This is a genomic window from Flavobacterium sp. KS-LB2, assembly GCF_036895565.1.
Classification (GTDB): Bacteria; Bacteroidota; Bacteroidia; order Flavobacteriales; family Flavobacteriaceae; genus Flavobacterium.
This window is the reverse complement of sequence record NZ_CP145904.1, coordinates 1,499,457-1,557,127: the sequence shown is the minus strand read 5'-3', so window position 1 is coordinate 1,557,127 and position 57,671 is coordinate 1,499,457. Positions and strand designations below refer to the sequence as shown.

General features: G+C 32.0%; 46 protein-coding genes, 3 tRNA genes and 1 other RNA gene (2 of these 50 cut by a window edge). 22 read left to right on the top strand and 28 right to left on the bottom strand.

Annotated features, from left to right (window positions below; genetic code table 11):
- The 3 genes from V5J73_RS06625 to nagB form a co-directional block, all read right to left on the bottom strand.
- Nucleotides 1–842, bottom strand: partial view of an ABC-F family ATP-binding cassette domain-containing protein gene (locus V5J73_RS06625; RefSeq protein ID WP_338648432.1) — the 5' portion only. Its footprint begins 778 nt before the window's first position; only the first 842 of its 1,620 coding nucleotides appear in the window; it begins with the start codon at nt 840–842; its stop codon lies off the left edge, out of view.
- Nucleotides 843–1,013: 171 nt separating this feature from the next.
- The gene (locus V5J73_RS06620; protein ID WP_338648430.1) at nt 1,014–3,056 is read right to left on the bottom strand and encodes a beta-N-acetylhexosaminidase; all 2,043 of its coding nucleotides are present in this window, start codon (nt 3,054–3,056) and stop codon (nt 1,014–1,016) included.
- A gap of 30 nt (nt 3,057–3,086) precedes the next feature.
- Nucleotides 3,087–5,024: a glucosamine-6-phosphate deaminase gene (nagB, locus tag V5J73_RS06615; protein ID WP_338648428.1), complete on the bottom strand. Its 1,938-nt coding sequence runs from the start codon at nt 5,022–5,024 to the stop codon at nt 3,087–3,089.
- Between the two features lie 465 nt (nt 5,025–5,489).
- On the opposite strand from nagB, the gene V5J73_RS06610 reads away from it, so the two are divergent.
- The gene (locus V5J73_RS06610) at nt 5,490–6,176 is read left to right on the top strand and encodes a LytR/AlgR family response regulator transcription factor (protein WP_338648600.1); all 687 of its coding nucleotides are present in this window, start codon (nt 5,490–5,492) and stop codon (nt 6,174–6,176) included.
- 192 nt (nt 6,177–6,368) lie between these two features.
- Complete coding sequence (locus V5J73_RS06605; RefSeq protein WP_338648427.1) at nt 6,369–8,030, top strand: MFS transporter; 1,662 nt, start codon at nt 6,369–6,371, stop codon at nt 8,028–8,030.
- 115 nt (nt 8,031–8,145) lie between these two features.
- Here V5J73_RS06605 and fsa read toward each other — a convergent pair whose 3' ends face one another.
- The 3 genes from fsa to ffs all read right to left on the bottom strand — a co-directional run bounded on the left by fsa (nt 8,146) and on the right by ffs (nt 9,973).
- Nucleotides 8,146–8,802 carry a fructose-6-phosphate aldolase gene (gene fsa, locus V5J73_RS06600; protein ID WP_073353076.1) on the bottom strand — a complete coding sequence of 219 codons (657 nt, stop codon included), beginning with the start codon at nt 8,800–8,802 and terminating at the stop codon, nt 8,146–8,148.
- 156 nt (nt 8,803–8,958) lie between these two features.
- A complete protein-coding gene (locus V5J73_RS06595; RefSeq protein WP_338648426.1) occupies nt 8,959–9,762 on the bottom strand; it encodes an SDR family oxidoreductase in 804 nt (267 codons plus the stop codon).
- A gap of 113 nt (nt 9,763–9,875) precedes the next feature.
- An RNA gene (gene ffs, locus V5J73_RS06590) (signal recognition particle sRNA small type) lies at nt 9,876–9,973 on the bottom strand.
- Nucleotides 9,974–10,060: 87 nt separating this feature from the next.
- On the opposite strand from ffs, the gene V5J73_RS06585 reads away from it, so the two are divergent.
- Both V5J73_RS06585 and hutI read left to right on the top strand, forming a co-directional pair.
- Nucleotides 10,061–11,113, top strand: a complete 1,053-nt coding sequence (locus tag V5J73_RS06585) for a glutaminyl-peptide cyclotransferase (RefSeq protein ID WP_338648424.1) — start codon at nt 10,061–10,063, stop codon at nt 11,111–11,113.
- A 13-nt stretch (nt 11,114–11,126) separates the two neighbouring features.
- A complete protein-coding gene (gene hutI, locus V5J73_RS06580) occupies nt 11,127–12,365 on the top strand; it encodes an imidazolonepropionase (RefSeq protein WP_338648422.1) in 1,239 nt (412 codons plus the stop codon).
- Between the two features lie 47 nt (nt 12,366–12,412).
- On the opposite strand, the gene V5J73_RS06575 is transcribed toward hutI, so the two are convergent.
- On the bottom strand, nt 12,413–13,297 hold the full coding sequence (locus tag V5J73_RS06575; protein ID WP_338648421.1) for a hypothetical protein: 885 nt from the start codon (nt 13,295–13,297) through the stop codon (nt 12,413–12,415).
- A gap of 106 nt (nt 13,298–13,403) precedes the next feature.
- Between V5J73_RS06575 and V5J73_RS06570 the strand changes: the two genes are divergently transcribed.
- The 3 genes from V5J73_RS06570 (at nt 13,404) to V5J73_RS06560 (ending at nt 16,483) form a co-directional block, all read left to right on the top strand.
- Nucleotides 13,404–14,435, top strand: a complete 1,032-nt coding sequence (locus V5J73_RS06570; protein WP_338648420.1) for a formimidoylglutamase — start codon at nt 13,404–13,406, stop codon at nt 14,433–14,435.
- Between the two features lie 139 nt (nt 14,436–14,574).
- Entirely contained in the window at nt 14,575–15,828 is a 1,254-nt protein-coding gene (locus tag V5J73_RS06565; RefSeq protein WP_338648418.1) for a DEAD/DEAH box helicase, read from the top strand.
- Nucleotides 15,829–16,030: 202 nt separating this feature from the next.
- Nucleotides 16,031–16,483: an Hsp20/alpha crystallin family protein gene (locus V5J73_RS06560; RefSeq protein ID WP_338648417.1), complete on the top strand. Its 453-nt coding sequence runs from the start codon at nt 16,031–16,033 to the stop codon at nt 16,481–16,483.
- 121 nt (nt 16,484–16,604) lie between these two features.
- On the opposite strand, the gene V5J73_RS06555 is transcribed toward V5J73_RS06560, so the two are convergent.
- The 3 genes from V5J73_RS06555 to aroC form a co-directional block, all read right to left on the bottom strand.
- Complete coding sequence (locus V5J73_RS06555; protein ID WP_338648416.1) at nt 16,605–18,812, bottom strand: tetratricopeptide repeat-containing hybrid sensor histidine kinase/response regulator; 2,208 nt, start codon at nt 18,810–18,812, stop codon at nt 16,605–16,607.
- A gap of 204 nt (nt 18,813–19,016) precedes the next feature.
- On the bottom strand, nt 19,017–20,297 hold the full coding sequence (locus V5J73_RS06550; protein WP_338648415.1) for a dicarboxylate/amino acid:cation symporter: 1,281 nt from the start codon (nt 20,295–20,297) through the stop codon (nt 19,017–19,019).
- 113 nt (nt 20,298–20,410) lie between these two features.
- A complete protein-coding gene (gene aroC, locus V5J73_RS06545) occupies nt 20,411–21,469 on the bottom strand; it encodes a chorismate synthase (protein WP_338648414.1) in 1,059 nt (352 codons plus the stop codon).
- A gap of 183 nt (nt 21,470–21,652) precedes the next feature.
- Between aroC and V5J73_RS06540 the strand changes: the two genes are divergently transcribed.
- Both V5J73_RS06540 and V5J73_RS06535 read left to right on the top strand, forming a co-directional pair.
- Complete coding sequence (locus V5J73_RS06540; protein ID WP_338648413.1) at nt 21,653–22,489, top strand: UDP-2,3-diacylglucosamine diphosphatase; 837 nt, start codon at nt 21,653–21,655, stop codon at nt 22,487–22,489.
- A 121-nt stretch (nt 22,490–22,610) separates the two neighbouring features.
- Complete coding sequence (locus V5J73_RS06535) at nt 22,611–23,114, top strand: hypothetical protein (protein ID WP_338648412.1); 504 nt, start codon at nt 22,611–22,613, stop codon at nt 23,112–23,114.
- Between the two features lie 49 nt (nt 23,115–23,163).
- Here the strand turns inward: V5J73_RS06535 and V5J73_RS06530 are convergent, their stop codons facing one another.
- Both V5J73_RS06530 and bshA read right to left on the bottom strand, forming a co-directional pair.
- A complete protein-coding gene (locus V5J73_RS06530; protein ID WP_338648411.1) occupies nt 23,164–23,592 on the bottom strand; it encodes a protease complex subunit PrcB family protein in 429 nt (142 codons plus the stop codon).
- A gap of 69 nt (nt 23,593–23,661) precedes the next feature.
- Entirely contained in the window at nt 23,662–24,795 is a 1,134-nt protein-coding gene (gene bshA, locus V5J73_RS06525; protein WP_338648409.1) for an N-acetyl-alpha-D-glucosaminyl L-malate synthase BshA, read from the bottom strand.
- A gap of 128 nt (nt 24,796–24,923) precedes the next feature.
- On the opposite strand from bshA, the gene V5J73_RS06520 reads away from it, so the two are divergent.
- Nucleotides 24,924–25,061 (top strand): hypothetical protein, encoded by a 138-nt coding sequence (locus tag V5J73_RS06520; protein ID WP_338648407.1) that lies wholly within the window; start codon nt 24,924–24,926, stop codon nt 25,059–25,061.
- Between the two features lie 67 nt (nt 25,062–25,128).
- Here the strand turns inward: V5J73_RS06520 and V5J73_RS06515 are convergent, their stop codons facing one another.
- The 8 genes from V5J73_RS06515 to V5J73_RS06480 form a co-directional block, all read right to left on the bottom strand.
- Nucleotides 25,129–25,767, bottom strand: coding sequence for a phosphatase PAP2 family protein (locus tag V5J73_RS06515; RefSeq protein WP_338648405.1), 639 nt, complete (start codon nt 25,765–25,767; stop codon nt 25,129–25,131).
- 128 nt (nt 25,768–25,895) lie between these two features.
- Complete coding sequence (locus V5J73_RS06510; RefSeq protein ID WP_338648404.1) at nt 25,896–28,892, bottom strand: glycoside hydrolase family 3 N-terminal domain-containing protein; 2,997 nt, start codon at nt 28,890–28,892, stop codon at nt 25,896–25,898.
- Nucleotides 28,893–28,905: 13 nt separating this feature from the next.
- Nucleotides 28,906–29,388, bottom strand: coding sequence for an ABC transporter ATPase (locus V5J73_RS06505; RefSeq protein ID WP_338648403.1), 483 nt, complete (start codon nt 29,386–29,388; stop codon nt 28,906–28,908).
- Between the two features lie 72 nt (nt 29,389–29,460).
- Nucleotides 29,461–30,252, bottom strand: coding sequence for a (Fe-S)-binding protein (locus tag V5J73_RS06500; protein WP_338648402.1), 792 nt, complete (start codon nt 30,250–30,252; stop codon nt 29,461–29,463).
- Nucleotides 30,253–30,364: 112 nt separating this feature from the next.
- On the bottom strand, nt 30,365–31,696 hold the full coding sequence (locus tag V5J73_RS06495) for a (Fe-S)-binding protein (protein WP_338648401.1): 1,332 nt from the start codon (nt 31,694–31,696) through the stop codon (nt 30,365–30,367).
- Between the two features lie 12 nt (nt 31,697–31,708).
- Complete coding sequence (locus V5J73_RS06490; RefSeq protein ID WP_338648400.1) at nt 31,709–32,665, bottom strand: MlaD family protein; 957 nt, start codon at nt 32,663–32,665, stop codon at nt 31,709–31,711.
- Between the two features lie 50 nt (nt 32,666–32,715).
- The gene (locus V5J73_RS06485; RefSeq protein ID WP_338648399.1) at nt 32,716–33,885 is read right to left on the bottom strand and encodes an N-acetylmuramoyl-L-alanine amidase family protein; all 1,170 of its coding nucleotides are present in this window, start codon (nt 33,883–33,885) and stop codon (nt 32,716–32,718) included.
- 51 nt (nt 33,886–33,936) lie between these two features.
- Complete coding sequence (locus tag V5J73_RS06480) at nt 33,937–35,106, bottom strand: N-acetylmuramoyl-L-alanine amidase family protein (protein WP_338648397.1); 1,170 nt, start codon at nt 35,104–35,106, stop codon at nt 33,937–33,939.
- An 83-nt stretch (nt 35,107–35,189) separates the two neighbouring features.
- Between V5J73_RS06480 and V5J73_RS06475 the strand changes: the two genes are divergently transcribed.
- Both V5J73_RS06475 and V5J73_RS06470 read left to right on the top strand, forming a co-directional pair.
- Nucleotides 35,190–37,937: a putative LPS assembly protein LptD gene (locus V5J73_RS06475; RefSeq protein ID WP_338648395.1), complete on the top strand. Its 2,748-nt coding sequence runs from the start codon at nt 35,190–35,192 to the stop codon at nt 37,935–37,937.
- A 55-nt stretch (nt 37,938–37,992) separates the two neighbouring features.
- On the top strand, nt 37,993–38,376 hold the full coding sequence (locus V5J73_RS06470) for a RidA family protein (protein ID WP_338648394.1): 384 nt from the start codon (nt 37,993–37,995) through the stop codon (nt 38,374–38,376).
- Nucleotides 38,377–38,397: 21 nt separating this feature from the next.
- Here V5J73_RS06470 and V5J73_RS06465 read toward each other — a convergent pair whose 3' ends face one another.
- The 4 genes from V5J73_RS06465 to V5J73_RS06450 all read right to left on the bottom strand — a co-directional run bounded on the left by V5J73_RS06465 (nt 38,398) and on the right by V5J73_RS06450 (nt 46,274).
- Nucleotides 38,398–39,249 (bottom strand): N-acetylglucosamine kinase, encoded by an 852-nt coding sequence (locus V5J73_RS06465; protein WP_338648392.1) that lies wholly within the window; start codon nt 39,247–39,249, stop codon nt 38,398–38,400.
- Between the two features lie 139 nt (nt 39,250–39,388).
- Nucleotides 39,389–40,393 (bottom strand): type I glyceraldehyde-3-phosphate dehydrogenase, encoded by a 1,005-nt coding sequence (gene gap, locus V5J73_RS06460; RefSeq protein WP_338648391.1) that lies wholly within the window; start codon nt 40,391–40,393, stop codon nt 39,389–39,391.
- Nucleotides 40,394–40,468: 75 nt separating this feature from the next.
- Nucleotides 40,469–41,455, bottom strand: coding sequence for a 6-phosphofructokinase (pfkA, locus tag V5J73_RS06455; RefSeq protein WP_338648389.1), 987 nt, complete (start codon nt 41,453–41,455; stop codon nt 40,469–40,471).
- 385 nt (nt 41,456–41,840) lie between these two features.
- Entirely contained in the window at nt 41,841–46,274 is a 4,434-nt protein-coding gene (locus V5J73_RS06450) for a translocation/assembly module TamB domain-containing protein (protein WP_445236417.1), read from the bottom strand.
- 198 nt (nt 46,275–46,472) lie between these two features.
- On the opposite strand from V5J73_RS06450, the gene tsaD reads away from it, so the two are divergent.
- The 8 genes from tsaD to V5J73_RS06410 all read left to right on the top strand — a co-directional run bounded on the left by tsaD (nt 46,473) and on the right by V5J73_RS06410 (nt 54,473).
- On the top strand, nt 46,473–47,495 hold the full coding sequence (gene tsaD / locus V5J73_RS06445; protein ID WP_338648386.1) for a tRNA (adenosine(37)-N6)-threonylcarbamoyltransferase complex transferase subunit TsaD: 1,023 nt from the start codon (nt 46,473–46,475) through the stop codon (nt 47,493–47,495).
- 3 nt (nt 47,496–47,498) lie between these two features.
- Nucleotides 47,499–48,206 (top strand): 16S rRNA (uracil(1498)-N(3))-methyltransferase, encoded by a 708-nt coding sequence (locus V5J73_RS06440; protein ID WP_338648384.1) that lies wholly within the window; start codon nt 47,499–47,501, stop codon nt 48,204–48,206.
- A 21-nt stretch (nt 48,207–48,227) separates the two neighbouring features.
- Nucleotides 48,228–48,866, top strand: a complete 639-nt coding sequence (locus V5J73_RS06435; protein WP_338648383.1) for a DUF4159 domain-containing protein — start codon at nt 48,228–48,230, stop codon at nt 48,864–48,866.
- A gap of 479 nt (nt 48,867–49,345) precedes the next feature.
- Complete coding sequence (locus V5J73_RS06430; protein WP_338648382.1) at nt 49,346–50,293, top strand: zinc metalloprotease; 948 nt, start codon at nt 49,346–49,348, stop codon at nt 50,291–50,293.
- Between the two features lie 310 nt (nt 50,294–50,603).
- Nucleotides 50,604–51,551: a zinc metalloprotease gene (locus V5J73_RS06425; RefSeq protein WP_338648381.1), complete on the top strand. Its 948-nt coding sequence runs from the start codon at nt 50,604–50,606 to the stop codon at nt 51,549–51,551.
- A 77-nt stretch (nt 51,552–51,628) separates the two neighbouring features.
- On the top strand, nt 51,629–52,720 hold the full coding sequence (locus tag V5J73_RS06420) for an AI-2E family transporter (RefSeq protein ID WP_338648380.1): 1,092 nt from the start codon (nt 51,629–51,631) through the stop codon (nt 52,718–52,720).
- A gap of 2 nt (nt 52,721–52,722) precedes the next feature.
- A complete protein-coding gene (locus V5J73_RS06415; protein WP_338648379.1) occupies nt 52,723–53,904 on the top strand; it encodes a class I SAM-dependent methyltransferase in 1,182 nt (393 codons plus the stop codon).
- A gap of 2 nt (nt 53,905–53,906) precedes the next feature.
- A complete protein-coding gene (locus tag V5J73_RS06410) occupies nt 53,907–54,473 on the top strand; it encodes a hypothetical protein (RefSeq protein WP_338648377.1) in 567 nt (188 codons plus the stop codon).
- A 3-nt stretch (nt 54,474–54,476) separates the two neighbouring features.
- Here the strand turns inward: V5J73_RS06410 and V5J73_RS06405 are convergent, their stop codons facing one another.
- From V5J73_RS06405 to V5J73_RS06390, 4 genes are all read right to left on the bottom strand, one after another.
- Nucleotides 54,477–55,136: a M15 family metallopeptidase gene (locus V5J73_RS06405; RefSeq protein ID WP_338648376.1), complete on the bottom strand. Its 660-nt coding sequence runs from the start codon at nt 55,134–55,136 to the stop codon at nt 54,477–54,479.
- Between the two features lie 93 nt (nt 55,137–55,229).
- Nucleotides 55,230–55,303, bottom strand: a tRNA-Arg gene (locus tag V5J73_RS06400).
- Nucleotides 55,304–55,372: 69 nt separating this feature from the next.
- Nucleotides 55,373–55,447, bottom strand: a tRNA-Pro gene (locus tag V5J73_RS06395).
- A 17-nt stretch (nt 55,448–55,464) separates the two neighbouring features.
- A tRNA-Ser gene (locus V5J73_RS06390) sits at nt 55,465–55,548 on the bottom strand.
- Between the two features lie 231 nt (nt 55,549–55,779).
- Between V5J73_RS06390 and V5J73_RS06385 the strand changes: the two genes are divergently transcribed.
- Together V5J73_RS06385 and V5J73_RS06380 are read left to right on the top strand one after the other, a co-directional pair.
- On the top strand, nt 55,780–56,958 hold the full coding sequence (locus V5J73_RS06385; RefSeq protein WP_338648375.1) for an acetyl-CoA C-acyltransferase: 1,179 nt from the start codon (nt 55,780–55,782) through the stop codon (nt 56,956–56,958).
- A gap of 70 nt (nt 56,959–57,028) precedes the next feature.
- On the top strand, nt 57,029–57,671 hold the 5' portion of the coding sequence (locus V5J73_RS06380; protein ID WP_338648374.1) for a C40 family peptidase. Its footprint extends 119 nt past the window's final position; 643 of the gene's 762 nt are visible here — the first part of the coding sequence; the start codon lies at nt 57,029–57,031; its stop codon lies beyond the right edge, outside the window.

Genomic DNA, 57,671 nt, shown 5'->3' with positions numbered 1-57,671 from the left:
GTAGCTTGTTTTGATTTGGCCACATTCGCACTGAAACGACGAATAAACTCTTCTAATTCTTGTTTCTTTTCTTCAGCTTTCTTATTTTGTTGTGCACGCTGTTTTGCTGCTAATTGGCTAGATTCATACCAAAAGGTATAATTACCCGAGTAATGATTTATTTTATTGTAATCAATATCAGAAATATGTGTACAAACTGAATCCAAAAAGTGTCTGTCGTGAGAAACAACAATTACGGTATTTTCATAGTTAGCCAAGAAATTTTCTAGCCAAGCAATAGTTTCAAAATCCAAATCATTGGTAGGCTCATCCATAATAAGTAAATCTGGATTTCCAAAAAGTGCTTGTGCCAAAAGGACACGAACTTTTGTTTTCCCCTCCAAATCTCCCATTAAAGTATAATGATGCTCCTCTGTAATTCCAAGGTTAGATAGCATCGATGCAGCGTCAGAATCAGCATTCCAACCGTTCATTTCTTCAAATTGAACTTGCAACTCTCCTATTCTATCCGCATTGGAATCATTGTAATCTAAGTACAAAGCATCCATTTCTTTTTTGATTGCATACAAGGTTTTATTACCCATCATCACGGTCTCAAGAACGGTACTTTCGTCAAACATGTTGTGGTTTTGGTTTAAAACCGACATCCGTTTTCCTGGTTCTAAATGAATATGTCCCGAAGTTGGGTCCATCTCGCCAGCTATTATTTTAAGAAAAGTAGATTTTCCAGCGCCATTGGCTCCGATAACTCCATAAATATTACCGTGTGTGAAGGTCGTATTTACTTCGTCAAACAAAATTCGTTTGCCAAACTGAACTGATAAATTATTTACTGTTAACATGAATGTTTATTTTATAAAATTTTTGCAAAAATACAAAAAAAATACCGATTTACTGAATTCCCAAAAAATCCGTTTTCAATGGTTTTAATTTATTGATTAAAGCCCTAATTCCATAAAAAATCCTGACACAAATTGTCAGGATTTTAGATAGCTCAATTCAAAAAACGAATACTATATTTTTGTTTTCTCTATTAATTTTTTCAAACTAACTAAAACGGCTAATTCAACATCAGCGGAGCTTCTAGCATTACATTTTTCTAATAAATCCGCCATTAATTTGGGATTTACTTTCTCATTTTTATCCATTATAAGCAAAAGCTGCTTCGATACATCACTCAAACTTTTAGACAAAGGTAAAAGTGGTTGAATTAAAGGAGCGTTAGTGCTTAAACTAATTAAATCTGCATCCATGGCAATCCATTTTCTATAAAAATTGCTAACTATCTTTTGGTTTTCTAAGCTTTTGTTTTCTAAATAATTATTTACCGCTATCTCAAAATCATACGCTTCAGAAGCATCTGCATTACAAGCATCAGCAAATAAAGTTAAAGGAGAATGCATGCGGTATTTCTTTCCGCCACCATTGCGTTTGTAATTTTTTAGAGGTTCACAAAGGTTTGAAAAATCATTTAATACTCGAGTATCTTGATTGTTACTTATGTTTCTCAAAATCACATCTTTATTTCTGATGTGCGTAATTCCTAGTTCTTCTAATCGAAATGAAATCGTTTTCAATCTTTTGCGCAAGCTTTTCATATCCTTCAACTCTTCATTAGACCATAATCGCTCAGCTATTGCGGCAGTTCTAGGCCAAATTCTAGAATCAATATTTAATGGTGTTACGAGTTCACTCCACATTGCAGCTTCACCCCCTAAAACTCGTGCTTTTTCTTCCGGGCTAAGAATGATTTTTTTAGGTAAAGGATCATTCAAATAATGACTTTCTATTCCCAGCATTAAATCAATATAATACCCATTGGACAAAACGGTATTGTATCCACTTTTTGCTGCTTTAATCAACGCTCCGCCGGCTTCTTGCCCTTCATTAGTTCCTCGCCAAGCATGAATTATGGCATCTTTAGACATATTTTCGGTCATAATTTCTTCCCAACCCATCAATTTTTTGTTGTGCTTTTTGAGCATTGGAATCAGCTTCATGTTAAAGTAGGTTTGTAAATCATGGTTGTTTACCAAATTATTATCCTGTTTAAATTTTTGAATAGCAGGATTTGCGTTCCATTCTTTTCCATTGTTCTCATCACCGCCGATATGGAAGTAATTACTTGGAAATAAAGGACATACTCCATCAAAAATAGAACTTAATATTTCATAGGTTTTAGGATTGGTAGGGTCTAAGGTCGCATTAAAAATCCCCGAATTCCTTTGCACTTCATAAGTCATTTTCCCCTCAACTACTTTACTACCTATTTCTGGATAGGCAGTCAACAATGCCGAAGCATGTCCAGGAACATCTATTTCGGGAATAACCAAAATTCCTCTTTCATCCGCATATTTTACTATGCTTTTGATTTCTTCTTGGGTATAAAAATTTCCATCAGAGGCTATTTCTGTTAATTTTGGATGATTTTTCAATTGAATTCTCCATCCTTGATCATCAGCTAAATGCCAATGAAAAACATTCATTTTCATAGAAGCCATAGCATCAAGGTTTCTTTTGATAACATCAACCGGCTGAAAATGCCGTGCCGCATCAATCATCAAGCCTCTCCATGTAAAACGAGGCGAATCTGATATTTCAACAGCCGGAAAGTAATACGAAGTACTGTTATTTTGTATCAACTGTAATAACGTTTCTAAGCCATGTAAAGCCCCTAGATCATTGGTGGCATTAATACTAATTTTATTCGAGGTAATTGTTAACTGGTAACTTTCGTCCTCATTGATTTCTATTTTTCCATTACGAACACAGTTGATTTGTAACTCGGCATCTGGACTTTTGTTAATTTGAGTAATAAAGTCTTGCTCTAAAAATAATCCAGTTCTACCATCCAAACGTCTTATAAAATTGGTTGCGCCTATAAAAATTCTAGGATTTGGATTTCCGGTAATATTTACTTTGAAATTTTTAGTTAAAACAAAAGTGCCTTCGGTCAAATTAATATTTTGTGGCCATGGCATCAAATCTAATTGCGTAGTTTGCATTTGAGCATTTGCAATTATACCAGTGAATAATAGAATTAAAATGTATTTCATATTTTTTTATACTTATTTAAAAAGTGATTTTTAATAGTCGAAACGCTTGAAAGCTTCGATAGCTTCGTACTCCGCTAAACCTAAATTATCATACAACTTTGCTGTATGTTTATTTCTATCTTCTGCTCTTACCCAAAATTCTCTGGTGTCGTTTCCTTGAAACATTACCCTATCTTTTTGGGATTGATGGTACAAAATAGCATGTCTTTTTAGTAAAACTTCGTCTGGACTTAATGGAACGGCCATATCTATTTCATGAATATCCCATTCATGCCAAGCTCCTCGATATAACCACAGCCAACAGTCATTCATGTACACCTCTGATTTCAGTTGCTTCATTGCAGCAAAAATAGCGTTCAGACAAACTTCATGCGTGCCATGAGGATCAGCAAGGTCTCCTGCGGCAAAAACTTGATGGGGCTTAATTTTTGCAATTATGTTTTTAACAATGGTAATGTCATCATTACCTATGGGATTTTTCTTTATCTGCCCCGTTTCATAAAAAGGCATATCTAAAAAATGAATATTCTCCTCTTTCAATCCGATGTATCTTGTTGCAGCATACGATTCACGGCGTCTAATAAGTCCCTTTAATTTTCTAACTTCCAGCGAATCTATTTGATTTTCTTTTTTATTATTTAAAAAATTGATAACGGTATCAAAATTAATACTACTTTCTCCAAGGCCTACAAAATCATTACAAACTTCAGCAAATTTTAAAGCTTCATCATCTGTAACCGCTATATTTCCAGACGTTTGATAAACAACGTGAACATCATGACCTTGTTTTATCAATTTTGAAAACGTTCCTCCCATAGAAATTACATCATCATCTGGATGCGGACTAAAAAGGATTACTCTTTTCTTAGCAGGATTAGCACGCTCCGGTCTGTAAGTATCATCTGTATTAGGTTTTCCTCCGGGCCAACCAGTTATGGTATGCTGCAACACATTAAACATATTAATATTTAAATCGTACGCAGAGCCTTCTAGAGCTAATAAATCAGACATCCCGTTGTTATTGTAATCCCTGTCGGTCAGTTTTAAAATAGATTGGTTTGTTTTTTGGCACAGCCAAACAATAGCTTTACTTTTTAATTCTTGTGTCCAAATACATTCTCCAACTAACCATGGAGTTTTAAATCGGGTTAATTCTGAAGCAGCAGATTGATCCAAAACAAAGGTTGTATTCGTATGATTTTGTAAAAAAGTAGCAGGAACTTCAGCGCTGATATCTCCTTGGATGGTTCTTTTTATAATTTCTGCTTTGTTTTGGCCCCAGGCCATTAATACAATTCTTTTGGATCTCAGAATCGTAGAAACACCCATAGTAATAGCTCTTTTAGGCACATTATCAATACCGTTAAAATCTGATGAAGCATCAACTCTAGTAATGTGATCCAAAGTAATTATACGCGTCCCTGAATTAATGTGTGAACCCGGTTCATTGAATCCAACGTGACCGGTACGACCAATTCCTAATAATTGAAAATCAAGCCCTCCTGCATTTTTTATTTTCATTTCATAATCAATACAATATTGATATAGCTCATCAATAGTTACAGTTCCATCTGGTATATTAATGTTTTCGGGTTTAATGTCAATATGATTAAAAAGATGTTCATGCATGAAGTAATGATAACTCTGATTGTTCTCTTTTGTCATTGGATAATATTCATCCAAATTAAAAGTGATTACGTTATTAAAACTTAGCCCATCTTCTTGATGCATCCGAACCAATTCTTCATATACTTTTATTGGAGAAGAACCTGTTGCTAAACCTAAAACACAAGGTTTACTTTCAAACTGTTTAGACCTAATTAATTGTGCAATTTCCTGAGCGACAATAACCGAGGCTTCTACTGAATTTTTAAAAATTTCGTTGTGAATTTTCTCAAATCTAGTTTCTTCAAATTGACCGGCACTTTTATAGCTTATATCTGATTTAATTTCTATAGTACTTTTCATTTTTATTTTATTAATTCGATTTACTTACTTTATAAAAACAATTGTTTCATTTGTAATGTATAAAATTAGCCAAAACGCTTTTTGCAAAAAAATAATTTATATCAACTGTAGTTTATTTTAAACCAACGACACAATTCTGTCAATAATGTGCTTTTAACAATACTAGTTATAATGTTCAAATGTCCATTTGGGATCTATATATTTTTGATATTTTTTACCTAAAAATTATAAAAACATACAAGCTTATTAATCATTATGCTGTAAATAATAGCAATCTAAAATAAAGATAGGTTTTAAAATTTCAGTTCAATCCCTACCGCGTACCGAAATACTAAATATTTTTGTACTTTCACTTGATTTTAAACAAAACGGAAATTGAACCAACCAATAAAAAATAATCCGAGTTAATTTTCAAGAACGAGTAGTAAAGTTGAATTTTTATATTATCACAAATACCGCTATTTAATAATGATTAAATGTGTTTTGATTGACAACGAACCATTAGCTTTAAAAACAATACAAAATTATATTAATAATTTTGCCAACTTTGAAATTACTGGTACATTCAACAATGCACTAGACGCTCTTACATTCATTAACAACAACACTATTGATGCTGTTTTTTTGGATATTAAAATGCCAATGATGACTGGTTTTGAATTAATTCGATTGATAGAATACAAAACAAAAATTATTATCACAACCGCCTTTAGAGAATTTGCAGCCGAAAGTTATGATTTAGACGTTTTAGACTATTTAATAAAACCAATACCCTTCCCCAGATTTATCAAATGCATTCATAAAATCGAAGCCGATTTCAATTTAAAAAACAATATTAAAATTGAATCACATATTTTTATCAAAGTTGATAAGAAAATGATCAAAATAATGATTGATGAGATTCTATTTATTGAAGGCATGAAAGAATATATAAAAGTAATAATACGTGACAAAACATATATTACGCACAAATCATTAACTTCTTTATCTGAAGAATTACCCGCTGACCGGTTCATACGAATTCATAAATCTTATACTATAGCAATAGATAAAGTAAAATCTATCGAAGGGAATCGAATACAAATCCTTTCATACACGTTGCCAATTGGACGAAACTATAGTAAAGATGTAAAAAATAAAATTTTAGAATAAATTCGGTTTCAATATTTTATTTGAAAAAGCAAAAATTTCGAAAAAAAAGCATCATTTTTTAACAAAAAGTGATTATTCTATAATTCTAACAATATTTATTCTAAATAATTTTTTTTTAATTTACTTAACAAATATATTTACGGTCTTGCAGTTATAAAAGTTATTAACTTAATCATTAACCCATTTCAAATTATGAATTCAGAACAAACAAAGTCTAACAATTCCGCACTTTATACGCTCATAACCGTATTTTTCTTTTGGGGTTTTATTGGAGCTTCAAACGGAATATTTATTCCATTTTGCAAAGCTAAATTTGGCTTAGACCAATTTCAAAGTCAACTAATCGATTTTGCTTTTTATGGTGCTTATTATATTGGAGCTTTATTGCTTTTTATTTTTAGTAGTATTGCCAAAAAAGATATTCTTAACGGTTGGGGATTCAAAAAAGGGATCATTTACGGATTATTAGTCAGCACATTTGGAGCTGTACTCATGATAATTGCAGTAACACAAGGAAGTTATTTGTTTATTCTAGGCGCATTATTTATTGTTGCACTTGGTTTTTCACTTCAACAAACATCAGCACAACCTTTTGCAGCGTCTCTTGGTGAACCACATTCAGCTTCAAGCAGATTGAATCTTGCAGGAGGTATTAATTCATTGGGAACCACAATAGGACCAATAGTTGTTTCTATAGCCTTATTTGGTGTTATTGCAGGTGTAAATATTGAAGAATTTGCTCAAAAACCAGATTCATTAGATTCAATGAGAATCCTTTATGTATTTGTAGGTGGACTCTTTTTATTGGCGGCAGCGTTATTCCATTTTTCTAAAAAACTACCATCTGGAAAAAGTGATTCTACTTTTGAAACAGCGAATAAAGCAATGAAAACCTTAATTGTTATCACTGTAGTTTTGGTTGCTATTTTTGCTTACATCTTTTCTCGTTATGAGGAACCTGAATTTATCACTCGTTTTATAGAGAATAAAGAAAAAGATTATTTAGGACTAGCCTTAACAGTTTCTACACTTTTGGTTGTAGTTATTGGATTATTCTTTGCAAATACAACTGCTCAAAAAAATCCTGAAGGATGGGGAGCCATGAAATACCCACAATTAGTTTTGGGAATGTTAGCCCTTTTCGCTTATGTAGGTGTCGAAGTAACTATAGGAAGTAACCTTGGCGAATTATTGGTAACGGCTGACTTTGGTTCAATTTCAGGTCCAGCTTTAGCGCCTTACATGTCTATGTATTGGGGAAGTTTAATGATTGGACGTTGGGCAGGAGCCATTACGGTTTTTAACCCATCATCACAACTAAAGAAAATTTTACTTATCGTTGTTCCTTATATTGCATTTGGAGTAGTTTTAGCGGCTAATGCTATTTCGGGACAAGATGTAACACCTTTATACGCTTATGCTTTTGTAATTTTGTTCCAAATCGCTGGTTTCTTTTTAGGAAAAGACCAACCGTCAAGAACCTTAATGATTTTTGGTTTAATGGGAATGACAGCAATGCTTATTGGATTATTTACTACCGGAACGATTGCAATTTTTGCCTTTATGAGCGGTGGTTTATTCTTAAGTATCATGTGGCCGTCTATTTTCTCATTAGCAATTGCTGGTTTAGGAAAATACACATCTCAAGGTTCTGCCTTCTTGGTAATGATGATTTTGGGTGGTGGTATTATCCCGCCATTACAAGGAAAATTAGCTGATATCATCGGAATTCATACTTCTTACTTCATTCCTGTTTTATGTTTCGCTTTCATCGCATTCTATGGTTGGAAAGTAATCGGAATTTTAGAAAAACAAGGAATCGGAAAAGAAATAGAAGTTGGTGGAGGGCACTAATTTCAACACAAACTAACCAAAACCAAACCAACAAAAAAACTCCCATTTTGATTATCAAAATGGGAGTTTTTATTTATTCCGAAATCTCAAATAAAAAATCGGTAATCTTAAAAATCTATTTATTTCCTTTCTCGAAATCAGCAACAAACTGTGCCAATCCAATATCAGTCAATGGGTGTTTCAATAAGCCATAAATAGCTGATAATGGTCCAGTCATAACATCAGCACCAATTTTTGCACAGTTTACAATATGCATCGTGTGACGCACTGAAGCAGCAAGAATTTGAGTTTCATAACCGTAGTTATCATAAATCAATCTGATTTCTTCAATCAAAGCCAAACCGTCTGTAGATACATCATCTAAACGACCAATGAACGGAGAAACATAAGTAGCTCCCGCTTTTGCAGCCAATAAAGCCTGACCAGCAGAGAATACTAAAGTTACATTCGTTTTAATTCCTTTATCCGAAAAGTATTTAGCAGCCATAACACCTTCTTTAGTCATAGGCAATTTTACCACGATTTGCTCATGTAAATCCGCTAATTCTTCGCCTTCTTTAATCATTCCGTCGTAATCCAAAGCATTTACTTCGGCACTAACATCTCCATCAACTAAATTACAAATGTCAACATAATGTTTCAAAATGCTGTTTTTACCTGTAATTCCTTCTTTAGCCATCAATGATGGATTAGTTGTAACACCATCCAAAACGCCTAATGCTTGTGCTTCCTTAATTTGAGCTAAATTAGCCGTGTCAATAAAAAACTTCATAATATACCTATTTAATTGTGTGTTTATAATTATTTGGGCGTGACCCTCCGTGAAAAACTTTGGGTCAGGCTCTACGCTACAATTTTTTACTTTTTAAAGGAAAAAGTAAAAGAATTTCCACTTCGATCCTTCACGCTCATAAAATCCGGTGCAAAATTACAATTTAAAATGGTTCATAAGCATCTTTTCATATACTTTATCGGGTAAAATTCGCTTCAAAACAATCGAGAACTTTTGCATAAAAGCGCCTACTTTATAATGAATATTTGGACTTGGATTTAGGATAATTCCATAGACCGCTTCGGCCATTTCATTAGGATTACCTCCGCTATCTACATGTTCATCCATCATCTTTAAAGTATTTCCGTATGGAATTTCATAAGCAGAACCGTCTACAACTGGAGCGTGATAGCGCCCCGAAGCAATATTCGTAGCAAAATCACCAGGTGCTACGTTAGTAATATCAACTCCAAAAGATTTCACTTCCATACGCAATGCTTCGGTTATAAGTTCGAGCGCACCTTTAGAAGCAGAATAAACACTTCGATACGGCAATCCCATATAACCAGCAATAGAAGTAATATTGATAATTAGTCCAGATTGTTGTGCACGCATTTGTGGTAACACTGCTTGCATCACTTCAATTGGACCAAAAAAATTAGTGTCAAAATTATTCTTAATCTCCTGCATAGGAGTTTCTTCCAAAGGTCCAGTGATTCCTACACCAGCGTTATTAATAACAACATCTAATCTTCCGGAAATCGAAATCACTTTGGCAACAGCCGCATGAATCGAATCCGCATCCCGAACATCTAAAGTAACCAATGGAAAAACCGAATTCAAAACTCGCTCTGGATTTCTGCTGGTTCCATAAACAACAAAACCTTTTTGATGCAAAAAAGCACCAATAGATTTCCCTATTCCCGAAGAACCTCCTGTAATTAAAACTACTTTACTCATAACTATCGCTGTATTTTGTACGAAAGGTCCAAAAATAAAAAAATCCTCCCGAAGGAAGACTACTTATTGGTATGAATTTCGAAAAGAATCTAAAAGATGTTCAGATTTAAAAAAAATGGCAAGCGACCTACATCGCACCGCTCAACCACGTACCCTTGCTATGTTCCCATCCTGGGGGAGTCTGCAGGAGCTGGTCGTGTAGGACTTGCCGGTGCAAATATACAATCTTTTTATATTTGTGCAAGCCCTTTGTGCTCTTAAAATAACATTGTATATTGGGGTATTCAAAATTAAAACTATGAAAAATTATAACATACTATCTATCATTTTATTAGGAACCCTATTTGTTAATTGTGGTGACACTAAAAAAGGTGAAAATTCTTTATTTACCTTTGATAATTCTAAATTTAAAGAACAATACAAACCTCAAGAGACTATAGATTTAGGAATTTTGAACACAAATTCAAAAAGTATTGACAGCATTATCTATTATGTAAATGATAAAAAAATTGGTTCTAAAAAAGGAATTGACAAATTAACTTTTGAATTGAAAGATCAAAAATTAGGGTATCAAAAACTAAAGGCTTTGGTCTATTTCGAGGGACAAAACTCAGAAGCTACCACAAGAGTAGAATTAGTTTCTAATATACAACCAAAATTATTGAAGTATACGATTATCAATACATATCCACACGACATCGGATCCTACACACAAGGATTAGAATTTTATCGCGATACATTATATGAAGGAACTGGACAATATGGCAAGTCTCAGCTCAAAAAAACCGATTATAAAACTGGAAAAGTTTATAAAGAAATTGAACTAGATTCCAAATATTTTGGAGAAGGAATAACAATTCTGAACAATAAAGTATACCAACTGACTTGGAAAGAGAATGAAGGATACGTTTATAATGCCGATACCTTTAAAAAAGAAAAAACATTTACCTATTTCAAACCTATTGAAGGATGGGGATTGACCAATGATGGAAAAAATTTATACCAATCGGACGGGACCGAAAAAATCTGGATTTTGGATCCAGCTACTTTAAAAGAATTAGATTATTTAAACGTTTACTCTTTTGAAACAAAAATAAAATCCATCAATGAATTGGAATGGATTAATGGAAAAATTTATGGTAATGTTTATCAAAAAGATGCTATTGCCATAATAAATCCTAAAAATGGAACCGTAGAAGCAATTATCAATCTTACCGATTTAAAGAAAAAAATAACACAGTTACCAGATACTGATGTCTTAAACGGAATTGCATACAACCCAAAAACAAAAACCATTTTCGTAACTGGGAAAAACTGGGATAAAATGTTTGAAATCAAAGTTTCAGAATAATTATAACTATAAAATGACAACCTTAATCATCAATATAAAAGAGCTACTTCAGGTTCGAGAAACGGCAATCTCTAAAGTTTCTGGTGCTGAAATGGCAATTCTTCCAACGATCAAGAATGCCTTTTTAGTAGTTAAAGACAAGTTAATTGCTGATTTTGGTGCTATGGAGAATTTACCTCCAATACATGCTGATAAAACGATTGATGCCACCGGAAAAATAGTTTTACCTTCCTGGTGTGATAGTCATACTCATATTGTTTATGCCGGTAATAGAGAACAGGAATTTGTTGATCGAATCAATGGCATGACCTATGAAGAAATTGCCAATCGTGGCGGTGGAATCTTAAATTCTGCAAAAAAACTCAACGAATCCACTGAAGAAGAAATTTACAATCAATCAAAAGCGCGGCTGGAAGAAGTCATGCGTTTAGGAACTGGAGCTGTCGAAATTAAATCAGGATACGGATTGACTGTTGAAGGAGAATTGAAAATGCTTCGCGTGATACAGCGATTAGCTCAAAACTATCCCATAACTATAAAAGCTACTTTTCTTGGCGCTCATGCTTTTCCATTGCAATATTCAGCAAATCACAAAGGCTATATTGATTTAATCATCGACGAAATACTTCCTGAAATTGCCAAAAATAAACTGGCAGAATTCATCGATGTATTTTGTGAAACGGGCTATTTTACTGTTGAAGAAACTCAACAAATCATGGAAGCTGGAATTAAATTTGGTTTAAAGCCAAAAATTCATGTCAATCAGTTTAACTCTATTGGCGGAATTCAGGCTGGTATAAAATATAATGCACTTTCTGTAGATCATTTAGAAATTATGACTACAGAAGATATTGAAGCGTTAAAAAATACTGAAACAATGCCAGTGGCGCTGCCTTCGTGTTCCTATTTTTTAAGTATTCCGTATACTCCAGCACGAAAAATGATAGCTACTGGACTTCCTATCGCTCTTGCCACTGATTACAATCCAGGTTCTACTCCATCTGGAAACATGAATTTTGTAGTTGCTACAGCGTGTATCAAAATGAAAATGACTCCAGAAGAAGCTATAAACGCAGCTACAATAAATGGTGCCTATGCTATGGGGATTTCTGAAACCCACGGAAGCATTACTATTGGTAAAATGGCAAACCTTATTATCACTAAACCGATTCCCTCCTACTATCAATTACCCTATGCCTTTGGCAGTAATCTAATTGATACTGTATTGATAGACGGTGAAATTTATTCATAAAAAAAGAGGAACGTTATGTTCCTCTTTTTTTATGTCTACAGTTTTTCTTATCTCAAAATAAAACTTGTTTTAGAAACTAATATATCTCTATCGAAAATATTAATGTAATAGGTTCCTTTTGCAAAATCCTTACCTTTTAAGTCTTCAGTAACATTGATTGTTTTGTTTTCATATTTCACATTAGTTAAAAAACTATATGTTAACGTATTATCTCCAAAACCTTCTGTTTTTTTATCACCTAAAACATTGTTTTTACTGTCAATTACCTGAACATAATAGGTTTTATCTCCAGATTTAGCAATTTGATTTTCTGCAATTGTAAAGTTCACTCTAAGAACGTCAGCACGGCTTGCTTTATCAGTCTCGATTTGTTTACCAGAACTTCTTAATTTAAAAGCAGAACCTCTTGTATTTAAAACCGTCAATTTGGACCCCATTTCAACCGCCTTTGCCAATTCTTCGTTTTGGCCTGTTAACGCTTCAACATTCTTTTTAGTTTCTCCTAATACCACAACCGTACTATCTCGTTGTGAAGTAAGTGTTGTATTTGCCTTTTTTAAGTTGTCATTTTCAGCCATTAAAACTTTCATATTTCCTTGCAAAGCAATAAACTGAGTTCTGTATTTTGATAATGAAGCTACATCACCTTTTGATTTACTTAAATCAGACATTAAGTTGACCACTTTATCTCTTTCTTGAATCAACTCTTCAGACATAGATGTGTTTTCTGCTATTGCAGCATCATATGTTGATTTTAATTCTTGCAAATCTTTCATAACTGACTCTTTCTCAGTCAATGTGCTTTTCAATTCTGTTTTTACGATTTCAGTGTCAGAAGTCATTTTAAAAATATAAACTAAACTTCCCACTAATAAAATAGCTAATATTGCTACAACCGCTTTAAGACTTGAACTACTTTTTTGATTTTCCATCTTTTAATTTAATTTAATTTATTTTACAAATTTAACAATATATAACCACCTAATAACGTATGTTAACGTAATTATATTATTTTTGGAAAAAAAAATATTTTTTTTAATGGAAAAAATCATCCCATTTACTATCAAAGACCTTGCGAAAATTACAAACCATAGAAGTGGTGAAATAAAATTTGGAGAGAAAATGCTAACTGTTCCAAAAGAGACCGATCCTGTTGAGTTTCTTAAAACTTGTGAAGCAAAATATGTACTATTTGGCATTCCAGAAGATATTGGCATAAGAGCTAATTTTGGCAGACCTGGCGCGGCATCAGCTTGGGATAGCGCAATTAAAAGCATTGCTAATATTCAGCACAATCGATTTTGTAAAGGAAGTCAACTTTTTGTTTTGGGGCAGTTGAATGTGAGTGTCGAAATGAAAGAAGTAGAACATTTAGATTTTAATGATATTGATGATCGCTTTAAATTAAGTCAATTAGTAGAAAAAATTGATAAGGATGTTTCCCATATTATTTTCAATATTATAAAACTAGGCAAAATCCCAATAATTATAGGTGGTGGACATAATAATTCCTACGGCAACATAAAAGGTTCAGCCCTTGCAAAAGGAAAACCTATCAATGCAATAAACTTTGATGCACATTCTGATTTTAGAATTTTAGAAGGACGCCACAGCGGTAATGGTTTTTCATACGCTTATGAAGAAGGTTTTTTAAAGAAATATTTTATTTTTGGTTTACACGAAAATTATACTTCCAAAAGTGTATTGGATATCATAAAAAAAATAGAAGACCGTGTACGTTATAACACCTATGATAGCGTTAGCATTAGAAAAGAAAAAGATTTTAATCAAGAAATGGCTCTAGCCTTAGAGTTTATAAATGATGATTCTTTTGGAATTGAAATTGATTTAGATTCGATTCCTAATATTGCTTGCAGTGCAATGACTTTAAGTGGTTTCTCAGTCGAGCAACTTCGTCAATTTATTTCTTATTTTGCAAAAAATAAAAATGCAACCTATTTACACATTTGCGAAGGCGCACCTGATTTAGGTGAAGACAAAAACAATCATTTGATAGGTAAACTTATAGGATATTTAGTAACTGATTTCATTAAATCTAATACTATCTAATCCATTTTACTGATGAATTTCTGGGTTTAAATTCCAGAAATTCTCTGTCATAATACCTTATAAACTATCATCAAAAATAATAATACTATCTTTGTGGCACTATCTATGTACTTAATACAGGATATTTAATACCAAAAATATGTTATTTGAAGATTTATCGCTGTCAAAAAGTATACAAAAAGCCGTATTTGAACAAGGCTACCTTAACCCAACTCCTATCCAAGAACAGTCAATACCAATTGTGTTATCGGGAAGAGATTTAATAGGTTGTGCACAAACTGGAACTGGAAAAACAGCTGCATTTGCTATTCCAATCATACATCAATTGCACAGAATTGTAGGTTCTTCTAAAAAAGCAAAACAAATTCGAGCTTTAGTAGTTACTCCTACTCGTGAATTAGCCGTACAAATTGGGCAAAGTTTTGATACCTATGCAAAATATACTAACCTGACACAACTTACCATTTTTGGAGGAGTTTCACAAAATCCACAAGTAGATACTTTAAAAAATGGTGTCGACATTTTGATAGCAACACCAGGAAGATTGTTGGATTTACACAAACAAGGTTTTATCGATTTAGATCATTTACATACTTTAGTGCTTGATGAAGCAGATCAAATGCTTGATATGGGATTTGTAAATGATGTAAAGAAAATTGTAAAGCTTACGCCAAAAAATAGACAGACATTATTTTTCTCAGCTACGATGCCAATTGCTATTCGGGAATTAGCCGAAATGTTTCTGACTGATCCTGCAACAGTAACCGTTTCTCCTGTATCTTCAACAGCTGAAAATGTAGAACAACGTGTTTATTTTGTTGAAAAAGGAGAAAAAAGAAATTTATTATATCACTTAATTAAGAATGAAAATCTATCCGATGTTTTGGTTTTTTCAAGAACCAAACATGGTGCTGATAATGTTGTAAAAGCGTTACGCAAAAACAATATTGCCGCAGAAGCCATTCATGGTGACAAATCTCAAAATGCAAGACAACGCGTTTTGGATGCCTTTAAAAACAAAGAAGTTGGTGTTCTCGTAGCAACTGATATTGCTGCTCGAGGAATTGATATTGACCAATTGCCTTTTGTGATTAATTTTGATTTACCTAATATTCCTGAAACGTATGTTCACCGCATTGGTAGAACTGGTCGTGCTGGAAACGGTGGTGTTGCAATTTCTTTTTGCAGTAAAGACGAACATACCTATTGGAAAGACATCCAAAAACTCATAAAAGTAGATGTAAAAACCGTTAATGATCATCCCTATCATTGGCATTCAGGAAGTCCAGAACTGCCGTCTGGTTCTCAGCAAAAAAATTCAAACCGCAGTGGTGGAGCTCATAAATCTAGAAAATCTGAAGTATCTAAACAAAATAAAAAACGTTGGTATTAATTGAATATTAATCTTTTATTTTTATCTGTAAGAAATCCCTTTTGTAAAAAACAAAAGGGATTTTTTTTATTTCCAATATACTCAAAATCAGTTAATTACAAGTTAATTATTTACATTTAAATAAAATAATACATTAAATTTGATAATCATTTATTTTATTCAATTGATGGCATTAATATAAATAATTTAAACATATAAAATCATGAGAACTCTAGTAAAAAGTAACGGCTCATTTCCAACTGTAAATACTCTTTTTGATGATTTTTTTTCAAAAGATGTATTTGATTGGTCTGATAAAAATTTTTCCACAATAGGTAGTAATTTGCCTTCGGTTAACTTAAAAGAAACTGATAATAAATTACAAGTGGAATTAGCAGCTCCAGGAATGAAGAAAGAAGATTTCAAAGTTGAAATTGACAACAACATGCTTATGATTTCATCCGAAAAAAAGGAAGAGAAAGAAGAAACAAGAAAAAAAGACAATTACGTTAGAAAAGAATTTAATTATCAATCTTTTTGTAGAACTTTTAGTTTACCAGAATACATTGATGACAGTAAAATAGAAGCAAGCTATAAAGATGGAATTTTACATGTTGACATTGCTAAGAAAGAAAATGGACAGAAAAAAACACATAAAACTATAGCCATCAAGTAATCAAATATCAAAATCGTTAAATTTCTAGAAACAGTAATTGGTTTTGGAGATTTAGCGATTTTTTTTGTTAGAAAATCTATAACAATAAACACACTTTATAATATCGTGTCTCAAAAATAGATTAAGCTATGCTTTTAGATTTTGATATTAAAATACTGATGATTTTAAATAACTTGATCGAATCAAATGGTTTTATGATAATATCATTGATTCCGGCTGAAAGAGCCTCTTCGGTTATTTCTGCTTTATCAAATGCTGTTAGTGCTACAATTGGAATACCAATCCCTTTAAGACGAATCTTTCTTGTGGTTTCAAAACCATTGATTAAAGGCATATTAATATCCATTAAAATCACATCAAAGTTCTCTTTTTCTAAGATTTCTAATGCGGCATAACCATCATCAACAACACAACATTTATAATTATTTTTTTCAATTGTTTTTCTGGTAATAACTTGATTTATACGATTGTCCTCAACAACCAAAACTTTTACAATTTGGGTTGAACTCATATCAACTTGAATGTTATTGATTATTTCAGTTGTGCGCTCAGGATTAAAGTCAAATGCAATAACAAATTTGAACACAGTTCCTTTTCCTATGGCACTTTCTAAAGAAACATCGCTATCAAATAACCCTAATAATTGCTTTACAATAGAAAGCCCCAAACCAGTTCCTTGGTAATCAGTTTCTTTTCTGCCAACTTGAACAAATTTATCAAAAATCTTTTCTTGATCAGCGAGATGAATTCCTATTCCATTATCTTGAATTTTAAATTCTAAAAAATGAGATTCCCCCTCTACTTTTGATAAGTTTACATCTATCCGTACCTCACCGCTTTTTGTAAACTTCAATGCATTACTCACTAAATTCATAATAATTTGAGAAAGCCTTAATTTATCACCTATCAAATATTCAGGAATATTAGGGTCTATATTTACTACAACCTCATTATCATTTGTTTTAGCTAAAAAAGACAACGAACTTTTAACCATGTTAATTTCATCCGAAACATTAAAAGTTAAACTTTCAAGAATAATTCTATTGTCTTCAATTTTATTAATTTGAAGAATATCATTCACTAATGATAATAAATATCGGGCTGAAAACTTAAGCGAACTTAAATGCGGACTATCTGCTAATTCTTTATGTTCATCAAGCAACATATTTGTAATTCCTACAACACCATATAAAGGAGTTCTTAATTCATGACTAATTGTGGAGACAAATTGTGATTTCAATATATTGGCTTCCTCTGCTTTTTCCTTAGCAACTAGTAATTCCATATTTGTTTGAGAAAGTGTTGCATTGGCTTTTTTCTTAAAGTTATTATTCCTAAACAAAGTATACAACAACAATAATAAAAAGCAAAATACCACTCCAAATAGTAACACAATGATTTTTGATTTATTTAAACTTTGAAGCTGAGCTAGTTTCTCCGTTTCAATTCTATCTATTTCTCTTTTATATTCCTCTAATTCTAAATTTATTCCAACTAGATTCGCTTTTTTAATTTTTTCCTCGTTGTATAACTCATCTATAATAATATTGTAGCGTGCAAGGTTTTCATACGCCTTTTTATAATCTCCTTTTTTTAATAAATACTTTGAGAATTCAAGATATGAAAAAGACAAATCAGACTTTTCGTTCCCTTCGTTTCCAAACTTTATCGCATTTAAAAAAGAAGATGTTGCTTTGTTATCATCTCCTTTATGCCCATAATACATTCCATTTAGCATGTTTACAGCTACAGCATTTGTAGCGTCACCATATTTTTTATTGTATTTGTTGATAAACTCCAAACTTGGAAATCCTTTTTCAAAAAGACCAATATCAAAAAAAGCCCATGCAATATTAAGTCTAGTTATGAAAACCTGATTAGTATCTGCTAATTTCTGACTATATTTGAGTGATTTTTCATAATATTTTATACCTTTCTCATATTGCTTTTTCTCAAAACAATAGATATTACCTAAATTATTATTTATTCGTTTTCTTAGGGTGTCATTATTGGTCTTATCTGCATAGGAAAGACTTTTATCGTAGAAGAATATGGCTTTATCAAATTCTGCCATCTCAGCATAATTTGCCGCAATTGTAATATATGAAATGGCTGCTGAATATAAATCATTCGCATTAATAGAGGAGCGAAGAGCCAATTTAGAAATATCTAAAGATTTCTCAAAATTAGCTTCCTTTAAGTATCTGGAAGCCTCATCAGTTAATTTAGTGATTTCTTTCTTAGAATATGTTTTTGTCTGTGCTATAGAAGCATTACCAAAGTAATTTAATCCAAATAAAAGCAACAAAACAATTCGTAAATGATACATAAACAATTAAAGTTTATCAAATATACATTTTATTAATAAAAAAAAGAATAATAATCATGTCTTAATCTATTAAATGTAATGAATTTTAAAATAGTTATATGGATTCTAAAATGTATAATGCTAAATAAAAATTGAAGATAAAAAAACCTGCTCAGCAAATTGAACAGGTTAATTATATTATGTATTTCAAAAATTTATGCTAAACTATTCAGAAGCTAGAGTTTCATTTTCGTCCTCACCTTCCCATTGTCCAACTACTGAAGTAGCCAAAGCATTACCTAATACATTTGTTGCACTACGAAACATATCACAAAAATGATCTATTGGTAAAATCAATGCGATTCCTTCAATTGGAATATCAAACATACCGCAAGTAGCTGCAACTACAACTAAACTTGCTCTTGGAACACCTGCAATTCCTTTGCTGGTAAGCATCAAAACTAAAAGCATGGTCATTTGTGTTCCTAAATCTAAATCAATTCCGTATGCTTGAGCAATAAAAATACTGGCAAAAGTCATGTACATCATACTTCCATCTAGATTAAATGAATACCCTAAAGGCAGCATGAAAGAAACAATTCTATCTTTTACTCCAAAACGTTCCAATTCTTCCGTTAGTTTTGGAAAAACTGCTTCACTACTTGTTGTTCCAAAAGCTATAATCAAAGGGCTTACAATTCTTTTAAGTAAAACAGTCATTCTGCTTTTTAGAAAAATATAACCAACTACTATTAATACCAGCCATAGTGATGATATTCCAACTAAGAATGAACCAAAAAATTTGAAATAGGTGATTGCTAATTCCTGAAAATCTCTTACCGCAAATACTCCTGCAATAGCTCCAAAAACTCCTATTGGTGCAAATTTCATCACATAATTCACCATTTTAAGAACAATGTGTGACGTTTTATCTAAAGCATTTGTAACAGGTTTAACATAATCTCCCAATGATGCAGCTGCTAAACCAAAGAATATAGAGAAAATTACAATTTGTAAAATTTCATTGGTAGCCATTGCTTCAAAAATACTTTTAGGAACAATATGCTCTATAAAATTTTCAAAAGATATATTTTGAGTTTTTGCAGTCACTTCAGAGACAGAAGCCAAATCAACATTTGATAAATTAAGACCAACTCCCGGTTCTAATATGTTTACAAAGAACATTCCTAATAGCAAAGAAATAAATGAAGCTGTAAAAAACCACCCCATTGCTTTACCTCCAATTCTTCCAACAGCCTTAATATCACCAAGTTTTGCAATTCCTACAACAAGTGTGGTGAAAACTAGTGGTGAAATAATCATTTGAACCAATCGAATGAAAATTGTTGCCAAGATTTTAATTTTTGCGCTAAAGCCTTGAGCTGCTTCTGGGGAGATAGAATTATGAATTACAATGCCTAAAATAGCACCTAAAACCATCGCAATTAATATTTGTCCCGTTAATCCTGAAAAAAAAGATGGTTTTTTAGTTGTTTTGGTATTCATTAAATTGGTTGTTAGGTCTTAACGCTAATCTTGATTATCATTATATCGTTTATTGCTTGCTGACAAGAAAGAAAGGATACGGTTTAAAGCCAGAAAAGCGATAATAATTAGTATTAATAAGTTTTGTTTATCAAATAAAAATCAGCAAGTACAATGGCTGCCATTGCTTCAACTATAGGTACTGCACGCGGCACTACACAAGGATCATGGCGTCCTTTTCCAGTCATTTCAGTAATATTGCCCTTGTTATCTAATGATTCTTGTTTTTGCATTATAGTAGCTACAGGCTTGAAAGCCACACGGAAATAAATGTCCATTCCATTACTAATTCCACCTTGAATACCACCTGAAAGATTAGTCTTAGTAGTACCATCAGGATGATATAAATCATTGTGTTCACTTCCTTTCATTCTCGCTCCATCAAAACCACTTCCGAACTCAAATCCCTTTACCGCATTAATAGAAAGCATCGCTTTACCTAATTCAGCATGAAGTTTATCAAAAACTGGTTCTCCAAGCCCTACAGGTACATTTTGAATTACACACGTTACTGTTCCTCCAACCGTGTCCCCTTGTTTGCGAATATCGCGTATGTATTCCTCCATAATTACCGCTGATTCTTCATCAGGACAACGCACAGGATTGTTTTCTATTTTTGTAAAATCTAATTCTTGGTAAGGTTTTTCTAAAAAAATAGGGCCTACAGAAGAAACGTAAGCGTTAATTTTTATTTCTGATAGCATTTGTTTTGCTACCGCTCCAGCTACTACTCTACTGGCAGTTTCTCGGGCAGAACTTCTTCCACCACCGCGGTAATCACGAAAACCATATTTTTTGTCATACACATAATCGGCATGACTGGGTCTATAATTATCTTTTATGTGCGAGTAATCATCTGATTTTTGATTGGTATTTGGAATAATAAAACCTATTGGAGTTCCTGTTGTTTTACCTTCAAATATTCCGGATAAAAATTGTACATCATCCGGCTCTTTACGTTGGGTAACTATAGCCGATTGTCCTGGCTTTCTTCTTGACATTTCAAATTGAATTGCATCAAAATCTATAGTTATTCCAGGAGGGCAACCATCTATTATTCCACCTAATGCTTCACCATGTGATTCTCCAAAAGTTGTTATTCTAAATAGTGTTCCGTAGCTATTTCCTGCCATTATAATTAGTTTTTAACAAAAGTACCATTTTAGTTGAAAGTTCAAAAGTTTAAAGTTTAAAGTTTTAAGAAACATTTCACATTTATTGATATTAATTTAATCTTGTCTTCCATTTCTTAACCTTTAACCTTATTTTCATTGCTAATAATTCTATTAATTTGGTAAAATTCAAATTCAAATACATTGAAAAAAAGAAAAGTCGAGTTAGTGGTTATATCTGATGTGCATCTTGGAACTTTTGGGAGTCATGCTAAGGAACTTTATAATTATTTATCGTCTATAAAACCTAAAACATTAGTGTTAAATGGGGATATTATTGATGTTTGGCAGTTTAGAAAATCCTATTTCCCAAAAACACATTTAAAAGTCATACAAAAAATTATAAGTTTTGCCTCCAAAGGAACAAAAGTCTACTACGTCACAGGAAATCATGATGAAATGCTAAGGAAATTTAGCGATATGAATATGGGCAATTTTGCATTAGTAGACAAATTAGTTTTAAATCTTGATGACAAAAAAGCGTGGATATTTCATGGTGATGTTTTTGATGCTTCTGTTCAACATTCAAAATGGATTGCTAAGCTTGGCGGTTTAGGGTATGATTATTTAATACTTTTAAACCGATTTGTAAATTGGTGTTTGTCTAAAATAGGAAGAGAACCGTATTCATTTTCTAAAAAAATAAAAGCTAGTGTAAAAAAAGCGGTAAAACATATTTCTGATTTTGAAACAACCGCAACTGAATTAGCCATCGAAAAAAAATATGATTATGTTATTTGTGGTCATATTCATGAGCCCAAAATGATTCATAAAGAAAATAAAAATGGAAGTACTTTGTATTTGAATTCAGGCGATTGGATAGAAAACTTAACGGCATTGGAGTACAACAAAAAACGTTGGAAATTATACAACTATTCCCAAGCACACTTTGCTGATGATGAAAACCTTTTTGAAATGGAAAATATTTTAAGCAACCAAATAGTGGCTTCAGCGCTTTTTTCAAAACAAAATATCCTATAATAATACTTTGATATAAAAGTGTTGGAATTTTAAAAAACGTAAATTATATAACTTTTCTTTAAAATTTTGTAAAAAACATATTCTACTTAATTATACATTTGTATCTATAAAAAACAAACTTATGAAAAAAATTATTTTATCGGCAATAATGTTAATTGGATTAGCATTTTCCGCACAAGCACAAGACATTTCGAAAAACGCATTAGGATTACGTTTTGGTGGTAATAATGGTTTTGGTGGTGAACTTTCTTACCAAAGAGCATTAGGAAGCAACAATAGACTTGAACTAGATTTAGGTTGGAGAAACAGAAGTAACTACAACAATAATGGTTATGATGACAATGCAGTAAAATTAGCAGCTTTGTACCAATGGGTATGGAATATTGATGGTGGTTTCAACTGGTATGCAGGTGTTGGTGGTGGTGTAGGAAGCTACAGTTATGATAATAATAACGAATCATTTAATGATACTTTTGTATTTGCTGCTGGAGATATTGGTATTGAATACAATTTTGATATTCCTTTGTTAATCTCTTTAGATTTCAGACCTGAGTTTGGAGGAAATGGATATTACAAAAACAATTACGGTTCTGATATTGCATTGGGTCTTAGATACCAATTCTAATATTTTAGAAAATATATTAAAAAACGCCACTATTGCTAGTGGCGTTTTTTTATTTAAAAATAATCTCTTTCTTAGAATTTATTTTGACTACACAAAATGGATTTGTAAAGGCTTGAGTAACCATACTTCCCGGTTCAGGACTCGTTTCTTTTATCGTAATTACAATATTTTTATCAGTTTCAACTACTGTATCAATTCCTATGCTGTAGCCTCCTGATGTTTTTTCGCCCATATTCAAAACTAAAAAATTAGAAGTCTGAATATCATTTGAACTTATTTTATCTTTTAGATTTTCATCGTTCTGCAACATTGCAATTTCATTTGGCTCCGAAAGAATCTCAAAAAAACGTATACTTGCGCCACCATTTGTCTGTTGTGTCAAGACTTCATATAAAGCATTTTTGTCAGAACTTTTTGTAACTGTTGCACCGCAGGAAACTAAAGCGACAGCCACCAGTGATACTATTATTTTTTTCATTGCAACATTTTATTAGTTAATAGATAGAATTCAATCGTTTTACTGGCTTTAGTTTTGGCTAAAGTAAATCTATTCGTATTTTTTTATAGCTTTTTTATATAAAGCTTCATAAAGTGGCAAGATATTTTTGATGTCAAATTGTTTGGCAACTGACAAGGCATTTTTTTTAAATTTATGAAGCGTGGCATCATCTTTTAAAATTTTCAAGGCATTTTGCGCCATTTCATCTGTATTTCCAACATCACTCAAATATCCTGAAATTCCATCAAAATTAACCTCTGGCAAACCACCCGAATTACTAGAAATAACTGGAACACTCCAAGCCATAGCCTCGAGAGCGGCTAGTCCAAAACTTTCGGTTTCAGAAGGCAATAAAAACAAATCCGTATAACTCAAAATTTTATCAATCTCATTACTATTTCCAAAAAAGATAACTCTATCCTGAATACCTAATTCTTGACATAAATATTCTGCTTTTTCTTTTTCAGGACCATCACCTACCATCATCAATTTAGCAGGAATCTCTTTTTGAATATTATAGAAAATTTTAATAATATCTGGAATTCGCTTTACTTTTCTGAAATTACTAATATGAGTAATGATTCTTTCTTCTTTACTAGCCATTACAGAACGATGACAAGGAGTACTTGGATCATTCAAGTTCTTATCTAATTCTATAAAATTAGGAATTACCTCGATTTCATTTTTTATATTAAATAATTTATGAGTGTCATCTTTCAAGCTTTGGGAAACTGAAGTAACAAAATCAGATTTATTGATACTAAAAGTTACTGCTGGCTTATAAAACGGATGATTCCCAACTAATGTAATATCAGTTCCGTGAAGCGTAGTCACCATAGGAATATTAATTCCCTCATCTTTCAACATTTGTTTTGCCATATAACCGGCGTATGCATGAGGAATAGCATAATGTACGTGTAATAATTCGATTTTATAGAGTTTAACCATGTCTACTAATTTGCTTGATAAAGCCAATTCGTAGGGTTGATAATGAAATAAAGGGTATTCAGGAACATTCACTTCATGATAATGCACATTTGCATTCAAAAGTGCTAGACGTACGGGTTGACTATACGTTATAAAATGGATTTCGTGACCACGCCTTGCCAATTCAAGACCTAATTCTGTAGCGACTACACCACTTCCTCCAAAGGTAGGATAACAAACTATTGCAATTTTCATCTATATATTTTAATGAAACGAAATTAATAAAAATAGGAATGTGTTTTATGGAAATTTAAGTTAAATCCTTTCAAGCCTAAAAATGAATTCGTTGGATTCCTATCGCAGTATAAATAAACATTAAAGCTATGGAAAAATCAGCAAAAACGGTCTCTCAAATGGTTGATGACTCTCCTGCTTTGATTACCAATACTGGTAATTTAAATGTAAAAGCAAAAAAATGTTGTCCAAAAAGATTTCAATGGCCTTTTTTCCAATGTCAATAGCGGTAAAAACCTTAGATACTTCGTCATTTTGTATGGCTTTATCAACGTTTTCAATTTTAAACAATTATCAAGGGTTGTCCAGTGTCAATTGCCCTTTTCTAGATCTTTTTTTATTTATCCATTTATTCACTTTATAGCTAAGATACGCTGAACCACTCCCAATAATTGCGCCAGCAACTACATCACTTGGATAATGAACACCTAAATGCATTCGAGAATATCCTACGGTACTTGCCCATACAAAAGAGGGTGCTATGACATACCATTTGGGATAGGCCAAACTAAGTGATGTTGCTGTAGCAAAAGCCAAAGAAGTATGACCAGAAGGAAAAGATTCTCCTAAAGATGAAGAAGCTTGATCAATATCCGGGTAGGTTTCAAATGGTCTATCCCTTTTTATTGCTCGTTTCAATGCTAAGGTAATAAATCCATTTACTAAGAATGCCTCACCAATAAAAACTGCCTGATTCTTGATTGTACTGTCCTTCTTTATTAAACCAACAGAATATATAATAATGGGAGTAGCAATACTGATAGGAACTGCACTATTTGTTACTGTTTTAAAAGTAGGGTCTAAATTCTTATTCCTACCCACATTAATGTCTCGCAAAATATTTATATCTATATTTTGTGCATTCGCAAAAGCCACGCAAAAAAGCAATACAATTAAATTTACTGTAGTAAAAACGGCATTCCTCTTTTTCATCAAAATTATTTTAATCTAAATATACTATAATACTACTACAATTTCCAATAAACTGATTTAAATCCTTTTTGATAGCTACATCCAAATAAATTTAAAAAAATTCGTTTTATTAGTACTCCAAAGTTAGCTTAGTTACTAATAGCTTCATAAATTACCTTTTGAATATCTTCACGAATATTTTCTTTCGATAATCTATTTTCAGCTGCAATTGGAAAAGTTCTATTGGATAAAAATACATAGACAATTTGGGTTTCAGGATCAGCCCAAGCCATTGTACCAGTATAACCTGTATGCCCAAAACTTGTCATCGAAGCACAACCACACGTAGGTCCTTCTACACCCAATTGCGGTTTATCAAAACCTACACCTCTCCTATTTCCTGCCGCACAAAAATAACAGGTATTGAAATCTTCAAATGTCTTTTCAGAAAAATACTGCTGATTGCCATAATTCCCTTTTTGTAGATAAAGCTCCATTATTTTAGCCACATCCATTGCATTCGAAAAAACACCGGCATGACCAGAAACACCACCTTCTAAAGCAGCCGATAAGTCATTGACATACCCTTGCAAAAGCTGATTACGGAAATACGTGTCAGTTTCTGTTGGAGGAATTCTATTTTTATCAAATTTTGTTAAGGGATTAAAACTAGAATTATTCATACCCAGAGAACGATAGAAATTCTCTTGAATCAAAACATCTAGTGTTTTACCCGTTGTTTTTTCTAAATAATCCTTCAAAATCATAAAGGTAAGATCGCTGTACTTGTATTCTTTTTTCAATGAAAGCTTACTCTTAACAATCATTTTCATAATAGTATCGCTAAAATCATTTCGTATAAAAAGGCTATCCGCCAATCGTTTAGAAAAATTTTCTTGGGGTGTTTTTCTAAAATAAACTTCCGAAGGGAATTTTGACTTATCCATGGTCGCTTTGTAAAATGGAATTCCTGCTGCTAGTCCCGCATAATGAGATAATAAATCCTTGAAATTAATATTAGCCTTATTCGAATCTTTGAAAATGGGAGACATTGTTCCTAATGTAGTTTCCAGATTTATTTTTTGTTGATCGTATTGCAACATCACATTAGGTAACGTAGCTAGAATTTTTGTTAACGAAGCAACATCATAAATATCTGAATCTTGAACTTTAATCCTTTTATCATACGTATGGTATCCAAATGATTTTTGATAAATAACTTTTCCTTTTCTAGCTACCAAAATTTGAATTCCTGGTGTCATTTTAGTATCAATCGCTCTATTCGCAATAGCGTCAATTTTTGATAAAATTTCACCATTCATCCCCACATTTTCAGGAGTTGTAAATCCCAAACGGTTCACCTTTTCAGTAGGTAAACCAGTATTAACCTTAAAACTTGAATGAATCGAAACCGGTAATTTCCCTTTGGCTTCAATTGCTCCAAAAATTAGTTCTGCAGAAACAATTTGTGCAATAGCACTATTTTGATACGACACAATCAATCCCTCAATATCATCAAAATTTGAAATAGGCAGTAACGAATAGGGTTTAGCAAAAACATCCAGAATTACATTATTATTTTTAGCTAAAAAATTGATTTTATATACTTCATTTGCTTTTAAATCGTCATTTTTAAATGCAACATCTGACTTGTGATAACCAATGATTACGGTTGTAAACGGTTGTAATTTCACTTGTAAACTGTCTAAATTGGTATCAGTAAATACAGTTACTTCAGCGTATTTTTTTAGAGTTGAAACAAAAGCATCATTGGTATCGTCTCCTATTTTTACGTAGGCAATTTTTTGTTTGTCCAAATTTTTAATTGGCAAAACAGTCGAATAATTTTTTAAAACCGTTACTGCATTTTCATACAATTCATACTGTAAAGCATCATTTTCGACAGCATTTAAATCGGTATATAAATTATCAGTAGCAATAGGTTTATAAGAATTTAAACCAGCTGAATATTTGAATTTCAATATTTTTTTTACTGAATAAGCCAATCTTTCGGCTGTAAGTAAATTAAGTGAATAGGCCTGAATAAATTTTTCAATTGCTAGTGGAACATCCTCAGGAAATAACAAAATATCATTCCCAGCCATAAAAGCCTCCAAATTAATTTCACCAGGTAATTTAAAGGTATTCACACTTTTCATATTCAAAGCATCAGTGAAAATAAGTCCTTTGAAACCCAATTCTTTTTGAAGAACATCTGTAACTATATTATAGGAAATCGAAGAAGGATAATTAGGTCTAACTTCTAAACTAGGAACGTTTAAATGTGCGACCATAACAGACGAAAGTCCTTCATGGAACATTTTTTTATACGGATAAAACTCGATGTCTTGCAGTCTTTCCTTAGAAAAATTGATGGTTGGTAATACTTTGTGCGAATCCGTTTCGGTATCGCCATGACCTGGGAAATGTTTTCCAGTAGAAAAAACACCTTGACTTTGAACCCCTTTCATTAATGCAATAGCGTGATCTGTAACTTTGAATTTATCCTCTCCAAAAGAACGAAAACCTATAATGGGATTCCTTGGATTTGTATTGATGTCGAGAACTGGAGCAAAATTAAAGTGTAAACCCAATCGTTTGCTTTGTTCTCCCATTTGAACACCAACTTTCTCTAACAATTTCATGTCTTGGATGGCTCCAAGTGTCATATTCCAAGGATAACGATAGGTAGAATCCAATCGCATACCCAATCCCCATTCAGCATCGTTACCTATAAACAAAGGGATTTTTGACTTCGATTGAAAACGGTTGGTTAATTTAGCTTGTCGAACAGGTCCACCTTGAAAGAAAATTAATCCGCCAATTTTATTCTGTTGAATCAGTTTATCAATAGCGTTGAAGTGTACTGTATCTTTATTGGAATAAGCAGCAACCATAAATAATTGCCCAAATTTCTCTTCTAAAGTCATAGCGTTATAAATACTATCAACCCATTTGTTACCTTCAGGGGATAACTCAAAAAGCGTGGGGGTATTACTCAATTTTATACTGTCCAAATTTTCTGTTTTGGACGGTTGGCTAGTTACAATTACTTTGTTCTTATTAATTTTTGTCCCAACACAACTTGAAGTTATAAAGAAGATTAAGACATACAATAAAACAATTTTGATGCCTATTTTTCTCATTGATCTGTTTTGTTTAAAAAAACCTACTGTGCCAGCTATCGATAGCAGGAACTTCCCAGGATTCATTGTATTCTTCAATATTATTAACTAAATTATTGAAAACGATAGTGTTCTCAGTAACCGCTTTATCTTTTACCATTTTCTTGAAATCAATCAAAGGTTTGTGTGCAATATGCTCCCCAAGTTTGAAAGTGACATTCATTTTATCTAATAAATCAACGGAGTATTTTTGTTCTAAACTTTGAATAAATTCCACAGAAGAATCAATAGAACAACCTGTTGCCGCTTGTACATCCTGATTTACGGCAATAATGATAAATCGGTTGTATTTTAATTGATACGATGATTCTAAACTAGTTCCGTGAGCAGCCCAACCTTCTAGAAAGGATTGCAAAGCGGTTTCTATTTCTGAAAATTCCGCATCCGAAAACTTTCTATTAGATTGATAAATCCAGATTCTAGATTCTTCAGGTAAATTTTCAAATGGAACGTACATGGTAATTCTAAGTTATGAGTTATAAATTTTGGGTTATAAACCAAAATTCGTGATTTTTAATTTTTAATCAATTTATAAATCTTGCGCATTAGCGATTAATTCAGCAATATCCATCACTTTTACTTCGCTTTCTTTTTCTTTGTTTTTAATACCATCCGTCATCATGGTATTACAAAAAGGACAACCCGCAGCAATAATTTCTGGTTTTGTTTCTAATGCATCTTCGGTTCTTTCAACGTTGACTTCCTTATTTCCTGGCTCAGCATCTTTAAACATTTGGGCACCACCAGCACCGCAACATAAACCGTTTGCTTTAGAACGCTTCATTTCTACTAATTCAGCATCCAATTTAAGAATTAAATCTCTTGGTGCTTCGTATACATTGTTAGCTCTTCCTAAATAGCAAGGATCGTGAAAAGTAATTCGTTTTCCTTTAAATTGTCCACCTTCAATGGTTAATCTTCCATCGTCCAACAATGATTTCAAAAACTCCGTATGGTGAACAACTTCATATTTTCCGCCTAATTCCGGATACTCATTTTTAAGTGTATTGAAACAATGAGGACAAGCAGTGACAATTTTTTTGGCTTCGTATGCATTCAAAACCTCAATATTCATCATGGCTTGCATTTGGAATAAAAACTCATTTCCAGCTCTTTTTGCAGGATCACCTGTACAGCTTTCTTCAGTGCCCAAAACTGCAAAAGGAACGTTTGCACGATTTAAAATTCGAACAAATGCTTTCGTTATTTTTTTTGCTCTATCGTCAAAACTTCCTGCACAACCCACCCAAAACAAAACTTCTGGTTGTTTCCCTTGAGCTAACATTTCGGCCATAGTAGGCACTATTAAATTCTCTGACATACTATTTAGTTGATACGGTTATTTGCTTATTTTATTTATCACAAATTCTTAATTTACAAATTGGTTATTGGATAAAAAAAAAACCAATTAAAATAATTACACTGTTTAACGACTATTCGTTTTTCCAATTCAATCGGTCTTGTTGATTGTATTGCCACGGAGCACCATTATTTTCTATGTTTGTCATCATTGCGTTTAAAGGCATTGGAGCAGCACTCTGTTCCATAACCAGATAACGTCTCATATCCATAATGATAGAAAGCGGACTAATATTTACGGGACATTCCTCCACACAAGCATTACAAGACGTACACGCCCAAAGCTCTTCGGCTGTAATATAATCGTTCAATAAAGTTTTGTTATCAGGGATAAAAATACCTTTATTGGCATCAATATTTTTCCCTACTTCTTCTAATCGATCCCTTGTATCCATCATGATTTTACGAGGAGACAATTTTTTTCCTGTTATGTTTGCTGGACAAGATGAGGTACAACGACCACATTCAGTACAGGTATAAGCATTCAATAATTGAACCCAATTTAAATCTTGAACGTCACTAGCTCCAAATTTACTTGGAACTGCATTTTCATCTACTGGTGCTGCAGCATAAGGATCTGCATTAGGATCCATCATCAATTTAACTTCTTTATTAACAGATTCTAAGTTATCAAATTGCCCTTGCGGGTTTAAATTAGCAAAATACGTATTTGGAAATGCCAATAATATGTGTAAGTGTTTTGAAAAATAAAGATAGTTCATGAAAATTAAAATTCCCACAATATGCAACCACCAAAATACTTCAGATAAAAGCATCACCAACTCATTTGACATTCCATTGAAAATTGGTTCAATAAATTGACTTACAGGAAAAGAACCTGCTTTTATGAAATGAGAAAAACCTCCAGGTACATTTTGCAAATGCAAATCAGAAGCATTCATTAATAGAAACAATGTCATCAAAACAACCTCAAAATATAAGATATAATTGGCATCACTTTTAGGCCAACCTTTTAGGTCAGAGCTTACAAATCTTTTTAATTTAATTGCGTTTCTTCGGCTCCAAAAAGCAACAACTGCCACTAAAACTAAAAGTGCTAAAATCTCGAAAGAAGCAATAAGTACATCATACGTTGTTCCTAAAAAAGCAAAAACACGGTGCGTACCAAAAAGTCCGTCAATAATAATTTCTAGTAATTCAATATTGATAACGACAAAACCAACATAGACAATAATATGAAGTATTCCTGCAACCGGTCTTTTGACCATTTTAGATTGACCGAGTGCAATCATGGCCATATTAGTCCATCGTGCTTTAGGGTTATCTGAACGATTTACATCAGTTCCAAGATTTATATTTCTGATTATTTTTTTGACACTCATGTAAAAATAACCAAAACCAATTACCAAAAGAATGGCAAATAAAACATTGTCTAAATAGCTCATAATTGCTAATTTTTATTTAGGGATTGAATCGTTTGTTGGCCCCACATAAGGCTTGTTTTTCTTTCCAAATAAAGAAACATTAATATATCTAGTTGGATAAAGTCGAACATCTTGCAACAATAATTCTAATTCTTTAGTAGAACTTTTAATATTTTGGTAGAAAGCATCATCGTTCAATAATTTCCCCATAGAACCTTTTCCAGATTCTAAACCAGTCATAATACCATCAACCCTAGCTAAAGTAGCATTTAGATTTTTAACCGTTTTTCCTAAATCAGCTTTGTTCAACGAGTCCGATATTTTAGAAAAATTTCCAGATATTTTATTAAAATTTGTAACTACCCCATTTATTTGGTTTTTGTTACTATCTAATAACGTATTAACGCTTACTGAAGCTTTGTGAAATTGTTCGATGGTCTTACTCAATTCTGCTAAGGTAAGTTTTAAGTCCTGCTGTCCTTTTTGATCCAAAACATTATTTAATCCTGAAACTAATTTTTCAGTGCTTCCCAATAGCTTTTCTAATTTTTCTTGAAGTGGTGCTAATTGATCTCCAACTTTGTCTGTAAGACCTAATTTTACTCCTCCCTGTAATTTTTGTCCATCAACAGCTAGTGTTTTATCTTCAAAATTAGGAACAATTGCAATTTGCTTTCCTCCTATAAATCCTGGCTCATAAATAGAAGCTATACTCGATTTAGAAATTGGAAAATCGGTTTTTAATTGTAATTCAACTAATAATTCTCCTGTATTTTCATCAATTGCAATGCTACTGACTTTACCAATAATTAATCCGTTTAATGTTACGGGTGCAGAGGTAGATAAACCTTCTACACTTTTATACGATACATAAAATGTTTTATAATTAGTAAAAAGGTCTTTTCCTTTCAAAAAACTATAGCCCCAGATAAATAATAAAATCGATGCAATTACTAAAATAGCAGTTTTAATTTCTCGTGTTATTTTCAAAATTTAAGTATTTTTTACAAATTTAATATAAAATATTTGACTTGTTGTAATTATTTAAGCGCTTCTTGAATAGTAATATTCTTTCCATCTTTAATTGCAATTATATACGCTGAAGTATATCCTTTGGATTTTACAACTTTCAAATCCTCTTTTGCCGTGTTATAATCTGACGTTGAGCCATATGCATATTTATATAAAACTCCATTGCTGGTTGTCATTGATACATTTTTTAATCCTTTAAAATTTGACGGATTTAATTTAATATTTTTATTTCCAGCGGCAAATTGCACTTTAAAAATCACATCCGAATTTTGTGTTTTTGACTCTTGTTTTTGCCTAACTTGATTTTCTATAATTCGTTTAGACTTCGTATTCTTTGAAGTATCATTTACTTCATAATCAGCTGCTTTTTTTGATGGAAGTTCCTCATAATTAGCATTGGGTTGTGATCCAAAATATTCTTTCTTGTAAACAATAATTGCTGATGCGATTGCTTCTGCCATATTATTTTGTCCTTCCTCTGAATTCAAATAACGTCCTTCTTCGCCATTGGATAAAAAACCCAATTCAATTAGTACACTTGGCATATAAGCCGCATCTAAAACCCATAAAGGAGTCTGTTTTATGCCTCTTGATTTCCGATGTAATTTATTTTTAAAGTTACTCTCAATTTTTGAAGCCAAATTTATACTTCGATCTAAATAATCTTCCTGAAGAATTTTTAAACCTATTAAAGTTTCAGGGTTTTTGGGATCGAAACCTTTATACGTTTGCTTGTAATTTTTTTCTAGTAATATAACCGAATTTTCTTGTTTTGCTATTTCTAAATTGCCTTTACTTCTTGATAAACCCATCACAAAAGTCTCTGTACCATAAGGAATTGGATTATTAACAGAATTACAATGTATAGAAACAAATAAATTAGCATCAATACTGTTTGCTTTTTTGGGTCTGTCTTTTAGTTCTATAAAAACATCTGATTTTCTAGTGTAAACAACTTCTATATTACTATCTTTTTTGAGGTATTTTTCTAATTTCAAAGTCGTTTTCAGCGCAATTTCTTTTTCAACAAAACCATGATAGGAGTTACCAGGATCTTTACCTCCGTGACCCGCATCTAAAATAACGGTGAACTTTTGATTGGATTGTGAAAAAGCATTTGAAGAAAAAAGTAAAAATAAAACTAAAATTTTGGTTTTGAATTTTCTGGGTATTTTCAAAATATAGATGGGTGTTTTTTTTAACAAATTTAATATAAAAAAGATAAGCTATTATTTAATTACGTCTTGTATGTTAACTTTCTGTCCGTTTTTAAATGCAATTAAAAAGGCTGAATTATATCCTTTGTCTTTCGCTTCAGTCAATTGTTTTTTTGCTTCATCATAATCTGAAGTCTCTCCATACATATATTTGTAAACCCTACTTTCATAAGCTACAGAAATGTTTTTAAGTCCTTTAAAATTTCTTGGGACTAATTCTAATTTCTTACTACTGGCTGAAAGTTGCACTTTGAAAACAGGTTTAGAAGCATCAATAGTTTTTTTTACTAATGTTGATTCTGATGCAGGATGTGAAACCATACTTGATTTTGCAGGAGCGACAGTGTCTCCCTTAGGTTTTTCATTAATTTTTGGCGAAGGAATTTCCTCAAAAATCTCAAGTTCACCACTTCCATAATATTCTTTTTTATAACTCACTATAGCATCAGCAATAGCTTTAGCTATTTCATCCTGTCCTTCTTCAGAATTTAATTTATTCCCTTCAATTGTATTGGATATAAAACCCATTTCTATCAATACTCTTGGCATGTATGCCTTGTGAAGCACCATAAAAGGAGCTTGTTTTACTCCTCCACCTCTTATTTTTTTACCCAAATCTTCAAATGCATTTTCTACTTTACTAGCTAGTGAAATACTATTATCTAAATATTCTTCTTGCATCAGCGTTAGACCAATCATCGATTCTGGTGAGTTAGGATCAAATCCTTCATATTTTTGCTTATAATCCTTCTCCAGAGTAATTACGGAGTTCTCCTTTTTTGCAGCTTCTAAATTTGAAGCCACTTTACTCAAACCCATCACATAGGTTTCTGTTCCATCAGCAGCAGTATTTCTATTAGCATTACAATGGATAGAGACAAATATATTGGCGTTAAATCTATTAGCAATATTAGCTCTTTCAATCAAATCAATAAATACATCTGTTTTCCGAGTGTAATTGACTTCCATTTGTGGAGTCCTCTCTAATATTTTTCCAACTTTTAAAACCACAGCCAAAGCAATGTTTTTTTCAACACGACCTTCGTATACAGCACCAAAATCATGTGCGCCGTGACCCGCATCTAAAGTTACCTTAAAATTATTGGATTGACTGAATCCAGCTAATGAATTTAGTATCAAAATAAAAGTTACAATTATTCTAATTTTACTTGTACTGCGCATAAAGCTATAAGTTAATTTAATTAAAAGACTACCGCTATAAATTTATTTATTTGACTATTTTTGACAAAAAATAATATGTAAGTTTGACATGTCAAAAAACAGGCCATAATTTTACAAAAATAGCATTTAAACCTTTGCATACAAACTTATTTAATATCGTTTTATTATCAATTATCCTATCACTAGGTTCTGGTAAATTATATTCACAAGATATATCAAAAAAAAAGACAGCTGTATCCGCTAACAAACAGACTGATAGCAAAAAACCTACTACTGACACACTCAAAACTCCAGTTTTAACGGTACAAAAGCAAACTGACACGATTAAAGTTGACAGTACAAAGCAAAAAAAAGCTTTTCTTGATGGAAAGGTCCGATACAAAGCAGAGCAGTATGCTAAGATTGATCAAAAGAAAAAAAATATTACACTTTACGACAAAGCAGAATTATATTACCAAGATATTGAATTGAAGTCTGGCATAATTGTAATGGACTATGAAAAAAATGAAGTGTATGCAGGTCGTATCAAAGATTCAACAGGAGCGTATACCCAATACCCTAACTTTAAGCAAGGTGCAAATGTTATTGAGCCCGATTCTATTCGTTTTAATTTTAAAACAAAAAAGGCTTTAATTTGGAATTCAAGATCAGATCAAGGAGAATTTAAAATCAAAGCCGCCATCACCAAAAAAGAAAATGATTCCGTTTATTTTTTAAAAGGAGCGCGCTTTACTACTTCAAAGGATGTAGACAATCCCGAATATTATTTTCAAACCAATAAGGTGAAATTTATTCCAGGTAAAAAAGTAGTGACTGGATTAACAAATATGGTCATTGCAAATGTTCCTACTCCTATAGCTTTACCGTTTGCTTTTTTTCCAATGAATAAAGAAACCAGCATTTCAGGGTTGATTTTACCAAGTTATAATGACTCCAATAACCGAGGATTTTCACTTCAAAATTTAGGTTATTATTTTGCACTAAGTGATAATTATGATTTAACCGTTTTGGGAGATTATTATACTAATGGAAGTTATGGATTGCGTTTTGAGTCTAGTTATGCAAAAAGATATAATTACAGAGGAAATCTAAACATTAGATTCGAAAATTTAATAACAAGTGAAAGAGGATATCCTGATTATTTAAAACAGAATATCTACAATATTCAGTGGTCTCATTCTAAGGATTCTAAATCAAATCCTAATTCTAGTTTTTCAGCTTCTGTGAATTTAGGAAGTAGTAAATACTTCAAGCAATCTATCAATCAAATTAATATTGGTTCCAATCTTAATAATACATTAAGCTCTTCCATATCCTATTCAAAAACGTTTGCATCGGTACCACAGATCCGAATGTCACTGACTGCAACGCATTCGCAAAATACTCAAACGGAAGAAATTAATATGACTTTACCAACATTACAATTAAGTGTAGACCGAGTCTATCCTTTTGTTGGGAAGGATGGAGTAAAGAAAGGTTTTTTCAAAAATATCAATTTGCAATACAATTTAAACGGTAGGAACAGTATCGTAACTACTGACTCCTTATTCTTTAAACCACAAATGTTTAGAGATGCAAAAGTTGGTTTTCAACACAGCATTCCATTAAGCACCAATTTTAAATTATTCAAATATTTCAGTGCCTCTACTTCTATGAATTATGAGGAAATTTGGTATACCAAAACAATTGAAAGAAGCTATGATGTTGACCAAAGTAAAGTTGTTGACAAAACCATAAATGGATTTGACGCTTTTAGAACGTACTCCTTTTCATCTAGTGTAGGAACAACTATATATGGAACTTTTAATTTTGGCAATGACAAAAAAATCAAATCGATAAGACACGTCATGAGACCATCTGTTTCGTATGGCTATACTCCTAGTTTTGAAAAATACTACGACACCTATGCTTCAGACGCTAGCGGGACAATGAAACAATATTCCAGATTTGAAAGTGGAATTTTTGGTGCTCCGGGATTAAATAATTCCAATACGTTAGGTTTTGATTTGAGCAATACTTTTGAAGCAAAAGTTACAGACAAAGACAGCACCAAAGTGGAACCTAAAAAAATAATGCTGCTTAATAATTTGAACCTTTCCACTAGTTATAATCTTGATGCCGATGGAGTAACTTCACTTGCTTTTTCTCCAATAAGAGTTAGTGGTGGTACAGCATTATTCGACAACAAAATGAATGTCAATTTTGGAGCTACTTTAGACCCATACGCCATTGACAATTCTGGAAATCGAATTAATGTATTTAATATAGATAATGGCGGAAGTCTTTTTAGAATGACTAGTTCTAATATGACTCTAAATTATTCTATTTCGAGCCAAGGAAAAGACAAAACTGATAAAGATAAGAATACCCAAAGTCAACGAAATGGTGGTCGTGAAGATGATCTATTTGGTACAAATACCGACTTAGGAGACAACCGAAGAAGTCAATTTGAAGAGGAAGACGAAGATGAAGGAGAAGATAAAATTTCGGAATTTTTCAATTCTAAACTGCCTTGGGACATGACCTTTGCTTATTCACTAACTTACGGAAATAATAATAGAGAGAATAAAATCATTGGAAATTCAATTATGATTTCGGCAAATGCAGATATTACTCCAAAATGGAAAGCAGGAGTTTCTACAGGTTATGATTTTGTACAAAAAGGAGTAACTTTCACTCAGCTTCGTTTTGAGAGGGATTTATTGAGCTGGAGAATGGACTTCAATTGGTCTCCATTTGGAACAAACGCAAACTGGGGTTTCTTTATCGGAATAAAATCTGGTGTCCTTAGTGATATCAAATGGGATAAAAGAAGTGTCATCAATCGATAATTTCAAGTATGCTACATACTTTAGGACTTTTTTTTACTTTTAAAACAACAATTTTATGAAAAAGATAATTTTTACCGAAAGTGCTCCGGCTCCGATAGGACCTTATAACCAAGCAGTTCTTAAAGGGAATACACTCTATACTTCTGGACAAATTGCAATCAATCCATCAACTGGCGAATTAGTTACAGATACCATTGAAGTAGAAACAGAGCAAGTTATGCAAAACATGAAAGCTGTACTTCATGAAGCTGGAATGACCTTTGAAAATGTAGTAAAGACCACCATATTCATTATGAACATGAATGATTTTGGAAAAATAAATACTATTTATGGTTCTTATTTCAACGAAAAAACCGCTCCAGCACGTGAAACGGTTCAAGTGGCATGTTTGCCAAAAAATGTAAATGTTGAAATTTCAATGATTGCGATACTAGACTAAAGTATTGCAATCATTTAGATTTTATTTATTTGCGATATGATATGCTATAAGACCATCAATAGGTCTTCTAAGTACATTACCTAATTGTAATTCATATTTATCAAAAGTCTCTTGCAATTCATCTTTCAAATAAAAGGCAATTGAACCCACAAAGTGAACAGGTACTTCTTTACAATTATCAAATTGTTTGATATAATTTTTCACAAAAGATTTCATTCCTTTCAAAATTATTTTTCTGCAAAATTCAGTGTCTTTATGTTGAATTAAGAACTTAGCAAATGTTGCTAAGTAAGCATTAGGATTTGCTTCTTTGTATAATTTACTTTTAATAGCATCTGGATCTAAATCGTATTCTTTCTCAAACTCAACTGCTAATTCTTTTGGCATTTTATTGAAATAATACTTTCTAATTAGCTCTTTTCCAAAAACATTTCCACTACAATCATCCATTACAATATATCCTAATGATTGTACTTTTTGATGCAATTCTTTTCCATCAAAATAGCTACAGTTTGAACCTGTTCCTAATATGCTAACTATTGCTTTTTCACCTTTAGGCGTTGTTGCATAAACCGCAGCATAAGTATCTTCTTCAACAACAATAATAGCATTTGGGAAATAGTCTTGAAAAATTTGTGAAAGTGAAATTTTCATTCTTTCCGTTCCACAACCTGCGCCATAGAAAAATAAATGAGTAGCCTCTTTTTTATTCTGCAAAATATCAAAACGATCATTTAGACGTTCAACAATCTCATCTCCATCAAGAATTTCAGGATTTAATCCTAATGTTTGTGTGGTAAACAACACTTTCCCGGCATCATCTATCGCAATCCAATCGGCTTTAGTAGAACCACTATCAACTAATAATCTCATTTTTTTTGGTTTTTTTGGTTTTTTTGTACTTTGTCTTTATAATTTAAAATGCGTGTAGTCAAAATTTTGCATTTAAAAAATGGAACAAAAAATAAAATCCCGTTAAATATAATATAACGGGATTTGTAAATATAAAGAATTATTTTAAACCTGCAATATGCACAGATAAATCAATTAATTTGCTAGAATAACCATATTCATTATCATACCAAGAAATGATTTTGAAGAAAGTAGAGTTCAATCCAATTCCAGCATTAGCATCAATGATAGATGTTCTTGAATCACCAACAAAATCTTGAGAAACTACTAAATCTTCAGTAAATCCTAATACACCTTTCATTGTAGTTTCAGAAGCATTTTTCAATACAGTCATGATTTCTTCGTAAGAAGTTTCTTTAGCTACTTTTACAGTTAAATCAACTGCAGAAACATCTGTTGTAGGAACACGGAAAGCCATACCTGTCAATTTTCCGTTTAATTCTGGAATAACTTTTCCTACCGCTTTAGCAGCACCTGTAGAAGATGGGATGATGTTACAAGAAGCAGCACGTCCACCTCTCCAGTCTTTTCTTGAAGGACCATCAGTAGTCATTTGAGTAGAAGTTGTTGCGTGAACAGTAGTCATCAACGCTTCAACAATTCCAAAATTATCATTAATAACTTTAGCTAATGGAGCTAAACAGTTTGTAGTACAAGATGCATTAGAAACAACCATATCAGTTGCTAAAGCTTCCTCATGGTTTACTCCCATTACAAACATTGGAGCATCAGCAGAAGGAGCTGAAATAATTACTTTTTTCGCACCACCTTTGATGTGCTCGCTTGCAGTATCAATAGTAGTGAAGAAACCAGTACACTCAGCAACTACATCAACATCAACTTCATTCCATTTTAAATCTGCAGGATTTCTTTCAGCAGTAATACGAATGTTTTTTCCGTTTACAAAAAGTTTTCCATCTATAACTTCAACAGTTCCATTAAAACGTCCGTGAACTGAATCATATTTTAATAAGTATGCTAAATGATCAACATCTAATAAATCATTAATAGCAACTACTTCTACGTTATCTCTATTGAAAGATTCTCTGAATACAATTCTTCCAATTCTTCCAAATCCGTTTATTCCTAATTTTACTTTTGACATTTTACTTTAATTTTTTTGTTTATTTTTATTAACTCAACCTAAAGTCTAATTTCCTCACAATAAACTTTAACCACTTTATGTAGACATAATGTCTGAAACTCTTAATAATTCTCTATCAATCATTGTTTTGCCTTTAATAGCTTGTTCTAAAGGTGTTAACGCAACTTTATCATTTTGCAATCCAACCATATAATTTGATTTCCCTTCTAATAAAGACTCAACAGCTTTTACACCTAATCTACTAGCTAGTACTCTGTCAAAACAAGATGGAGAACCACCTCTTTGCATGTGGCCCAAAACTGAAACTCTAACATCGTACTCCGGTAAATTAGCTTCAACATAATCTTTCAATTCGAATACATTTTTACCAATTTTATCTCCTTCAGCTATAACAACGATACTAGAGGATTTCCCAGAAGCTTTACTTTTTTGCAATGACTCTAATAATCGTTCCAATCCTAAATCTTCCTCAGGAATTAAAATTTCCTCTGCTCCTGCACCAATACCAGCATTCAAAGCTATATGACCCGCATCTCTCCCCATTACTTCTACAAAGAATAATCGGTTGTGTGAACTTGCAGTATCTCTAATTTTATCAATAACATCTACTACGGTGTTTAAAGCAGTATCATATCCTAAAGTATGACTTGTCCCAAAAATATCATTATCGATAGTTCCTGGAATTCCCATTACTGGAAAATTAAATTCAGTATTGAATAACAAACCTCCTGTAAAAGTACCGTCACCTCCTATTACTACTAAAGCATCAATACCTGCCTTAGTAAGATTTTCGTGTGCTTTTTTTCTTCCTTCTGGAGTTTTAAATTCTAAAGATCGAGCCGATTTAAGAATCGTCCCACCTTTATTTACAATGTTGTTTACACTTCGAGGTCCCATTTCTTTGAAGTCACCTTCAATCATTCCTTGATATCCTCTATAAATTCCTATACATTCTATATTATGATAAGCACATGTACGAACAACTGATCGAATAGCTGCATTCATTCCAGGTGAGTCTCCTCCCGAGGTTAGAACGCCAACTTTTTTTATTGTTTTTGGCATTATTTAAGTATTAAAGTGTAAAATTAGCAAACATTCAGCACTTTTAAAGCTGTGTTTTTAATAAATTAGTAAACCGTTCCAAATTCAAACGTTTTCGTTGATAAGTTTTTGGAAAAACAAAATAAAAAGGATTTTATTTAACAAAATTGAAAAATAATCGATTTTTATTTGATAATTAACAATTTGCTTGTTTTTTTAATTAAAAATCAAGACAATACATTAACTATTTGTTACTAAGATACAAAAAGAGAGTTTTCTTCTGTAAACTTTAAAAATTAATTATGATTTTATGCAGCGATTGACAGTTCGAAATATTAATCGCCAGCAACATTAAACTGCATTTTGATTCAGAATTCGTAGTTTTTGTATTCGAAAAGACCAACTACTAGTTTTCCTCAGGAAGTAAACCTTCCTGATTTTTCTTAATCTTTTTTGTAGAAGATTTATTTGACTTAGAAAAATTAATATAATCTGGAGACATTTCAGAATCTTGATCTTCAGCAATTGGAACGGATGCTTTCTCAATTTTTAGATTTTTAAAAATTTTATTGACTAATTCTTTAAAAGTATCAAAATCGACTTCATAAGAAACCCCTAAACCTTGTGTATATCCAATTCCTTGACCTATATAATTAATGTCATTTTCTTTATTAAAAAGACGTAAATTTAATGTTCCGTCTTCATTAACCCTATACAACACTTCCACATCACCTACAATTGCTGATTCGTTAATTCCTCCAAAAGGAACACCGAGTTTTCCATTAATAGTAATTCGTTCATTTATTTTTGATGAAATTGTAGCTACAAATCGCCCGTCAGTTTCTTTTCCAATTCTTCTGTCGGCACCAATAAAATTTAGCCCCACTTTAAATTTCTCATCATCCGATTGTATGATTCCACCTAATATACTAGAAGCTGTCTCAAATAAACTGCCTGAAAAATCAGATTGACTCACTCCTTCCGGACTTAAAAAACCTCCTGAGGATAACAGATACAAAGCTTGTGTTTGTCTTACATCTTTGTCATTTAACTTATATTGAATTTCCGATTTAAAAACGGTACTTACTGTTGGGAATTCAATATTAAAATCAGGTTCTGGACTAGTCAAATCGCCTCGAATACCAATAACTACCTCTACTGGAACTTTAGTATTAAAAGATGAGTTATCTAACAATACGGCAGGATTTGCAGTTGTTTTATAGACCGCTTCTAAGTTTAATTGTGCTCTCATTGGATTTCCTTCCCATGAAATAGAACCTCCTTTTTTAACTGCAAATTTTTTGTCAATAAGCCCTCCATATTTAAAATTATAGGTTCCTTCATATGCTTGGAAATCTCCCCACATATTAAATTTTCCTAATGTATTTATTTTAAACAATAAAGACCCAAAACCTTTTCCTTTCATTCCATGACCGGTATTGCGGTCTAAAATAACTTCTACTTCTGCATCTGGAGTAATATCAAAGTCAAATTCTAATTCCAATCCGTTATAATTTCTGGTATTATCAGTAATTCCATTTTCTAGATTGTATTTTTCTTTAGCGGTCACAAAATGTAGAAAAACATTATCACTTACACTTTCGGCATTATTGATAGGAATTTTCACAGCTGTTCCTTTTTCAGATTTTGCGTCCACTTTTATAAACAAAGCATTAGTTGGTCCTTTTATAGTTGCCATACCATCAATAAAAGCAGTCCCGTAATAAGCCGCATCTTCACTGTCTTGAGTATCTAATGCTAAAAGTCTTTTGGAATTAATAGCCAAATCTAATCTCCAATCTGCAAAATTATTATGCTCAATATTTCCGTTTAATTTTCCTATTGTTCCATATTTAGTATCCGTAAGCGTATTGTTCCTAAATAGAAATTTTTCATCCGTAAGGTCAATAATCGTATTATTGCTCAACGCATAATCAACATTTAGATACGGAATAGTTATACCGGCATCATCTAAAAATAAACGTCCATTGATATTGGGTTTTTTAAGATTTCCTTCAATTGTGGAGTTACCAGAAACAGAACCTCTAATATTAGATAAAACTTCCCCACCAAGCGAGTTAAGTGTTGCGATGTTAAATTTTTCGAATTTGAGTTTTAAATCTAGAATAGTTTCTTTATTAACGATTTCAAAGCTTCCATTAGCATTAAAAGATTCTAAATTTTTATTCTCCAAATTAGAATTTATAGTAAATTTTCTGAGACTTTCGTCTCCTTCTATTTCAAAATTTAAAGTTCCTAAATCCGTTTTATTCACATTCAAATTATCAATTACAATAGACGCTGTAGGCTGATAAACATTGTCATTTTGCTTAAAATTAACCTCGCCATTAATATTTCCATGTGCAACTAACTTATTATTGGCAGGAGTAATTTGATTTAAATCTACATCTTTAAAGCTTAATTTCAAATCCTTGCTATTTGCACCTTTAAAAGCCCCCATTAATGCAATAGACTGTTCTTCATGCGACAAAATTATATTGTCAATATCAAAATTTTTAAATGATTTATCAAAAACAATCTGATTATTTGGCGTTTCATTTTCATTTAAAAACCAAAGATAATCCTTGAATTTAACTTCTGATTTACTGATTCCAACTACGTTATTATTGTCTTTGTTAATTGTATGGTATAAATTTAGATTGTAATAATCTTCGCCTTTTGACCCACCTTTAAATTCAGAACGAAAGAACAAAGTATCTTTCATAGTCACATTTATAACACTAAAATCACGAATTTTATAATATTTCGTTTTTATACTGTCTAATTCAATGAAAGCATTATAAAGTGGATTTTTATTATCAACAGAGACTCTTATGTTATCAAATGTATTATCAGATGCAACAATTTGAGGCGAATTAAAATTAAGTTTAAATTCTTGATTATCAGAGTTCATATTTCCTTTGACAATCGTGTTTGCTCCTATTTCAATTTCAGGATAAAATATTTCAATTATTTTATTATAAATTGAAAAATTAAACTTTAAAAACTGTCCTTTTTTTACCTTATGTGGTTTGAAATTAGTATACAAACTCCCTAAAGAATTCTTTACTAAATTTTCTAATTGATTAAATTCATATTTCCCTACAATTTCTCCCTGAACTATATCCGGAGAGTTTACTGTAATGGTCCTAATTCTATCTTGATCAAAACTTGAAACTATAGCAAAATCATCAAAATTATAAGTGTCTTTTGCATTTTGATAGGATGTTTTATTAATGTAAACATTTCCTTGAAAATTCTCTATATTATTTCCTGTAGCCTGAACAACTACATCACCTTTAAATATAGAAACAGATTCATTCATCAATTTCAATTTTGATAAATCCGCATTTTCAACATTGATATGAAAATCATAACGACTGTCTTTTTTACTTAAATCCAACAATCCATCAAAAGTCATGCTTAAATTAGGGTCATTTACTGAAATTTGGCCTTTATAATTTGGACTTTTAAGTGTTCCATCGACAACAATATTGGTGTAATTATAGTTTTTAAACTCTAATTGAGAAACATCTCCCTTGATAGCTGTATCTAAATATTTTTGTTTAAATCCTTTTCCATCAACATCAATATTCAAACTAACCGTTCCTAGATCTTTTTCATCCAATAAGGTACCAATATCAAAATTTTCTAAAACAACGTTCCCTAAATAGGTAGCTTTGTCAATAACATCAATATTTTGTATGGCTAAATTTGATGTCACTTTTCCTAATGCAGTAATCATAGAAAAATCCGCTTCGACAGCAGTTGTTGAAACACTAGAAGTTCCTTCAGCGGAAAACCTACCCAGCTTTTTTAAAGAAGTAGGTAATTTATTGCCTAAAATGTTGGGAAGTATTAAAATTAAATCATCATAGCTGGACGTTAACTTATCAAACTTCGCATACATGGAGAATTTCTGTCCATTTTTTGCAAATAAGTTTTTAAAATTTACATCTCCTATTAGCTGCGTCTTACGGTCATCTATTAGATTTAATTTTTTAAATGCCAAATCATTGAGAGTTCCTTTAATGCTCGATTTAAGATAAAAATGTTGATTTTTACCTAACTCTTTATAAAAATAACGAATGTCATTTGATGCAATTGAAGCTGCATCTAATTTTATATCAAACAAAACTTTATCTGTAAAATTAGAAAAATCTTCAATTTTGTATTTCAATACAACAGTACCTTTCAATGTAGATTCTTTAGTCAACAAATCAAGATTTTCCAGTTTTATATTCTTTTTCGAATAACTAAATTTTGAACTTAAATTTTTAACATACAAACCACGAAAATCCAAAAACGACATTTTATTAATCATTGTGGTCACATCTGGTCCGTAAATTTTAAAATTAGTTGCTGAAGCATTTAGCTTAGTGAAATCTAAATCTTTAGGATTCTCACGATTATTATCAGTCAAAATAAAATGACCATTATAAATTTTTAAAGAATTTACTTTTAGTAGAAATTTCTTAGTAGACGGCTTTCCAGTTTCAAAAGCAGCAATAAACTTATCTAGATTGGATTGTTTCTCGTTTTTGTAGGTTCTCAAATTAAAAAGTAGTCCATGTAACTCTAAATCATCAAAGATTAAATCTCCATCGAGCATTTTCTTGCCCTCTAAAATAGTAGTTGAAATCCTATTGGAATAAATTAAAGTATCTTTATGATGATCTCGAATCAATACTTTTTTGAATTTTACACCTCCAAAAATGGATATGGCAACTTCATCAATAGTGATATTAGTTCCAAAATCTTTATTGATACTATTTGTAAAATATTGCGCAATTTTAGTTTGAACAATTGGTAGGGTTAGAGCAATACCAAGTACCAACAAAAGTAGGATTAGTCCAAGTAGAGAACGAATTACTATTTTTTTAATTTTTTTGATACCTATATGCTATTTAAATTTTCTAATATTTGATTTTGCCTTTGTAAACAGAAGCACCTTAAATAAAAATTCTTTAATTTTGTCTGCTACAAAACGATTTTTACAATCGACTTGTCAAATATAACCCAAAATCTGTGCCTTTTTATGCAAAATTCCGAGGTTTTTATTCTTGCCATCGAAAGTTCCTGTGATGATACCGCTGCTGCTATTTTACAGAACGATAAAGTGTTGTCAAATGTTGTTGCAAACCAGCTTATACACAATCAATATGGTGGTGTGGTTCCTGAGCTTGCCTCTCGCGCACACCAACAAAACATTGTTCCAGTTATTGATGCCGCACTTCGCAATGCAAATATACAAAAAGAACAGCTCTCGGCAATTGCCTTTACACAAGGTCCCGGATTGATGGGGTCACTTTTAGTAGGAAGTTCATTTGCAAAATCTCTTGCTTTAGCCTTAGAAATCCCTTTGATTGCAGTAAACCATATGCAAGCACATGTTTTAGCTCATTTTATAGATGAAGAAGGCTATGAAAAACCCACATTTCCGTTTTTGGCTTTAACCATAAGCGGTGGACATACTCAAATTATAAAAGTAGACCATTATTTTAAAATGACTGTAATTGGAGAAACTACTGATGATGCAGTTGGCGAAGCTTTTGATAAAAGTGCAAAAATATTGGGTCTTCCCTACCCTGGTGGCCCATTAATTGACAAATATGCACAATTAGGAAACCCAAAAGCATTTGCATTTACAAAACCAAAAGTTCCAGGATTGGATTTTAGCTTTTCAGGTTTAAAAACGGCTATCTTATATTTTATTCAAAAGAAAAAATTAGAAAATCCCAATTTTGTTGACGAAAACCTAAATGACATTTGCGCTTCTATCCAATATACCATTATTGAAATTTTAATGGACAAAATAAAATTAGCAGTCAAAGAAACAGGGATCAAACAAATAGCAATTGGTGGCGGAGTTTCTGCAAATTCGGGTATCCGAAATACTTTAAAAGAAACAGAAAATAAATACGGTTGGAAAACCTTTATCCCTAAATTTGAATACACTACCGATAATGCTGCAATGATTGGAATTGTAGGTTATCAAAAGTTTTTATCCCAAAATTTCGAAACTTCTTCTGTCGTTTCTAAAGCAAGAATACAATTATAAATTATGCAATTATTTTACAATCCAACTATTACTGAATCTACAAAAACTTTTTCTTTTGACAAAGAAGAAAGCAAACACATCATTAAAGTATTACGGAAGAAAGATACTGATATACTATTTGTAACCAATGGCTTAGGACTCTTATTTAAAACTGAAATTACATTAGCCTCAGATAATAAATGCACCGTTAAAATCCTTTCATTCGAAAAAGCAGCAGCCTCAAAATTTCATTTACATTTAGTCGTAGCTCCAACTAAAATGAATGATCGTTACGAGTGGTTTCTGGAAAAAGCGACTGAAATTGGCATACACGAAATCACTCCTATTATTTGTGATCATTCTGAGCGAAAAGTCATTAACAAAGAACGTTTTGACAAAATTTTATTGGCTGCTATGAAGCAGTCTAATGAATTGTATTTACCTAAATTAAACGATGCAATCACTTTCAAAGAATTTATCAAACTAGAAAGTGACGGCTTAAAATTGATTGCACATTGCGAAGAAACAGATAAAAAAACACTTAAATCCGTTTTGAAACCGAATGAATCTGTAACATTACTAATAGGTCCAGAAGGTGATTTTTCTGAAAAAGAAATCGTTTCAGCACTTGAAAACAACTTTATTCCAGTTTCATTAGGTAATACCCGATTAAGAACTGAAACTGCTGCAATAGTAGCCTGTCACAGTGTAGTATTTGTAAATGAAGAATAATAAGAACTAATTTAATTCATGATGAAACAACTATTTTATCTCTTATTATTATTTTCAATACCAACATTTTCACAAGAAATTGCTTTGGTTAAATATAGTGGTGGTGGTGACTGGTATGCAAACCCAACGTCGCTACCCAACTTGATAAAATATTGCAATGCAAATATCAATACCCGAATAAAAGCAAAACCATCAACTGTTGAACCCAGTAGCCCTGATTTATTTTCCTATCCATATATTCACATGACAGGACATGGAAATGTAGTTTTTAATGACACAGATAGTAATAATCTTAAAAACTATTTACTTGCTGGAGGGTTTCTACATATTGATGACAACTACGGCATGAATCAGTACATTAGAAAAGAAATAAAAAAGATATTTCCAAACAATGACTTGATTGAAATTCCAGCCAATCATGCTATATTTCAAAAACCGTATTCATTCCCAAACGGACTGCCAAAAATACACGAACATGATGGAAAACGTCCACAAGCCTTTGGGATATTTATCGAAAATAAATTAGTATTGCTCTATACCTATGAATGCGATTTAGGTGACGGGTGGGAAGATGCCGAAGTCAATAACGATCCAATTGATGTTCGCGAAAAAGCTTTGAAAATGGGAGCTAATATTCTGAATTACATTTTCAATAATTAAAAAATTCATATGCAAAATTGTATTTTAAAACTGCCTATTCAAATCCAAATTTGAATAGGCAGTTTTATATAAAGTCTTTTTTTTGGTTTAATCTAAAAAGTTCTTAATCCGAATAAAAAAAGACTACAAATAATTGTAAAGCTCACTACTACTAGAAATTAAAAATAGGTAATCGTTCTACTCAGCAAAAACTAAAATCATTAATTTCACACTTATTTATGACATTACGTTATGTAATGACAGAATATCTCTTAAATACCTTCATTATAACTATGGTTTTTAAGTTGTAGTTTTCGGTTAAAAAAAATTTGTATGAAAGTACTTGTGAATTAAAAATCTCCAAAATTAACTAAAAGCAGTAAAATCAATGGCCTGATTTTTTTTTTATATTTTTTATTGAATAAAATTTTTTTTATGAAAAAATTGTTATAGAATTGTGAAATAATTAACCAAATCTATTAATTTATAACAAATTATTTATGAAAAAAATTCTTTTATCTGCGGTAGCATTATTAATGCTTTTCTCTTGTCAAAATGACACAACTGAAGCAGCTCCTGAAGCTAGTGCTATTGCACGTCGCGGTTGTGCTTCACAAGAAGTTCTTGAAGCGCAAATGCAAGCTGACCCAACTTTAGCTTTAAGAATGAACGAAATTGAAGCATTTACACAAAAAGCAATGCTATCTGGTCGTTTAGTAAACGGTAAAGTTGAAATTCCTGTTGTAGTAAACGTATTGTACAAAACTGCTGCAGAAAACATTTCTGATGCTCAAATTCAATCTCAGATTGATGTATTAAATGACGATTTTAATGCAACTAACTCAGATTTCAGCAGTACTCCTGCTCTATTCTCTGGAGTTGCTGCAAATGTTGGTATCACTTTCGTTTTAGAAACAGTAAACAGAAAATCTACTACTAAAACATCTTGGGGAACCAGAGATGCAATGAAAAAAACAAAACAAGGAGGTTTAGATCCAACTTCACCTACAACAAAACTTAACATGTGGGCTTGTACTATTGGTGGCGGAATCTTAGGTTACGCTCAATTTCCTGGAGGATCTACAGCTACTGATGGTGTTGTAATCGATTCAAAATATTTTGGATTATCAGGTACAGGAGCCTATCCTTATAACTTAGGAAGAACAGCTACTCATGAAGTAGGTCACTGGATGAACTTACGTCACATTTGGGGAGATGCTACTTGCGGAAGTGATTTAGTTTCTGATACACCTACACACAATACTGCCAACTATGGTGTACCAGCTTACCCACACTATAGCACTTGTACTGGAACTCCAGTAGAAATGACTATGAACTACATGGATTACACAGACGACAGAGGAATGTATATGTTCTCTAATGGTCAAAAATCAAGAATGGCTGCAATTTTTGTTTCAGGTGGAGCAAGAGCAGGTTTCGGAATATAATTTTCTTTTAAATTCAATAAAAAAGGGGTGATCTAAAGTCACCTCTTTTTTTATTTAAAAGCATTTTAACTTTAATTTGTTAACAATTATAGAGTATTACTCAAATCCATAAATTTTGTTTTAGAACTTTTTATTACTTGACTATAAAATAGCTAAGTTGATTCATTAAAGGTTCTTACCAAAAAAAGACCTCTTCAAGCCCTTTTCTAAATTTTTTTCTAAATAAATGTTATAAAAATTTGTTATTAATTAAAATTGTTATAAAATTGCTAAATAATTAACCAAAACTATTAATTTATAACAATTTATTATGAAAAATTTTTTTTTACCTGCTGTAGCATTATTGATGCTTTATTCTTGCCAAAATGAAACTGCAGAAATTAATCCATCAGCTGATGCTATTACAAAACGTGGTTGTGCCTCTCAAGAGGTTTTAGCAGCACAAATGAAGGAAGATCCAACTTTAGCCTTAAGAATGAACGAGATTGAAGCATTTACTCAAAAAGCAATGTCAACAGCCCGTTTAGTAAATGGAAAAGTTCAAATTCCTGTAGTTGTAAATGTTTTATACAGAACTACTGCCGAGAATATTTCATTAGCACAAATCCAATCACAAATTGATGTGCTAAATAAAGATTATAACGCTGCAAACTCTGATTTCAATAGCGTTCCTTCCTTATTTTCTGGAGTAAAAGCAAATGTTGGTATCTCTTTTGTCTTAGATCAAGTCATTAGAAAATCAACTACTAAAACATCTTGGGGAACAACAGATGCAATGAAAAAAACAACATCAGGTGGTTTAGCTCCAACATCTCCAACTACAAAATTAAACCTTTGGGTTTGTACAATTGGTGGTGGGATTTTAGGATATGCTCAGTTTCCCGGAGGATCATCTTCAACAGATGGTGTTGCTATCGATTCAAAATATTTAGGAACAACAGGAACTGCCACTTATCCATACAATTTAGGAAGAACAGCTACTCATGAAGTGGGTCACTGGATGAACCTACGTCACATTTGGGGAGATGCTACTTGTGGAAGTGATTTAGTTTCTGATACACCTACACACAACACTGCAAACTATGGTGTACCAGCTTACCCACATTATAGCACTTGTACTGGAACTCCAGTAGAAATGACTATGAACTACATGGACTACACAGATGATAGAGGAATGTATATGTTCTCTAATGGTCAAAAATCAAGAATGGCTGCTTTATTTGTTTCTGGCGGATCAAGAGCTAGCTTCGGAATATAATTTTTTAGTTTTTTTAGATTTTAAAACTCGCTACATGTTAGCGAGTTTTTTTTATCTTTATAACCTAAATTAGCAACATGATTACATCAAAAACCATTTCAAATGGTATTATTAGAGCATTAACAACAACAGTTTTCGTTTGTTTAATTTTATTCATCTTCTATAAAATTCAATCGGTACTAATTTATTTAATTGTATCCTTGATACTTACCTTGATTGGAAACCCTATTTTGGACTTTTTCAAAAAGCGATTGAAGTTTAACCATATTTTTGCAACAATAGCAACATTGTTTATTTTTATATTAATTATATTTGGGTTTATAATGATGTTTGTTCCGTTGATTTTATCACAAGGACAAAACCTATCACTTCTAAACACTGTTGAAATTGAAAAAAACATCCTGCAGTTAATGAATCAAATCACAGTATTTCTAGACAATCATCAAATTGATTCCGCACAAGTTTTAAAGGAAGCTAATTTTACCTCCAAAATTAATTTCAATATAATTCCAAACTTTTTAAATACAATTGTAGGAACAATAAGCAGTTTCGGAATGGGATTAGGATCAGTCTTATTCATCACTTTTTTCTTTCTTAAAGACCGGTTGCTATTTATTGTTGGTGCTAAAAAATTAATTCCAGACAGTCATGAAGATCAAATTTTGAATTCATTAGAAAAAATAAATAATTTATTGTCTCGTTATTTTATTGGGTTATTACTTCAATTATTTATTGTATTTCTTTTATACTTTATAGTTCTAATTATTTTTGGTGTGCCAAATGCAATTGTTATTGCTTTTTTATGTGCTATACTTAACATCATTCCTTACATCGGGCCATTGATTGCCTCTTTTTTAGCCGCAATTTTAACTATGATGAGTAATTTAGGAAGTGATTTCCAATCTGAAACTTTACCAACAACAATTTATATTCTAATTGGTTTCTGGATTGTTCAAATCATTGATAATAACTTATCGCAACCTATAATTTTTTCCAAAAGTGTGAGTTCGCATCCTTTGGAAATATTTCTTGTAATCTTAATTGCAGGTTTCCTTTTTGGAGTATTAGGAATGATTGTGGCAGTTCCTTTGTATACTATAATAAAAGTGATTGGAAAAGAATTCTTCCCAGAAAATAAAATCATTCAACTATTAACTAAAGATATTTAATTTTGGATTTAAGAATTCTAAATGCCGAAATACAGGCGTTTATCAATGGTAATATTGGTCAAAGCATTTCAAAGTTGGCGTTGCAAAAAAATCCCTTTCAAGATTTGGATTGGATTTCTATCTTAAACCAAATAGAGGCTAAAACAAAGGCTAAAGACAAATTGCCAAATTGGTTTTCTACCAAAGACATTATTTATCCAAGTAAAATTTCCATCGAACAAACGTCATCCGAAAAAACAGCCCTTTACAAAGCTTCAATAGTTTCTGGCGAAAGTTTAATTGATTTAACAGGAGGTTTTGGAGTTGATGATTTTTATTTTTCAAAGAAAGTAAAAACAGTGGTGCATTGTGAAATCAATCCAGAGTTATCCAATCTGGTAAAACATAATTTCGAACAATTGAATGTTTCCAATATCACTTGTTATGCCGGAGACAGTTTAGCGACTTTATTCTCTTTAAATTCAAAATGGGACTGGATTTACATTGATCCTTCCAGACGAAATGACACTAAAGGCAAAGTATTCATGCTAAAGGATTGTTTGCCAAATGTTCCTGAAAATATTTATTTTTATTTCTCCTACTCTAATACTATTCTTATAAAAACAGCACCTATACTCGATATTTCCGCTGGTTTATCTGAATTGAAACATGTAAAAACAATTCATGTCGTGGCCTTAGAAAATGAAGTGAAAGAATTATTATGGGAATTGCATAAAGGCTATATTGGAAATATAAATATCAAAACTGTCAATATTTTAAAAGATAAAACAGAAACATTTGATTTTGTTCTGAACGAAAATTCTAAATTCCCGAACTTAAGCTTGCCTCAAAAGTATTTATACGAACCCAATAGCGCTATCATGAAATCTGGTGGATTTGATGAAATCAGCTCATTTTATAACCTAAATAAACTACACAAACATTCTCATGTGTACACATCAACAACCTTAATCGCTTTTCCAGGTCGCATTTTTGAAATTCTAAATACATTTCCTTACAACAAAACAGAAATGAAAAATCATTTAGAAAAAAGTCAAGCTAATATCACAACTCGCAATTTTCCTGACAGCGTAGAAAACATTAGAAAAAAATGGAAAATAAAAGATGGCGGAAATACATATTGTTTTTTCACAACTGATGAAAACAATCATAAAATAGTTTTAATTTGCACTAAAATATCATAAAAATGAAATACGTTATTACACTAACCTTATTATTCTTCAGTCTACATATAATTGCTCAAAAATCATGTGATTACAGCACAAATGTTACCGATTCTATAGGCACATACAAATCGACAAAAGAATATATGATTAGCGAGAAGAATTTTGCAGGAAATTCAAGTTATATTTTCTATTCTTTAGCATTAACAGATGGATTACCAACATTAAATATTCAGAGTATTCAAAAAAGCAAAGATTTTTTGAAAGCAAATTGTTTTGATAAAAATTCAAAATTATTTTTACAATTAAACAATGGAAAAATAATTACACTAGTCCATATTGATCAAGAAAACTGTGGGACAATGATACGGGACGACAAAGGATTTGACAACAGAGTTAATTCCGGTATTTTCATGTTTATGAAAGATAGTTTTGAAGAACTAAAAAAATCTCCAGTATCCATGATGCGTATTAAATATTTGACAGATACAGAAGATTACATATTAAAAAAAGAGTTCAAATCTGAATTAAACAACGAAACCTACTATCCGGAAACCTATTTCATCGATTACTTAAAATGCATAGAATAGGGACTATTTACAATCCCATTTAGCATTAGATACTTTATCATTCAAGCCAGACTTTAAATTGTAGTGCCACCATTCTGAATCAAAAGAATTAAAACCGCTACCAATCATCGTTGTTTTTAATAGCAGCCTATTTTTTTTCACTTCTTCAGAAACATTTTTATAATTGTGGCTCGCTTCAATTCCAAAAAAATCAAAAGAAGTTCCCATATCTAATTCATCCCCATTACCATCAACCAAGGTAATATCTATGGCTCCTCCTCTATTATGGATTGACCCTTTGGCGGGATTGGCCACATATTCTGGATTAGACACAATTTTCCACATTTTCTTTTGAATGTCCAAAGGTCGATAACAATCAAAAATTTTGATTTTATATCCTTTTTCTATGAATTTTTTATTCACTTCAACTAATGCATTAACTGTTTTTAAGCGTAAAAAACATTCCGCACACTCATAAACTTTTGCCTTCAGGAAATTATCTGTCGTTGCATACTTCATGTCGTAGACAAAATCTTGACTGTACTCTTTTAAATTTACAAATGTAGTATCATTGACAATGGAACTGTTTTTTTCTTGAGTAACTGAAACAATAGTTTGTGATTTACAAGAAATACTACACATAAAGATACAAAGAAGTGCAAATGGTTTGAAGTAGGAAGTCATAAACGCTATTTTGTATAAAAATAGAATAAATAAAGTAATTTTGGAAAAATATAAAAACAAAAAAACCGATACTAGTAAAAGTATCGGTTTTTGTGAAGGCAGAAGGATTCGAACCTTCGACCGCCTGCTTAGAAGGCAGGTGCTCTATCCAGCTGAGCTATGCCTCCATTTATTATTTCAAACGCCTTCTTAAAAAAAACAGCGATTCTGTAGTAATAAACAGATTTTAAAATTAGTCGGGGTGGCAGGATTCGAACCTGCGGCCTCCTGCTCCCAAAGCAGGCGCGATAACCGAGCTACGCTACACCCCGAAAAGCAAATTATAAAGCGGAGGGACAGGGACTCGAACCCTGGCACCGATTACTCGATGACAGTTTAGCAAACTGCTCCATTACCACTCTGGCACCCCTCCAAGCTCAAGAAAACGTGTTCTGTTTTGCGGTTGCAAACTTATGATATCTTTAGACTTCTCACAACTATTTTAGCCATTATTTTTAATAAATTTTATCATTTTTACAAAAACAGTTCACAATCAAATATATAGAATAGAAATAAATTTAAAAAAAGATAATGCCAAAATCAAAATTTGAAATTGTTTAAAAAAGATTAAATTTGCTACATAAACCAACATTATAAAAAAGTCATGAACAAAAGAGTTGTTATCGTTTCTGCCGTTAGGACACCTATCGGAAGTTTTATGGGGGGATTATCTACAGTTACTGCTCCAAAATTAGGAGCAATCGCTATTAAAGGTGCTTTAGATAAAATAAAGTTAGATCCAAATTTAATTGATGAAGTATTCATGGGCAATGTAGTTCAAGCCGGTGTAGGACAAGCTCCTGCTAGACAAGCTGCACTATTTGCTGGTTTACCCAATTCAGTTGCCTGTACTACAATAAATAAAGTATGCGCTTCAGGAATGAAAGCAGTTATGTTAGGTGCGCAAGCTATTCAATGCGGTGATGCCGAAATTGTAGTTGCCGGTGGAATGGAAAACATGAGTTTAATTCCACACTACATGAATTTAAGAAATGGAACTAAATTTGGTCCTGCAACCATGATTGACGGAATGCAGAAAGATGGACTTACTGATGCTTACGATAACAGCGCTATGGGAGTGTGTGCTGACTTATGTGCTGCAGAATATAATTTTACCAGAGAAGATCAAGATAACTTCGCAATTCAATCGTATGAGCGTAGTACAAAAGCGTGGGATGCTGGAAAATTTGACAATGAAGTAGTTCCTGTTCCAGTTCCACAAAGAAAAGGAGATCCTATCATTGTTTCTAGAGATGAAGAATTCACCAATGTGAAATTAGATAAAATACCATCATTAAATGCCGTTTTCACAAAAGACGGAACCGTAACTGCAGCCAATGCATCAACTATCAACGATGGAGCAGCAGCAGTAATATTGATGAGTGAAGAAAAAGCAGTCGCTTTAGGACTAAAACCTTTAGCGTATATCAATGGATATGCTGATGCAGCTCAAGAACCTAAATGGTTTACTACAAGTCCAGCAAAAGCAATTCCAAAAGCATTAGATAAAGCAGGAATAACAATCAATGATGTAGATTATTTTGAATTCAACGAAGCATTTGCTGTTGTAGGTTTAGCCAATTCAAAGATTCTTGGACTAAATGACAATAAAGTAAATGTAAATGGTGGTGCTGTATCTTTAGGACATCCTCTAGGGTGCTCAGGAGTTCGAATCATTGTTACATTATTAAATGTTTTAGAACAAAACAATGCTAAAATTGGTGCTGCTGCAATTTGTAATGGTGGCGGTGGTGCTTCAGCAATTGTAATAGAAAGAGCCTAAATAATTATAGGTTATGGGTTATAAGTTTTAAACTTGTAACCCATAATTATTAACTACTAAAAGAACCTAAATGTTCGGAATTTGTAATCTAGCCATAATCCCACTTCGTTTTGAACCCAGTGACAGAAGCGAAATCGTTTCTCAAGTTTTATTTGGTGAACATTTTGAAATTTTAGAACAATTGAGACAATGGTCCAGAATCAGAATGCAATATGATGCTTATGAAGGTTGGATAGATTCCAAACAATTACAACTGATTTCCGAAACCAGTTTTAATCAATTATCTACAGAAGCTATCATACTAAATGCTGATTTAATCGAATATGTTACCACACCAAATAATGTATTGATACCAATACCGCTTGGATCTTCTTTATCATTTATATTCCATAATGAGATAAATATTTCAAATTTTGATTTTGAAGGAACTAAAACTAGTGGAGAGAAAACGAAAGAAAGCCTGATAAATACTGCTTTTATGTATTTAAATGCTCCATACCTTTGGGGTGGAAAAACTCCTTTTGGCATTGATTGTTCCGGTTTTACTCAAATGGTATACAAACTTAATGGATACAAATTAATGCGAGACGCCTCTCAACAATCTAATCAAGGTGAAGCCTTAAGTTTTATTGAAGAAAGCGAACCAGGAGATTTGGCCTTTTTTGACAATGAAGATGGCAACATCATTCATGTTGGAATCATAATGGCTGATA

Coding starts and splice junctions, on each gene's coding strand:
- V5J73_RS06620 (WP_338648430.1), bottom strand. CDS start 3,056: ATGAAATACATTTTAATTCTATTATTCACTGGTATAATTGCAAATGCT.
- nagB (WP_338648428.1), bottom strand. CDS start 5,024: ATGAAAAGTACTATAGAAATTAAATCAGATATAAGCTATAAAAGTGCC.
- V5J73_RS06605 (WP_338648427.1), top strand. CDS start 6,369: ATGAATTCAGAACAAACAAAGTCTAACAATTCCGCACTTTATACGCTC.
- fsa (WP_073353076.1), bottom strand. CDS start 8,802: ATGAAGTTTTTTATTGACACGGCTAATTTAGCTCAAATTAAGGAAGCA.
- V5J73_RS06595 (WP_338648426.1), bottom strand. CDS start 9,762: ATGAGTAAAGTAGTTTTAATTACAGGAGGTTCTTCGGGAATAGGGAAA.
- V5J73_RS06585 (WP_338648424.1), top strand. CDS start 10,061: ATGAAAAATTATAACATACTATCTATCATTTTATTAGGAACCCTATTT.
- hutI (WP_338648422.1), top strand. CDS start 11,127: ATGACAACCTTAATCATCAATATAAAAGAGCTACTTCAGGTTCGAGAA.
- V5J73_RS06575 (WP_338648421.1), bottom strand. CDS start 13,297: ATGGAAAATCAAAAAAGTAGTTCAAGTCTTAAAGCGGTTGTAGCAATA.
- V5J73_RS06570 (WP_338648420.1), top strand. CDS start 13,404: ATGGAAAAAATCATCCCATTTACTATCAAAGACCTTGCGAAAATTACA.
- V5J73_RS06565 (WP_338648418.1), top strand. CDS start 14,575: ATGTTATTTGAAGATTTATCGCTGTCAAAAAGTATACAAAAAGCCGTA.
- V5J73_RS06560 (WP_338648417.1), top strand. CDS start 16,031: ATGAGAACTCTAGTAAAAAGTAACGGCTCATTTCCAACTGTAAATACT.
- V5J73_RS06555 (WP_338648416.1), bottom strand. CDS start 18,812: ATGTATCATTTACGAATTGTTTTGTTGCTTTTATTTGGATTAAATTAC.
- V5J73_RS06550 (WP_338648415.1), bottom strand. CDS start 20,297: ATGAATACCAAAACAACTAAAAAACCATCTTTTTTTTCAGGATTAACG.
- aroC (WP_338648414.1), bottom strand. CDS start 21,469: ATGGCAGGAAATAGCTACGGAACACTATTTAGAATAACAACTTTTGGA.
- V5J73_RS06535 (WP_338648412.1), top strand. CDS start 22,611: ATGAAAAAAATTATTTTATCGGCAATAATGTTAATTGGATTAGCATTT.
- V5J73_RS06530 (WP_338648411.1), bottom strand. CDS start 23,592: ATGAAAAAAATAATAGTATCACTGGTGGCTGTCGCTTTAGTTTCCTGC.
- bshA (WP_338648409.1), bottom strand. CDS start 24,795: ATGAAAATTGCAATAGTTTGTTATCCTACCTTTGGAGGAAGTGGTGTA.
- V5J73_RS06520 (WP_338648407.1), top strand. CDS start 24,924: ATGGAAAAATCAGCAAAAACGGTCTCTCAAATGGTTGATGACTCTCCT.
- V5J73_RS06515 (WP_338648405.1), bottom strand. CDS start 25,767: ATGAAAAAGAGGAATGCCGTTTTTACTACAGTAAATTTAATTGTATTG.
- V5J73_RS06510 (WP_338648404.1), bottom strand. CDS start 28,892: ATGAGAAAAATAGGCATCAAAATTGTTTTATTGTATGTCTTAATCTTC.
- V5J73_RS06505 (WP_338648403.1), bottom strand. CDS start 29,388: ATGTACGTTCCATTTGAAAATTTACCTGAAGAATCTAGAATCTGGATT.
- V5J73_RS06500 (WP_338648402.1), bottom strand. CDS start 30,252: ATGTCAGAGAATTTAATAGTGCCTACTATGGCCGAAATGTTAGCTCAA.
- V5J73_RS06495 (WP_338648401.1), bottom strand. CDS start 31,696: ATGAGCTATTTAGACAATGTTTTATTTGCCATTCTTTTGGTAATTGGT.
- V5J73_RS06480 (WP_338648397.1), bottom strand. CDS start 35,106: ATGCGCAGTACAAGTAAAATTAGAATAATTGTAACTTTTATTTTGATA.
- V5J73_RS06470 (WP_338648394.1), top strand. CDS start 37,993: ATGAAAAAGATAATTTTTACCGAAAGTGCTCCGGCTCCGATAGGACCT.
- V5J73_RS06465 (WP_338648392.1), bottom strand. CDS start 39,249: ATGAGATTATTAGTTGATAGTGGTTCTACTAAAGCCGATTGGATTGCG.
- gap (WP_338648391.1), bottom strand. CDS start 40,393: ATGTCAAAAGTAAAATTAGGAATAAACGGATTTGGAAGAATTGGAAGA.
- pfkA (WP_338648389.1), bottom strand. CDS start 41,455: ATGCCAAAAACAATAAAAAAAGTTGGCGTTCTAACCTCGGGAGGAGAC.
- tsaD (WP_338648386.1), top strand. CDS start 46,473: ATGCAAAATTCCGAGGTTTTTATTCTTGCCATCGAAAGTTCCTGTGAT.
- V5J73_RS06440 (WP_338648384.1), top strand. CDS start 47,499: ATGCAATTATTTTACAATCCAACTATTACTGAATCTACAAAAACTTTT.
- V5J73_RS06435 (WP_338648383.1), top strand. CDS start 48,228: ATGAAACAACTATTTTATCTCTTATTATTATTTTCAATACCAACATTT.
- V5J73_RS06430 (WP_338648382.1), top strand. CDS start 49,346: ATGAAAAAAATTCTTTTATCTGCGGTAGCATTATTAATGCTTTTCTCT.
- V5J73_RS06425 (WP_338648381.1), top strand. CDS start 50,604: ATGAAAAATTTTTTTTTACCTGCTGTAGCATTATTGATGCTTTATTCT.
- V5J73_RS06420 (WP_338648380.1), top strand. CDS start 51,629: ATGATTACATCAAAAACCATTTCAAATGGTATTATTAGAGCATTAACA.
- V5J73_RS06410 (WP_338648377.1), top strand. CDS start 53,907: ATGAAATACGTTATTACACTAACCTTATTATTCTTCAGTCTACATATA.
- V5J73_RS06405 (WP_338648376.1), bottom strand. CDS start 55,136: ATGACTTCCTACTTCAAACCATTTGCACTTCTTTGTATCTTTATGTGT.
- V5J73_RS06385 (WP_338648375.1), top strand. CDS start 55,780: ATGAACAAAAGAGTTGTTATCGTTTCTGCCGTTAGGACACCTATCGGA.